At 53.4% G+C, this 55,319-nt stretch carries 57 protein-coding genes and 3 pseudogenes (1 of these 60 running past the window's edge); 35 read left to right on the plus strand and 25 right to left on the minus strand.

Annotated elements, in window-relative coordinates; translation table 11 throughout:
- Nucleotides 1-392: 392 nt before the first annotated feature.
- Complete coding sequence (locus JCM2850_RS20990) at nt 393-2,810, minus strand: autotransporter outer membrane beta-barrel domain-containing protein (protein ID WP_081775010.1); 2,418 nt, start codon at nt 2,808-2,810, stop codon at nt 393-395.
- A 671-nt stretch (nt 2,811-3,481) separates the two neighbouring features.
- Here JCM2850_RS20990 and JCM2850_RS23945 point away from each other — a divergent pair.
- Together JCM2850_RS23945 and JCM2850_RS22645 are read left to right on the plus strand one after the other, a co-directional pair.
- Nucleotides 3,482-3,748, plus strand: a pseudogene (locus JCM2850_RS23945) (BLUF domain-containing protein); the annotation flags it as partial.
- 204 nt (nt 3,749-3,952) lie between these two features.
- Nucleotides 3,953-4,684 (plus strand): EAL domain-containing protein, encoded by a 732-nt coding sequence (locus JCM2850_RS22645; protein ID WP_234406167.1) that lies wholly within the window; start codon nt 3,953-3,955, stop codon nt 4,682-4,684.
- A 111-nt stretch (nt 4,685-4,795) separates the two neighbouring features.
- Here the strand turns inward: JCM2850_RS22645 and JCM2850_RS08310 are convergent, their stop codons facing one another.
- The 3 genes from JCM2850_RS08310 to ku form a co-directional block, all read right to left on the minus strand.
- On the minus strand, nt 4,796-5,350 hold the full coding sequence (locus JCM2850_RS08310) for a hemerythrin domain-containing protein (protein WP_025871109.1): 555 nt from the start codon (nt 5,348-5,350) through the stop codon (nt 4,796-4,798).
- A 187-nt stretch (nt 5,351-5,537) separates the two neighbouring features.
- On the minus strand, nt 5,538-8,159 hold the full coding sequence (ligD, locus tag JCM2850_RS08315; protein ID WP_025871112.1) for a DNA ligase D: 2,622 nt from the start codon (nt 8,157-8,159) through the stop codon (nt 5,538-5,540).
- A gap of 28 nt (nt 8,160-8,187) precedes the next feature.
- Nucleotides 8,188-9,027 (minus strand): non-homologous end joining protein Ku, encoded by an 840-nt coding sequence (gene ku / locus JCM2850_RS08320; protein ID WP_025871114.1) that lies wholly within the window; start codon nt 9,025-9,027, stop codon nt 8,188-8,190.
- Nucleotides 9,028-9,257: 230 nt separating this feature from the next.
- Between ku and JCM2850_RS08325 the strand changes: the two genes are divergently transcribed.
- On the plus strand, nt 9,258-9,641 hold the full coding sequence (locus JCM2850_RS08325; protein ID WP_081775011.1) for a copper resistance CopC family protein: 384 nt from the start codon (nt 9,258-9,260) through the stop codon (nt 9,639-9,641).
- 3 nt (nt 9,642-9,644) lie between these two features.
- Complete coding sequence (locus tag JCM2850_RS08330) at nt 9,645-10,523, plus strand: CopD family protein (protein WP_025871117.1); 879 nt, start codon at nt 9,645-9,647, stop codon at nt 10,521-10,523.
- 39 nt (nt 10,524-10,562) lie between these two features.
- On the opposite strand, the gene JCM2850_RS08335 is transcribed toward JCM2850_RS08330, so the two are convergent.
- From JCM2850_RS08335 to JCM2850_RS20995, 7 genes are all read right to left on the minus strand, one after another.
- The gene (locus JCM2850_RS08335) at nt 10,563-11,096 is read right to left on the minus strand and encodes a hypothetical protein (protein ID WP_025871119.1); all 534 of its coding nucleotides are present in this window, start codon (nt 11,094-11,096) and stop codon (nt 10,563-10,565) included.
- A gap of 2 nt (nt 11,097-11,098) precedes the next feature.
- Nucleotides 11,099-11,773 carry a c-type cytochrome gene (locus JCM2850_RS08340; protein WP_025871121.1) on the minus strand — a complete coding sequence of 225 codons (675 nt, stop codon included), beginning with the start codon at nt 11,771-11,773 and terminating at the stop codon, nt 11,099-11,101.
- Nucleotides 11,766-12,374 carry a cbb3-type cytochrome c oxidase subunit II gene (locus JCM2850_RS08345; RefSeq protein ID WP_025871123.1) on the minus strand — a complete coding sequence of 203 codons (609 nt, stop codon included), beginning with the start codon at nt 12,372-12,374 and terminating at the stop codon, nt 11,766-11,768. Before JCM2850_RS08345 ends, JCM2850_RS08340 begins: the two co-directional genes overlap by 8 nt.
- The gene (locus JCM2850_RS08350; protein ID WP_025871125.1) at nt 12,371-13,879 is read right to left on the minus strand and encodes a cbb3-type cytochrome c oxidase subunit I; all 1,509 of its coding nucleotides are present in this window, start codon (nt 13,877-13,879) and stop codon (nt 12,371-12,373) included. The genes JCM2850_RS08345 and JCM2850_RS08350 overlap by 4 nt, the downstream gene beginning before the upstream one ends.
- Entirely contained in the window at nt 13,876-14,124 is a 249-nt protein-coding gene (locus JCM2850_RS08355) for a hypothetical protein (RefSeq protein WP_025871126.1), read from the minus strand. The genes JCM2850_RS08350 and JCM2850_RS08355 overlap by 4 nt, the downstream gene beginning before the upstream one ends.
- Nucleotides 14,125-14,478: 354 nt before the next feature.
- Nucleotides 14,479-15,726 carry a leucine-rich repeat-containing protein kinase family protein gene (locus tag JCM2850_RS08360; RefSeq protein ID WP_025871128.1) on the minus strand — a complete coding sequence of 416 codons (1,248 nt, stop codon included), beginning with the start codon at nt 15,724-15,726 and terminating at the stop codon, nt 14,479-14,481.
- 213 nt (nt 15,727-15,939) lie between these two features.
- The gene (locus tag JCM2850_RS20995; RefSeq protein WP_025871130.1) at nt 15,940-16,464 is read right to left on the minus strand and encodes an RcnB family protein; all 525 of its coding nucleotides are present in this window, start codon (nt 16,462-16,464) and stop codon (nt 15,940-15,942) included.
- A 198-nt stretch (nt 16,465-16,662) separates the two neighbouring features.
- Here JCM2850_RS20995 and JCM2850_RS08370 point away from each other — a divergent pair, with 198 nt between their 5' ends.
- The 4 genes from JCM2850_RS08370 to JCM2850_RS08390 all read left to right on the plus strand — a co-directional run bounded on the left by JCM2850_RS08370 (nt 16,663) and on the right by JCM2850_RS08390 (nt 19,722).
- Nucleotides 16,663-17,241 carry a PEP-CTERM sorting domain-containing protein gene (locus JCM2850_RS08370; protein ID WP_025871132.1) on the plus strand — a complete coding sequence of 193 codons (579 nt, stop codon included), beginning with the start codon at nt 16,663-16,665 and terminating at the stop codon, nt 17,239-17,241.
- Between the two features lie 137 nt (nt 17,242-17,378).
- Nucleotides 17,379-17,501 (plus strand): hypothetical protein, encoded by a 123-nt coding sequence (locus tag JCM2850_RS23410; protein WP_267879256.1) that lies wholly within the window; start codon nt 17,379-17,381, stop codon nt 17,499-17,501.
- A gap of 397 nt (nt 17,502-17,898) precedes the next feature.
- Entirely contained in the window at nt 17,899-18,816 is a 918-nt protein-coding gene (locus tag JCM2850_RS18095) for an MBL fold metallo-hydrolase (protein ID WP_199898291.1), read from the plus strand.
- Nucleotides 18,817-19,041: 225 nt separating this feature from the next.
- Nucleotides 19,042-19,722, plus strand: a complete 681-nt coding sequence (locus JCM2850_RS08390) for an HAD family hydrolase (protein WP_025871136.1) — start codon at nt 19,042-19,044, stop codon at nt 19,720-19,722.
- A 103-nt stretch (nt 19,723-19,825) separates the two neighbouring features.
- Here the strand turns inward: JCM2850_RS08390 and JCM2850_RS18100 are convergent, their stop codons facing one another.
- The 4 genes from JCM2850_RS18100 to JCM2850_RS08405 form a co-directional block, all read right to left on the minus strand.
- Nucleotides 19,826-20,842 carry an MFS transporter gene (locus JCM2850_RS18100; protein WP_234406168.1) on the minus strand — a complete coding sequence of 339 codons (1,017 nt, stop codon included), beginning with the start codon at nt 20,840-20,842 and terminating at the stop codon, nt 19,826-19,828.
- Entirely contained in the window at nt 20,803-21,099 is a 297-nt protein-coding gene (locus tag JCM2850_RS22650; protein WP_234406169.1) for a hypothetical protein, read from the minus strand. The genes JCM2850_RS18100 and JCM2850_RS22650 overlap by 40 nt, the downstream gene beginning before the upstream one ends.
- The gene (locus tag JCM2850_RS08400; RefSeq protein WP_025871137.1) at nt 21,099-21,647 is read right to left on the minus strand and encodes a cysteine hydrolase family protein; all 549 of its coding nucleotides are present in this window, start codon (nt 21,645-21,647) and stop codon (nt 21,099-21,101) included. Before JCM2850_RS08400 ends, JCM2850_RS22650 begins: the two co-directional genes overlap by 1 nt.
- A 265-nt stretch (nt 21,648-21,912) precedes the next feature.
- On the minus strand, nt 21,913-23,100 hold the full coding sequence (locus JCM2850_RS08405; RefSeq protein ID WP_199898292.1) for an MFS transporter: 1,188 nt from the start codon (nt 23,098-23,100) through the stop codon (nt 21,913-21,915).
- Between the two features lie 215 nt (nt 23,101-23,315).
- On the opposite strand from JCM2850_RS08405, the gene JCM2850_RS08410 reads away from it, so the two are divergent.
- Nucleotides 23,316-24,161 (plus strand): aldo/keto reductase, encoded by an 846-nt coding sequence (locus tag JCM2850_RS08410; protein ID WP_036265835.1) that lies wholly within the window; start codon nt 23,316-23,318, stop codon nt 24,159-24,161.
- A gap of 109 nt (nt 24,162-24,270) precedes the next feature.
- On the opposite strand, the pseudogene JCM2850_RS18105 reads toward JCM2850_RS08410, so the two are convergent.
- A pseudogene (locus JCM2850_RS18105) lies at nt 24,271-25,028 on the minus strand (SDR family NAD(P)-dependent oxidoreductase).
- Between the two features lie 168 nt (nt 25,029-25,196).
- On the opposite strand from JCM2850_RS18105, the gene JCM2850_RS08425 reads away from it, so the two are divergent.
- The 9 genes from JCM2850_RS08425 (at nt 25,197) to JCM2850_RS18115 (ending at nt 31,288) form a co-directional block, all read left to right on the plus strand.
- On the plus strand, nt 25,197-26,099 hold the full coding sequence (locus tag JCM2850_RS08425; RefSeq protein ID WP_025871143.1) for a LysR family transcriptional regulator: 903 nt from the start codon (nt 25,197-25,199) through the stop codon (nt 26,097-26,099).
- 221 nt (nt 26,100-26,320) lie between these two features.
- Nucleotides 26,321-26,602, plus strand: a complete 282-nt coding sequence (locus JCM2850_RS08435) for a hypothetical protein (protein ID WP_148301223.1) — start codon at nt 26,321-26,323, stop codon at nt 26,600-26,602.
- On the plus strand, nt 26,599-26,865 hold the full coding sequence (locus tag JCM2850_RS08440; RefSeq protein WP_159105144.1) for a hypothetical protein: 267 nt from the start codon (nt 26,599-26,601) through the stop codon (nt 26,863-26,865). The genes JCM2850_RS08435 and JCM2850_RS08440 overlap by 4 nt, the downstream gene beginning before the upstream one ends.
- A 19-nt stretch (nt 26,866-26,884) precedes the next feature.
- Nucleotides 26,885-28,204: an adenosylmethionine--8-amino-7-oxononanoate transaminase gene (bioA, locus tag JCM2850_RS08445; RefSeq protein ID WP_025871149.1), complete on the plus strand. Its 1,320-nt coding sequence runs from the start codon at nt 26,885-26,887 to the stop codon at nt 28,202-28,204.
- Nucleotides 28,201-28,404 carry a hypothetical protein gene (locus JCM2850_RS20435; protein WP_051525331.1) on the plus strand — a complete coding sequence of 68 codons (204 nt, stop codon included), beginning with the start codon at nt 28,201-28,203 and terminating at the stop codon, nt 28,402-28,404. Before bioA ends, JCM2850_RS20435 begins: the two co-directional genes overlap by 4 nt.
- Nucleotides 28,401-29,636, plus strand: coding sequence for a D-alanyl-D-alanine carboxypeptidase/D-alanyl-D-alanine endopeptidase (dacB, locus tag JCM2850_RS18110; protein ID WP_051525332.1), 1,236 nt, complete (start codon nt 28,401-28,403; stop codon nt 29,634-29,636). Before JCM2850_RS20435 ends, dacB begins: the two co-directional genes overlap by 4 nt.
- 200 nt (nt 29,637-29,836) lie before the next feature.
- The gene (locus JCM2850_RS08455) at nt 29,837-30,295 is read left to right on the plus strand and encodes an FKBP-type peptidyl-prolyl cis-trans isomerase (RefSeq protein ID WP_199898293.1); all 459 of its coding nucleotides are present in this window, start codon (nt 29,837-29,839) and stop codon (nt 30,293-30,295) included.
- A gap of 79 nt (nt 30,296-30,374) precedes the next feature.
- Nucleotides 30,375-30,797 (plus strand): OsmC family protein, encoded by a 423-nt coding sequence (locus tag JCM2850_RS08460; RefSeq protein ID WP_025871152.1) that lies wholly within the window; start codon nt 30,375-30,377, stop codon nt 30,795-30,797.
- A complete protein-coding gene (locus JCM2850_RS18115; protein ID WP_369384871.1) occupies nt 30,794-31,288 on the plus strand; it encodes a VOC family protein in 495 nt (164 codons plus the stop codon). The genes JCM2850_RS08460 and JCM2850_RS18115 overlap by 4 nt, the downstream gene beginning before the upstream one ends.
- Here the strand turns inward: JCM2850_RS18115 and JCM2850_RS08470 are convergent.
- The 4 genes from JCM2850_RS08470 to JCM2850_RS08490 all read right to left on the minus strand — a co-directional run bounded on the left by JCM2850_RS08470 (nt 31,285) and on the right by JCM2850_RS08490 (nt 35,642).
- Nucleotides 31,285-33,393 (minus strand): TonB-dependent siderophore receptor, encoded by a 2,109-nt coding sequence (locus tag JCM2850_RS08470; RefSeq protein WP_025871155.1) that lies wholly within the window; start codon nt 33,391-33,393, stop codon nt 31,285-31,287. The two genes, JCM2850_RS18115 and JCM2850_RS08470, sit on opposite strands and share 4 nt — an antisense overlap.
- Nucleotides 33,394-33,622: 229 nt before the next feature.
- Entirely contained in the window at nt 33,623-33,934 is a 312-nt protein-coding gene (locus JCM2850_RS08480) for a DUF2322 family protein (protein WP_025871157.1), read from the minus strand.
- Between the two features lie 16 nt (nt 33,935-33,950).
- On the minus strand, nt 33,951-34,115 hold the full coding sequence (locus tag JCM2850_RS21620; protein WP_159105145.1) for a hypothetical protein: 165 nt from the start codon (nt 34,113-34,115) through the stop codon (nt 33,951-33,953).
- Nucleotides 34,116-34,199: 84 nt separating this feature from the next.
- Entirely contained in the window at nt 34,200-35,642 is a 1,443-nt protein-coding gene (locus JCM2850_RS08490) for a S41 family peptidase (protein WP_025871160.1), read from the minus strand.
- A gap of 265 nt (nt 35,643-35,907) precedes the next feature.
- Between JCM2850_RS08490 and JCM2850_RS08495 the strand changes: the two genes are divergently transcribed.
- The 6 genes from JCM2850_RS08495 (at nt 35,908) to JCM2850_RS21885 (ending at nt 39,452) form a co-directional block, all read left to right on the plus strand.
- Nucleotides 35,908-36,201 carry an Rdx family protein gene (locus JCM2850_RS08495; RefSeq protein ID WP_025871162.1) on the plus strand — a complete coding sequence of 98 codons (294 nt, stop codon included), beginning with the start codon at nt 35,908-35,910 and terminating at the stop codon, nt 36,199-36,201.
- A 120-nt stretch (nt 36,202-36,321) separates the two neighbouring features.
- Complete coding sequence (locus tag JCM2850_RS08500; RefSeq protein WP_025871165.1) at nt 36,322-37,107, plus strand: EAL domain-containing protein; 786 nt, start codon at nt 36,322-36,324, stop codon at nt 37,105-37,107.
- Between the two features lie 140 nt (nt 37,108-37,247).
- The gene (locus JCM2850_RS20440) at nt 37,248-37,775 is read left to right on the plus strand and encodes a DUF2753 family protein (RefSeq protein ID WP_025871167.1); all 528 of its coding nucleotides are present in this window, start codon (nt 37,248-37,250) and stop codon (nt 37,773-37,775) included.
- Between the two features lie 108 nt (nt 37,776-37,883).
- Nucleotides 37,884-38,495: a superoxide dismutase gene (locus tag JCM2850_RS08510; protein WP_025871169.1), complete on the plus strand. Its 612-nt coding sequence runs from the start codon at nt 37,884-37,886 to the stop codon at nt 38,493-38,495.
- 17 nt (nt 38,496-38,512) lie between these two features.
- Complete coding sequence (locus JCM2850_RS21880) at nt 38,513-39,025, plus strand: ZIP family metal transporter (RefSeq protein ID WP_199898294.1); 513 nt, start codon at nt 38,513-38,515, stop codon at nt 39,023-39,025.
- Nucleotides 38,922-39,452 (plus strand): ZIP family metal transporter, encoded by a 531-nt coding sequence (locus JCM2850_RS21885; protein WP_199898295.1) that lies wholly within the window; start codon nt 38,922-38,924, stop codon nt 39,450-39,452. Before JCM2850_RS21880 ends, JCM2850_RS21885 begins: the two co-directional genes overlap by 104 nt.
- Before the next feature lie 33 nt (nt 39,453-39,485).
- Here the strand turns inward: JCM2850_RS21885 and JCM2850_RS08520 are convergent, their stop codons facing one another.
- The gene (locus JCM2850_RS08520; protein WP_088177744.1) at nt 39,486-40,049 is read right to left on the minus strand and encodes a C40 family peptidase; all 564 of its coding nucleotides are present in this window, start codon (nt 40,047-40,049) and stop codon (nt 39,486-39,488) included.
- A gap of 167 nt (nt 40,050-40,216) precedes the next feature.
- Here JCM2850_RS08520 and JCM2850_RS08525 point away from each other — a divergent pair, with 167 nt between their 5' ends.
- From JCM2850_RS08525 to JCM2850_RS08550, 6 genes and pseudogenes are all read left to right on the plus strand, one after another.
- Nucleotides 40,217-40,555 (plus strand): hypothetical protein, encoded by a 339-nt coding sequence (locus tag JCM2850_RS08525; RefSeq protein WP_025871173.1) that lies wholly within the window; start codon nt 40,217-40,219, stop codon nt 40,553-40,555.
- A 42-nt stretch (nt 40,556-40,597) separates the two neighbouring features.
- Complete coding sequence (locus JCM2850_RS08530) at nt 40,598-42,277, plus strand: ABC1 kinase family protein (protein WP_025871174.1); 1,680 nt, start codon at nt 40,598-40,600, stop codon at nt 42,275-42,277.
- Between the two features lie 146 nt (nt 42,278-42,423).
- Nucleotides 42,424-43,843, plus strand: a pseudogene (locus tag JCM2850_RS18130) (circularly permuted type 2 ATP-grasp protein).
- Between the two features lie 4 nt (nt 43,844-43,847).
- A complete protein-coding gene (locus tag JCM2850_RS08540) occupies nt 43,848-44,810 on the plus strand; it encodes an alpha-E domain-containing protein (protein ID WP_025871176.1) in 963 nt (320 codons plus the stop codon).
- Nucleotides 44,811-44,848: 38 nt separating this feature from the next.
- Nucleotides 44,849-45,667 carry a transglutaminase family protein gene (locus JCM2850_RS08545; RefSeq protein WP_025871178.1) on the plus strand — a complete coding sequence of 273 codons (819 nt, stop codon included), beginning with the start codon at nt 44,849-44,851 and terminating at the stop codon, nt 45,665-45,667.
- Between the two features lie 197 nt (nt 45,668-45,864).
- Nucleotides 45,865-47,079, plus strand: coding sequence for a hypothetical protein (locus tag JCM2850_RS08550; RefSeq protein WP_025871179.1), 1,215 nt, complete (start codon nt 45,865-45,867; stop codon nt 47,077-47,079).
- Nucleotides 47,080-47,103: 24 nt separating this feature from the next.
- Here the strand turns inward: JCM2850_RS08550 and JCM2850_RS08555 are convergent, their stop codons facing one another.
- Nucleotides 47,104-47,304: a hypothetical protein gene (locus tag JCM2850_RS08555; protein WP_025871181.1), complete on the minus strand. Its 201-nt coding sequence runs from the start codon at nt 47,302-47,304 to the stop codon at nt 47,104-47,106.
- A gap of 285 nt (nt 47,305-47,589) precedes the next feature.
- Between JCM2850_RS08555 and JCM2850_RS08560 the strand changes: the two genes are divergently transcribed.
- On the plus strand, nt 47,590-49,509 hold the full coding sequence (locus JCM2850_RS08560; RefSeq protein ID WP_025871183.1) for a peptidase U32 family protein: 1,920 nt from the start codon (nt 47,590-47,592) through the stop codon (nt 49,507-49,509).
- Nucleotides 49,510-49,578: 69 nt separating this feature from the next.
- Here the strand turns inward: JCM2850_RS08560 and JCM2850_RS08565 are convergent, their stop codons facing one another.
- Nucleotides 49,579-50,214 (minus strand): TetR/AcrR family transcriptional regulator, encoded by a 636-nt coding sequence (locus JCM2850_RS08565; RefSeq protein ID WP_025871185.1) that lies wholly within the window; start codon nt 50,212-50,214, stop codon nt 49,579-49,581.
- Nucleotides 50,215-50,339: 125 nt separating this feature from the next.
- Here JCM2850_RS08565 and JCM2850_RS08570 point away from each other — a divergent pair, with 125 nt between their 5' ends.
- Nucleotides 50,340-51,083, plus strand: a complete 744-nt coding sequence (locus JCM2850_RS08570; RefSeq protein WP_025871187.1) for an SDR family oxidoreductase — start codon at nt 50,340-50,342, stop codon at nt 51,081-51,083.
- A 44-nt stretch (nt 51,084-51,127) separates the two neighbouring features.
- Nucleotides 51,128-51,364, plus strand: a complete 237-nt coding sequence (locus tag JCM2850_RS08575) for a DUF2798 domain-containing protein (protein WP_025871189.1) — start codon at nt 51,128-51,130, stop codon at nt 51,362-51,364.
- Here JCM2850_RS08575 and JCM2850_RS08580 read toward each other — a convergent pair.
- Nucleotides 51,343-52,335 carry an AraC-like ligand-binding domain-containing protein gene (locus JCM2850_RS08580; RefSeq protein ID WP_036265843.1) on the minus strand — a complete coding sequence of 331 codons (993 nt, stop codon included), beginning with the start codon at nt 52,333-52,335 and terminating at the stop codon, nt 51,343-51,345. The genes JCM2850_RS08575 and JCM2850_RS08580 overlap by 22 nt on opposite strands.
- Before the next feature lie 194 nt (nt 52,336-52,529).
- Here JCM2850_RS08580 and JCM2850_RS08585 point away from each other — a divergent pair, with 194 nt between their 5' ends.
- Nucleotides 52,530-53,102 (plus strand): hypothetical protein, encoded by a 573-nt coding sequence (locus JCM2850_RS08585; RefSeq protein WP_234406170.1) that lies wholly within the window; start codon nt 52,530-52,532, stop codon nt 53,100-53,102.
- A 12-nt stretch (nt 53,103-53,114) separates the two neighbouring features.
- Here the strand turns inward: JCM2850_RS08585 and JCM2850_RS08590 are convergent, their stop codons facing one another.
- Nucleotides 53,115-54,107, minus strand: a complete 993-nt coding sequence (locus JCM2850_RS08590; RefSeq protein ID WP_025871196.1) for a 2-hydroxyacid dehydrogenase — start codon at nt 54,105-54,107, stop codon at nt 53,115-53,117.
- Nucleotides 54,108-54,696: 589 nt separating this feature from the next.
- Between JCM2850_RS08590 and JCM2850_RS23615 the strand changes: the two genes are divergently transcribed.
- Nucleotides 54,697-55,319: the 5' portion of a methyl-accepting chemotaxis protein gene (locus JCM2850_RS23615; RefSeq protein ID WP_025871199.1), read on the plus strand. 949 nt of this gene lie beyond the right edge of the window; 623 of the gene's 1,572 nt are visible here — the first part of the coding sequence; the start codon lies at nt 54,697-54,699; the stop codon falls past the right edge of the window.

The raw sequence follows: 55,319 nt of genomic DNA on the forward strand, positions 1-55,319 counted from the left end.
CTCTCACAAAAACATATATTTAGTTAAATCTCAAATTTGATTGAAAAAAACCTGTTCAATACCGTTTTGAGTTGCAAAATATAAGTAAATGATTTTGCGAGATGATTTTTAACTGCCTGATTTAAATAAGATGAGAGTCTCAAGGTGAGTTGCAAACGACATTTTTTGTCGACGGCAGATATTTCCCCGTCGTTGACTCGCCATAAACATACTACATGGGGAGATCCGGGCCAGGTGATTGAAGGGTCTTTCGCGTAATAAGAAACTGTTGATGGCGCAGTGGGTAATGGAAGCCAGAAGTTAAGTTTAATCGCTACTTGCTTAAAGAAATCTGACCCAGCAATTAATTAAAGGGGCACCGCAGTGCCCCTTTTGTGCCACAAACCTAAGCTTTAGAACAACCAGGTCAGGTTGAAGTTAGCCGCATGGATCCTAGTGTTGTCACCATTCTGTCCACGGTAGTTGATACCAGCACTGAGGGTGGGGGAGAGCTGGCTATAAACCCCGATGTCATATACCGCTGCCTGGCGTGCAATCGGATTGCCACGGACATCAAAGCTATTCCCACCAGCGAGCCTGGCTTCACTCCTGGGTGTCACGTCACCTTCAGCGTGCCTGTAACCAATAGAGCCCTGCAGTCTCAATGGCAAGGTGGTGCTGGTGGTCAATGGTTGATCCAAGCGAACACCGATAGTACCCAGGGTGACATTGGACTGCTCACGGCTGACGCGAAGTGCTGCATCATCGCCACGCTCATTGAAACCCTCGCGCGCCAGGTGCACCTGGGCTACATTCAGGAAGGGCTCAATGCTGCCATCTCCACTCTTGATGCGGTAACCCACATCAGCAAAGGCTTGCAGGCTGTGTGTGTCATAGTCAGCCTTGTCCCGGCCAGTGAAAGTGCCAAAGCCCAGATTACGACTGGTGTCCAAACGATGGTAGGCATACCCGGCGCCCAGTTTTAACTGCAGCTTGTCATAGGCACGACCAGCATAGGCGCCCAGGTGGACAGTTTTGATATCCGCGCGGCTGCGCTGGGTGTTGAAATTGGTGTCCCCATACCCCCCGAATACACCGATTGTCCAATTGCCATCGCCAATGGTGCGATCCGACCCCACCAGCCCACCATTCATATGGCGGGAAGTGGAATCCGTGTTGCTATTGCGATCGGTATAGCCATGGATAGAGCTGCCCTTGAACCATACTGCATTGCCATCCGGTTGATACAAGCGCTGGGTCACAGCAGAACGTACAAAATCCGTGTCATCCACCAGCGCGCCCTGGGCAGAGGCATGCACTTCACCAGAAAGCTGACCAAAGGCCGAGCGTGCTGTATCGCCATCCAGGCTGGTGACTGCTGTTGCCAGGGTGCCAGCACCAACACTCATGAGAGCCAAAGCCGCGTTCCGCTGGTTGTAAGTGCGGGCGACATCGACAAAATCGACACCGTTGCTGCTTAGGGTCAGCTGTATCTGGTTACCAGTATTGGTGAGTTGGGTATTCAGGAAAGCCAGGTTGGAATTGATGGTGTCAAAGTTTCCGATGATGCCACCTGAAGCAGTGATTAATGAATATGTGGTGCTGGGGCCGTATGTGCCAGCAGCGCCATCAATGTTCAGCGTGCTGCCAGTGTTAATAGTGACAGAGCCAGCCACATTGACATGATCTGAGGCACCCGTGGCATCAAGCTCGACGTTGAATTGGGACCCAGTATTAAAATCTAAGGGACCAATAATAGCCAGGTTGCCAATTGAGTTGCCAGGAGCCAATGTACCGCCAGCATTGATAGTTGCACCCCCTACAACACCTGTGCCGCCCAAAGTGGCCCCATTATTCACCCTTACCTCAGATGCGACAAAGCCAGAGGATGCAATCGACAGCTTGCCCTGATTAACTTCCATGGGGCTGGTGAAGGAGTTGCTACCTGAAAGAACCAACTCTCCCAATCCAGTTTTTACTAAAGGTGTGAAGCCACTGATGCCGCCACTTATCTCAAGGCGCGTGTTTGCAGCCGGGCTAAAAGTGTTCAAGCTTCCATAGGATTCAATACTGTTGCTGATTGTCCTATTGCCACTATTGGAAATTGTAGCGGTTACCAATTCCAAAATCCCGGAGCCAAGTGCATTGTCGTGGCCAATCACTAGTTCCGCCCCTCTTACTGACGTAAGGCCGGAGTATCCAGTGTTATCCCCGGATATAGTCGTCCGTTGAGCGTTATTCAGTATTAGCTGACCACTGCCAATTATTTCGCCTGTAAACGAAGAGTTGCCAATAACCTCCAGGCGCGACGCCCCAAGGTTTACAGTGCCCAAGGCATTGATATTACGGATTTCCTGATTAAATCCATTCAAATTCATTGTAACGCCAGAATGAATCGTGACATTGCTTGCATTCACCAGAGAATTTGTCTGGCCAAATATCAAATTACCATCGATGATTTCAACAGGTCCTGTGATTCCAGAGCCATTAATAATAGTCAGGTTGGTTCCAGGGGCGCCATAGAAATTGAAGAGCCCGCCAACGGATACTTGGGTCAAAACCGAGTCAACAACCCCCAAGAGGATCAAATTGCCCCCGGTAATCACGCTACCCGGACCATTGATGGATCCTACTGTAATTGATGCCGCTGAAATCATGTCGTTATTGAGTGTTGCGTCGTCAGTGGAGTTAGGCGGATTCATTCCAAACCAGTTGGCACCGTCATACCATTCTCCATGAGCCACTGTGGATACATTAGCGGCCTGCGACAAAACAGGAAAACACGCGCATACCAACATAGGTATGCATTTCTTGATCAGTGTTGCTTTCATTTATCTCCCTTTAAAGCATCAAACCCAAAATTCCTGTAGGGGCACCATTTCGGCCAGTCTTGTAATTCTTGCTGGGCTAAAAAATCTTTTACCCCAGCAAACACGCCACTGTCAAAAGATTGTCGACAAAAGACAATAGAGTTCGACAAAATACATGGGGCTGATTATGGTTGAGGCGAATAGTGAGTTTTGGGATGTTGCGATTTTGCTAATGCTGATTGTGTCGTTTGGATTTATCTTCTACCTGTTTACGCGACGCTGAGACCTATTTAAGCGCCTTGGGCTCTTGCCAACTGAAATCAGGCTGCACAACGTAGAGGTGTTTTATACCAATTGATTAGGGCGTCTCTATGCTGGCAGATCTGGCAAATGAAATTCAGCCATCGGCGACAAGGGATGATTTCATCTCTCTATGGGGGCAATGGGTTACCAGTTGAAACGGCAGGCCTGATTTAAGATTTCCTGTCGGAAATGGAAGCCGCAATTCAATTTAGATTTGGCGATTGCGCCGCCTAGCTCTAAAGCTCGAGCTTGGAATCTCAAATTGAGTTGCAAACGACATTTTTCTCGATTTTGTGTGTCAAAGCGCATTTTAGGCTGATGTTGGATGATTTAAGCTTTGTGCCTACATGCCGATATCAAATGTCACAACTCGCCCTATAGGATGATGCATGCTTTCCATACTTGTTTATAGAAGTCGCTTGAGTAGGCCTTTAGCCCAAGACGAGCTTTCAAACTTGGTCGATAAGGCAGCAAAGCGTAACCAGGAAAATGGAGTCTCTGGCATTCTACTTTTTGATGGTGAGCACTTCTTTCAATATATTGAAGGCCCTGATAAAGCGCTCAAGGCCACCTATGAGCATATCCGCTCTGATCCGCTGCATCATCATGTGGTGACCTTGCTTTCAGACTATGCCCCCTCAGCGCGGTTCAGCAATTGGGCCATGCAGCTGATCGATGCGCGAGATCACAGCAGCAGTATTGTCGAGCCTATCTCTGCGGGTCTTACCACGCCACTTCCTAGCCATGACCGTGCATTAAAGCTCATTAAGGCCTTTGCCTCTGGCCGCTGGAAAGATCACACCACAGACTTTGTTACTCAAAACTGGCAGTTTGAAACACGCGCTTCGGGCTTTGAAACCTTGGCCGAGCCTATCAACTCGATACTGCCTTGCCAATTCGCGCTGCAACCCATTGTTGACCCACTCCGCTACACCATCTCATCTGTTGAGGCATTGATACGCAGTGCTACAGGTGGGCCGCCTTATACGTGTTTTGAAAACCTGCCTGCGGCAGAACATCACCTGTTTGATCTGGAATCAAAACGCAATGCATTGGAATTGGCATCCAGGCTGAATATCGGCGACTGCAAGCTATCCATCAACCTGTTGCCAATGTCACTGGTCAGTATCCCCAACGCAGTTGATCAACTTCTGGCCAATATTGAAAAGTTTGGTCTTACGCCGCAACAGGTGATTGTAGAGGTGACCGAGGAAGAAGCCATTTCACACTTTGATCATTTTGAATTGGCGCTGAAGAAATTGCGCTCAGTAGGCATTAGCGTGGCCATTGATGATTTTGGAGCAGGTTTTGCTGGCCTGTCTTTACTTGCAAAATTCCAGCCTGAAAAATTAAAAATTGACCGCTTGCTGGTGACGGATATCCATCAGGATGGGCCTAAACAAGCGATTGTTAAAGCCATAGTCGAGTGCTGCAAATCTTTAGGCATTACGACCATCGCCGAAGGGATTGAAACGCCTGAAGAATGGTTGTGGTTACAGGCTGCTGGGGTAGAGCTGTTCCAGGGATTTTTGTTTGCTAAGCCCTTGATTAACGGAATTCCAGCTGTCTCATGGCCCATTCTTACAAAATGATTGCTGGGGCAGACATAGTGCTTAACGCTTAGGCTTGATGGTTAAAAGCATAGATAAACCTGAAATAAACAAGCCCGCGTGTGCGGGCTTGTTTAATACTTGGGGTTGAGCTTAATGCTGTGTGTCACTATCAAGCAGGCTTGCAAGTTTAGCGGGGTCAATTTCGCCACCCTTGCTGGTTAGCGCTTGCAGCATGGCACCTTTTTTATCAGTAAGCTCTTGGCCCATCGCTTTTAAATCCAGCTTTTTGGCTTCTCGCACCTTGGGAAACATTTCGGTCTCTTCTTCTTCCACATGGTGCTCAATGTATTCGCTAAGCACCTTCACCTTGGCATCGTACATAGGGTCAGAAGGGTCGCCTGATTGAATTTGGGTGATCAGGTCTTTGGCGCTTGCATGCTCAACGTCTGCCTCATTCAGCAAATCATCATCTTCAATGGCTTCTCGGGCAGCAGGGTAGAAAATTTCTTCTTCTATCTTGGTGTGCACCGTTAGCTCTGCACAGATGCGGTTTGCTACGGCTGTCTTACCTGCAATGTCTTCTTTATTAGCCAGGCGCTCATATTCTTTGAATAGTTTTTTTACTTCGGCATGATCATTCTTAAGTACAACAATCGCATCATGCTTGGTGGGCGTTGTGCTAGCTGGGGCGTTCGAGGTTTTCATGATGAGTCTCCGTTGGTAGGTGATGCATCATGCTTCTCCGCACAGCAATTCAATAGTCATTATCTGCTGATTTCATTGTCGGACAATGCTGCCATGGTCTTGATATAAAAAGATTAAATGGAAATGATATGCAGCTGCAATTTAGGAGCAATGCCTTAACTCATCTCCGATTAGCCCGCTATGAAAACTAGAATAATTTAAGAGCATGTTTGCTGAGACGTTGCTTGGAGGAGAGATATTCTTGCCAAGGGTCAATTTTCAGGTTGCGCATGCGGTTCTGGATATTGGCAATGTTGAAACTGTCTGCCTGGATTTGGCTACCCACCTCATCCCATGCCAGTGGGGTCGCCACTGGGGCGCCAGGCTTCGCACGCGTGGAATAAGGCAGCACCGCTGTCGCCCCTTCGCCATTGCGCAAATAGTCGATAAAGATACGACCTTTCCGCCGCTGTTTTGACATATTCGCAGTGAAGCGTTCAGGGGCTATATTCTCCAGATGACGTGCAATGCCCTGACTGAAACTTTTGATGACGGGCCATTCATGCTCGGGCCGTATGGGCACCTCCACATGCAAGCCCTTGCCACCCGTGGTTTTAACAAAACTCTGCAAATCCAGTTCATCAAACAAGCCGCGTAATAGCAAGGCTGTTTCAGTGACCTCATCCCAGGGGACTTCAGGCGCGGGGTCCAGGTCGAAAATCATGCGATCAGCCAAAGCTGTTTTGGGATAGCGCGCACCCCATCCATGCAACTCCAGCACCCCCAGCTGTACCAGTTCAATGATGGCCTGCACATTGTTGGCCACGAAATATTCGGGGTTTTTTCCAGCTTCCATGCCGCTTATGAGCTGAACTACTTTGATATGCTCCAGCTTGGCATGCGTGACATGTTTCTGGAAGAAACAATGATGGTGGTAGCCTTCTGGGCAACGCACGATGGAAAGCGGGCGATTCATCAGATAAGGCAGAATATGATCCGCAAGGGCTTCGTAATGGCGGGCCAGATCAAGTTTGGTGTAAGCGCCAGCAGGGAAGAGTATTTTCTCTGGGTGGCTTAGTTTGATGCCTGCTACCTGGCTGGGCCTGCTGCTTGCTGCAACAGCACTGCCTGCAGTGTTGAGGGAAAGTTGATCGGTATCCAGCGGAGTTTCCCTGCTAATGCTGCGCGGGGGTTTGTCGTTACGTAGCCCAACAAAACTGGCGTGCCGCACCATGCCTGAGGTGGTCCAGTTGGCAAACTTTACCTCGGCCGTCAGCGTGGGTTTCAGCCAGTGCACTCCCTTGGCTTCTACCCCTGTGGGCGGCTCGCTAAATGCGGGTTTTTTGGTTTCCAGTTGCTCAAAGTAAGCGGCAATCTGTTTCAGGCTATCCTGATTAAAGCCTGTGCCCACACGTCCTGCGTACTGCAATTGACCAGCCTCATTGTAGGTGCCCAATAACAGCGCACCAAAAGCCTCGCGGCTGCCGCTGGGCTCGGTATAACCCCCAATCACAAACTCCTGGCGCTTGCCGCATTTGACCTTGAGCCAGTCCTGGCTGCGTTTCTGCAGATAAGGGCTGTGAGCGTGCTTGACCACAATGCCTTCCATGCCATGCATGCAGGCATGCTTGAACACTTCTGGCGCATGTCCTTGCAGGTGATCACTGAAGAATAAGGGGCCAGACTGTCCATCCGTCTGTGACAGGCTGGAGAGCAGAACCTGTAACAATGCCTTGCGTTGTTGCAGCGCCACTGGCTGAAGATCATGTCCATCTAGATATAAGAGATCGAAGATGAAATAGCCCAGCTGCACGTCATTGCCCAAGCGCATGGCATTTTGCAGTGCCTGAAAACTGATATTGCCATCTTCATCAAACGCCACCACTTCGCCATCCAGCCAGGCTTGTTTCACTGGCAAATGCTTGAGCGCAGAGACCAGTGCAGGCCATTTGGCAGACCAGTCCAGGCCATTGCGACTCAGCATGGTGACCTTGCCATGCTCAAGGCGGGTCAGGGCACGGTAGCCATCGTATTTAATCTCAGAAAGCCACTCATCCCCCTCAGGCGCCTGCGTGACCAGGGTGGCGAGTTGCGGCTCTAGGCGTGTGGGCATGTTGCTAGAGCGTGGGGCCAGGCTTGCCACATCAATATCCTGATCGCTCAGCCCGGCTGCCTTTGGCGCTTTAGGTTTTGCACCTCGTGTTGCACCAAGTGTTGCAGTAGCTTTTGCACCCTGATTTTTTGCTATCCCGGGCCGAGCTGTTTGCTTGCTGGCCGCCTTGACCGACTCAGGTGCAGTCTCTGTAATCTGTGCTGCCTGGCCTTTGAGGGCTTGCTCATCCTGCTCCTTGATCAGCAGCCAGTTGGGTTGTTTGTCCTCGTCCCTGGTTTTCATACGCACCAGTGCCCATTTGCCGTGCAGTTTCTGGCCATGCAGATAAAACTTGAGTGCGCCCTGGCGGTAGCCTTGCATGGGGTCACCTATGGCTTCCCAAGTACCCTCATCCCAAAGCATGACATGGCCTGCGCCGTATTGGCCCTGGGGAATGTCACCCTCGAACTGCCCATACTCCAGAGGGTGATCTTCAACCTCAACCGCGAGGCGCTTGTCTGCAGGGTCCAGGCTAGGCCCCTTGGGCACGGCCCAGCTTTTCAAAGTGCCGTCCAGCTCCAGCCTGAAGTCATAATGCAAGCGCCTCGCATCATGGCGCTGGATATAAAAAGCGAGGGTATTGGCTTCACCAGCATGTGCTACAGGTTTCGCCACCTTGCCGCGCGGTTCGCGCGTGAGCTTGAAATCGCGTTTATCCCAATATCGCTGCAGGCCCATATGATGTCCTTTCCACGATTATTTGCTTTCAGGCCGTACGCTTGCGGTTACTTTTGCCCGAGCTTGCCTGGCGGCGCTTGTCGCCTATGCTGGCCTTGAGCAATTGCATCAGGTCCACCACATTGTTGGTTTTTGTCGGTGCCTGTTCTGCTTCAGGTTCGCTTATTTCGTGGGTCTGCTTGGCTTTGATCTTCTTGCGTACCAGGGCCATCAAGTCTGCCTTGAAACTGTCGGTGTATTGACTTGGGTCCCAGCTCTCGCTCATATCCTCCACCAGTGAAAGCGCCATCTGGACTTCTTTCTCCGTTACCTGGCCTGCCTTGCCCGTGCGCGGCTGGGGCACGGCAGGCAATGCACGGATTTCCTCCTGATACCGCAAGAGGTTGAGCAGAATTCCATCGCCCTCGGGAAGCAGCGCAGCGAGGTGTTGCTTGGTGCGTATCACGATCTGACCTATCCCGGCCTTGCCGGATTTCTCCAGGGTTTGGCGCAGCAGGGCAAACACGCGCTCGCCTCCCTTGCTGGGAATCAGGTAGTAAGGCTGATCGAAATACTTGATGGGAATGTCAGTGAGTTCAACAAAAGCCAGGATATCGATGGTTTGCGTGCTTTCGACATTGGCCTGGCGGATGTCTGCATCGCTCAGCACCACGTAGCGTTCTTTTTCGTAGGCGTAGCCCTTCACAATATCCTGCTGGTTGACTTCCTTGCCTGTTACTTTGTTATAGCGCTTGTAACCCACGGGGGCAAAATCCCGCTTGTCGAGTAAATCCAGATCCAGGGCAGAGGGCGCGCTGGCAGTATGCAATTCAACCGGGATATGGACGAGGCCAAAGCTGATGGCACCTTTCCAGAGTGAGCGTGGCATAGTCACTGATCCAGTAAGCACTTGAAGTGTTTATATTGAGTAATGCGAGCCTAGTGATTCCATACGCTTATTTCTGAATTCGCTGTAGGAATTAAAGCCAGGGCTGCAAGCAGGAAATCCCCCACAGCCAGCAGCGCATCAATTGGGCATCTGTAGGCCTGAGCCCTAGGGGCAGCTAGTGCCAAGCCGTGTAAACTGAGCACCTCGCACCTCACGCAAAGGCCAGGGGCATGAAGCTAATAAACACTTTGGGTTGCTTGTTGTTACTGGGGTTTTCTAGTTTGAGCTGGGGGCATAGCAAGCTGACCCAGGCGCAACCTGCCAATGGCAGTACGCTGGCGCAGGTTCCCCCGGTTATTGTGCTCAACTTCAACAAGCCTATAGAAAACAAGTTTCATCAGGCTGAGCTACAGCAAGGGCAGCAGTGGCTGAAGCTCAAAACCGAGGCCAGTGAAAAAACACTGCAGATATGGCTGGAAGGGGTGAGGCCCTATGCAGCTAAAGACAAGGCTGCGAATAGCCATACCCCGGCAACAATGCGTATACGCTGGCGCGTTATTTCCCGAGACGGACATAGCCAGAGTGGGCAGTTGCAATACCAACTCCAACCCTAGCGCATGCTGAACGTGCTTGAACATCCACATCTTTTCGATGGCGGGCTGGCCAGAGCCATGGCTTATCTGGCCCTGGCGCTGATTTTGGGCCAGCTCTACTGGCGGCAGCGATTGCAGCAAGGCCCGGCATGGGGCTGGCTGGTGTGGTTTTTAGGCACCACAGGCATGTTGTTGGCATTGAATAGCATCTGGCTATCAGTGTCGACGGCAAACGGCGGCCAGGCTTCTGATAGCAGTATGCTCGACATGTTATCCACGCAATTTACGCGTGCCTGGCTTATGTATTGGCTGGGCTTGTGCCTGTCTTTATGGCTGCTCAGACGAATACCTTGGCTTAGTTTGCTATCTGCCATTGCCATGCTACTGGCCCTGGGCTTGAGTGCCCATGCGGGTGAGGCTGGCGCTTTGCATCTAGTGTTTTGGCTGGATGTGCTGCACATGGGGCTGGCGCTCTTGTGGCTGGGCAGTTTGAGTTTGATGTTGCTCAGCAGGTTGAGCAGCCCAGACGCAGAAATCACGCACCCTATCTCTGCCAGAACTGCTGCTCACTCGCCAGAGCGCGCGCCTATAGGCTTGGATGATCTCAAGCGCTTTTCAATGCTGGCCTTGCCGCTGTTCATCACTATCTTGCTCAGCGGTCTAGCGAGATTAGGCTTGGGCTGGGAAGAAAACGTAGGTTTTGCCTTCACCTACGCCATGATGCTGTTGTTTAAACTAAGTGCCGTGCTGGGGGTGATGTTGTGCGCCTGGCATTTAAGAAAACTGCTCAGGCACAGGCCATTTTCTGGCAAGCAATTTGATAACGGCTTGAGTGCAGAATATTTTCTTGCCCTGTTGCTATTGCTGTTTACCAGCCTGCTGACCCAGTTATCTCCCGGATAAGCGCTAATCTTTGCTTCCGGATAAGACCTAGTCTTTGACTCAAGCAATGACAGTGGCTTCCACCTGCACGGCCTCGCCTCCGTGGCTGGTTAACACCTGACTCACTTTCTCTGCTTCTTCCTGCGGTTGCATATACACCAGCAAAAGCATGGCATCCTCTCTTTCCAGGCTGCGCAGCATGAGCTGGTTGGTTTTACTTTCCTTCAGTGCCCCATACACTGCGCCTATCACGGCACCAAGCACAATGCCGATGTCCGGACCCAGTAGCTGAACCAGCGCAGCCTGGCTGGAAACCTCAAAACCCTGCAACAACACAATGGCCAGCGTTGCCACTGAGCTGAGCAACAAGCCAGCCAGTGCGCCCTTGCCGGTCCAGGCAAACCAGGCATCGCGGTTTTTACCTGGCTTGAGTTGCGGGTACTTGGCGGCAGCTGGCTCGGAAATGGCAAGATCAATCAGATCTCGTGGTATACCCAGGCGCAAGCAGGCAGACAGGGCATGGTCGACCTGATTGGGCACGGTAAAAAATGCCGATACGGTAAATGAGGGCTGGGTTTTTCTTGGGGCTCTCATGATCAGCTTGCCGCCTCAAGATCCTGCGCGGTAAATGGCGTGGTTCGGTCTTTGGTTTCTTCACGGATTTTCTTGACCAGGGCAGCATCTACCTTGTCTGCCTTGTTATCTCCCATACCACTGCGCACATGGCTGGCAACGCCAGCGATTTCCTCATCACTCAACTGCTCAGCCCAAGGCGGCATGACACCATTGAAAGTGTTGCCTGCCACCTTGATTTCACCCTGCAGGCCATGCAGCAGGATACGCACCAGCACTTCAGGCTTGCCCAGCACATATTCCGACCCGACCAGCGGCGGGAAAGCGCCTGGAATACCCATGCCATTGGCCTGGTGGCAACTGACGCAGCGGCTGGTGTAGATAGCTGCGCCATCAACGTGCGGGGCGGCGGGTGCTGCTCCTGGCGCACCTGCATCGGCTACTTGCCCTGTCTTGCCTCCCGCGTTTAGAAAGCCAATATGTGCCGCTGTGTCCAGGCTACCCATATGCCGTCCCAGATAGAAAGCGCCAATCACCAGGGACGCCACCACCAGCAGATAAAACCAGAGCGGCCCATGTACCATTTCTTCAAAAGGCTCTGTGGTTTCCTGCATGGCTTGTTCGTGTAGCGCCAGAGTGGAGGCTTCATTTTTCTCGGCTTCTAGGTGCTGGGCTTGAGCTTTAGCATGATCAGTCATTTGCAATTTCCTTGGTCAGATCGTTGCCAGGGGCAGGATAGGCATGTTTAAGGCTTAACAAATACGCCACGATAGCCTCGGCATCCTTGCTCACCACCACTACACCCTCGCGGGGGGCATAAGCGGGTGGCAGATTAAGGGTTTTCTCGTTTGGCCCCGCCTTGGCTTTGTGCTCAAACAGAAAAGGAAAGGCAGGCATGATGGACCAGGGTACCAGCGCACGTGGCTGGTAGAGGTGCACAAGTTGCCAGTTTTGATCCGGCAAGCGGCTGCCAACATTGAACAAGTCAGGGCCGGTACGCATGGTACCCAGCAAGTGGGGAGCATCGTTGACGTAATCTGCAGGTACGGAAGGACGATTGCCTAGGCCTTTGCTGACATCAGCCGTGAAATTGCTGTCACGCACTTGCTGGGTGTGGCAGTAGATGCAGCCATTGCTGATGTAGATTTGCCTGCCCCTGGCTTCTAGTGCGCTCAGCGGTTTGAGCTGCTCGGGTGCCTTGATATCCGCCAACATGGTTCTGGGCATAATCACCAGCACAATCAAGGCAAACATCACCGTCGCGAGCGCACCCATAATCAGCACCAGCAAGCGTGTCATGATGCGCTGCCTTTCTTGACCAGCACTGGCTTGAGTTCAAAGAATGGTGGGTGCTGTGCATGGCCCTGACGGCTGGAGTAAGCCAGGCGCCAGCAGTGATAAACAAATATCAGATGTCCTGCTGAAATGATCACGGCAGACACGCTGCGTAATAGCAGCCAGGGCTTGGTCTGGGCCACGGAGATTTCAAACGCCTCTCCCGGATTCATCAAGCTCAAGCCCTGTAGTACACCCCCTATGCCAAGCGCAAGCACATACAGCACCATGCCGCCACCTGCCAGCAGAATATGCGCGCGTATCAACCTGGGGCTTGGCCATTCCCGCCCGAGCACGCGAGGCAGGATGTAATACATGCCGCCAAATAGCGAAAGCGTGACAAACATGTACAACCCCAAATGCGAATGGGCGATGGTCCAATGCGTGAAATGAGTAATGCGGTTAACACTGGCGAGCGCGGTGAGTATGCCCTGCAGCGATACCGCGGTATAAGACATGGCGGCAATCACTGCCAGCGTAAGCGCGGGGGAGTAGCGCATTGCGCCAAAACGGCCAACCACGGTCATATGTTGATTGATACCGACAGCAACCACCGGAATGATCATCATGATGCTGGCAGTAATCGAGGTTGCAATCATCCATGAAGGTAGCGGGCCGCCTATCAGATGATGCATGCCATTGAGCGCATAGAACAAGGCCAGCCCCCAGAAGCCTACTAGGGACAGCCAATAGGAATAAATTGGCCGCCCAATGATCTTAGGTAGCAGGTAGTAAATCAGTCCGAGATTCACAGTGGTTAGCCAGAGGCCGAGTGCATTGTGGGCGTAGAACCAGTTGACGGCGGCTGATTCAACCCCTTTGAAAATGGGCAGGTTGCCTGCGATAAAAATAATCGCAAACCAAGGGTAGGAGGCGGCGATGTACCAGACGGAAACATAAAGATGTTGCACCTGACGTGCGCCTAGTGTTTTCCAGATGGAAGCCCCAACCAAAGAGGCGCCCAACACCAGCAGCGGGTCTGCCCAGTATCTATCAAGCTCCAGCCATTCCAGACCATCACTGACCCCTGCCAGCAGTAAAACCAAGCCTATGCCTAGGCCTAGCGTCCATACCAGAATGCCGCTCACTGCCGCAAATTGCCAACGCAAGGTGGTGCGACACAGGCGTGGCATCAGCCACAGCGATACCGCAAACATGGCAGTAGAGGCCCAACCATAGACCATGACGTTGAGGTGCGCTGGTCTCAAACGACCAAACGTGAGGTAAGCCTGTTCTGTGAGTAAGTCTGGTCTGTCGAACTTGAAGCTACTGAGATCTCCCAACACCGTGCCCACCAGTAGCCAAACCAAGGCAAGGAAAAAAGCCAATAACACTGGTTTACGGCTGGAGTCGTCATAGGCCCGTACTTCTTCTGGCCGGATTCTAACCTCGCTATGGTGCAGCGTGCTGGCCTGCTGGGTTTCGCTTTGCCCTTGCTTGTTGGTGGCGGATGGCAGTGGACTGCTCATAACCAACGCTCCCACTCTGTAGTGGGATTACTCAGCAAGGGACCATGATGATCCAGGCGGGATTGCATCTGAGATTGACTTTCCCAGGGACGGTGATAGCGCAATTCATTTTCTTCAAAGATGGAGCGGGAAGCTTCATCAACATGGTCAAAATAGCCATGCCTCACCCCTATCAGCAGGAAAATCAGCGGAGGTAGTCCTATGATCAGACTCAAGGCAATGATGGCAATTGAATCGGCAAACATGTCTCACCTCTGGGTAATGAAGCTAAAACAATGTTGATGTAAGGGCTTATTAGAAGATTGCCGCCCATGCTAACCAGAGGAAACTCAAAGCCGAGTAAGCTCAAGCCTGAAAGTGGAGTAAGAGGAGTTTACGGTTTGAAATTGCCTGACTGCACTTGCCTGACTGCACTTACCCATACTGCCTATGAATTGAACAATGGACCTCATCCGCTGCCTAGGCTTTGAAAAGCTCTATGAGTGAAAATCTACAAGCAGATGATTTTTAGAGATTATTTTTAAATATATGCTTTATGTGGGGTGGAAGCTTGAATGACATTGCAAACGGTATTTTCTGGTTGAAGCCTTTTGACGTCGCTATCCTTGCACTGTTTTATCCCCGCTGCTGCTCACCACCGCTGCCAACTCTTCAGCCAAAATCGCTAATGCCCTGGCTTCCAGTTTAAGTATCTTTTGCGTGAGTTGCGGCTTATCCAGCGGTAAAAAAGACGCCCCGCCCAAATCGCTGAGCACCACTTTTTCAGCGCCCCACAAAATGTTATGCGCGTATAAATCGCCATGCATGAGGCCATGGGCATGCAGGTGTTCTGCGGCTTGCGTGACGCCTTGTAAAATCAATTGCGCTTGTTGTGGCGTGAGTCTGCAATCCTCTGCATACACATCGCGCGAGCAGCTTTGATAGCTGGGTGGGCTTGCCAGTACTTTCAAATCGGCATCCAGCAGGGGCATGACCAAGCCTGCAACGCCTTGCGGGTGATTGTGTATCACACCTTTGACGCCGACTAAATTCGGATGCTCATCCACCAGTATATTGGCGTGCATTTCGCAGCGTGGCAGGCCATCGCTGGTGAGGCCACTCTTGAACAGTTTTACTGCCACAAGCTGCTGTGCGTTTTCTTGTTGCATCAGGGCCTGGTAAGTAACACCAGAGGCACCTTCCCCAAGTACGTGCTGCAGGGTGAGGCTTTGCCAATCGATGGGGTGGATATGGAGTTGGCTGATGAGCGCTTGCTCGATGGCGTTACAGAATGGGTTGCCAGCGTAGGCCAGCCAGGTGAGTTTGGGTAGGTCGAATAAAAAATCCGGCAAGCTCTCAAACTGGTTGGCAGATATCCGCAATAACTCCAGGGCGTGGCAATTGGCCATGCTGGCTGGCAAGCTGCTGAGCTGGTTACCCGCCAGCATGAGTTTTTGCAGCTTGCTGCACTCGCCCAGGGCATTGGGCACGGCAGCTAGTGCATTATCGGTGACGATAAACCAGCGTAAGGTGCGAGTGGGGATGGCCTGTTCTGGAATATGCTTGATCTGGTTGGCTTTGAAACCAATCATGCTTAAGCTTTCGCATTGCCCAAGCACTTCTGGCAGGTGCGTAAACTGGTTGTTTGAGCAAAACAGAATGCGCAGTTTTTTCAGGCGATGTAAATCACTGGGCAAGTCAGTCAGCGCATTGCCGGACAAGTCCAGAATTTCCAGACTATCGGCTAATTCGAAAATTTGCGGCGGAAACTGCGTTAACTGATTGCTTAATTTGAGGTGTTTGGCCCCTTGAAGCTTGCCTGCCTTGAGTTGGGCAAGCGTGTCATCTGGCGCTGGGCTGAGGGTCATAACAATCAATGCGTTTTGTGGATGCGCTATGTTACTGCAATCCGTTTGATACTCTGCAGATTCTCACTCCAAGCTGTGACCAGCGGCAGAATGTGACCTATGACTTTTGGGCCAGCATGTTCTGCCATGCCATGTTCTACTAAGTCATGTTCTGCTAAATATGGGGTGGTGCAAGAAAGCAGCCACCCCGAGTAGGCATGAAAAACCCTGCGCTTACATACTGCCCAAATCCTCTATCGCGTCTATCACCATGCCGGTTCCAACCGCAATCATGAGAATATCCGCTGCCACACGTACATATTTATAACCACGTGGTGGTGGATCCAGGCGCGCAATGATGACTGGCGGCAAATCGTAATAAACCACATCCCGTGGCAAGGGGTAGCCTTTGCGCCATTTTTTTGCCTGGCCAGGAGGTAGGCAGCCGTTGTTTTTCTTTGCCAGTCCCGGTGGGCAATGCCCGGCTTGATACTGATGGTGATAGTAATCCTGGATTACCACGCGTTGGTTGCTGGAGAAATGGAAGTCGATATGAATGTCGCCACCGTCATTTCTGCCACCATGCTCATGGCCTGAATGCCGCTCGTGCTTATCCTGTTGCTTGTGTTTTTTTGCCTGTCCTGGAGGGCCGCCATTGCCTTTGCCTTGTGGAGGGTCGCCCAGCACCGCACTGCTAAATATCAGTGACATGCACAAGGCGGTCAGGCATTTAAAAATGATGTTAGTGAATGAGTTCATGCTGCTCTCCATAATTTATAGGTATCTTGTTTTGGGCATATAGTGCGCATCAATGTTGAGACTGAGTTTTATTTGTTTTTTTATCTACCAAACAATGACTTGCATTAGTACTAACGGCTCATTGTAGCCAATTTTTGAAAAGCATAATCTGCTTAAATAACAAGAAAAAAACATAACTCTTACTATGGAGAGTCCATCATGATCAAGAAAACAGCGATAGCCATGGCGCTACTTGCCGCCGTGGCTGGCAGCGCTTCAGCGCATGCCACAAGCAATGACAATTACGGTACTTTGTTGTCAGGTAGCTTCACCCCTAGTGCCAATTTCGCCACCTTGAGTTACAGCAATACTGGCAATGTGTATTACTTCACCCTGACAGCCAATGACCTCAACAGCCTGTTCACCAATAAAGCCTTTATAGGTGCCATTGCCGTAGACAGCCCAGCCTCAGTGACAATATCCAATGTCTCAGGCGGCGCTCCGGTCAGCTTCAATCCTGGTGGTGGTCCCGGTGGTGATTTTGATTATCGCTTTGTGCTTTTCCAGGGCCAAAATCGCTTGACCGCGGGTGAGAGTGTCAGCTGGACCGCAACCTTCAACAGCGCACCCTCAATTAGCTCTACCTCTTTTGCCTTGCACGTGCAGGGTTTGACGGATGCTCAGGGTGGTAGCGCATGGTACACGGTAAGCGCAGTGCCTGAGGCGGACACCTACGCCTTGCTTGGCCTAGGCCTGGGTGTTGTAGCATGGGCTTCTCGCCGCAAGACATTCAATTAATTCATACCAAGCCTCTGCGGAGGCTTTTTTAATACCTGGCTGGATGATGCAGGCTAATCAATCTAGTCTGAGCTATGTGATTCAGAACTGTGATTCAGAACTGTGATCTAGCCCCGTGAGTTACCCCTGTGATTTACATGGTCACAAAAAACTGCCCATTCTTTAACCTTGCCTGCTGCGATATCTTCGAGTCCCTTACTGGCATCATCCATCAGCAGCAGGTGGATGCGTTCACGCTCAAGCTGGTGATAGTAGTCTAGACGTTGGGCGCTGATGAGGGCTACATAGCGCTCACCATTGTTAGTAATGATGATCTCGGCGCAGCTTGCACCTGGTCGGCTAGCTCAGACAAGCTCGCCCTGGCTTGTGATAAGGAAATCACATCTTTAGTAGATATGGCCATGGTGGAATCCAATAAGCTGTGTACAAATTATTTTACTGAATCCGCACTGATATGAAAGATTTAAGCGTGGTAAACCCTAGACAAGATTTTTCCAACAAAATCTGCCCCATTGCAAACTAAACTAGCCCTTGTGCACTCAAGGCTATGATGGTGTTGCATACACTGCATGCCCAGCCAAGTTTTAACAGAATGGAACTCAAACAGAACGGAAACCCATGCGCTTAAAGCGAGCTAGCTTTTTCAAAGGCATTTTCATGATAGTGATGGTAGTGATTCTCGGGGTGGTTGCCTTTTTGCAGCACCCTTTGTTTGGGCAAGTGCCCAAGGGTGAGCAACTGCAGCAGATCAAGCACTCCGCGCATTTCTCCAATGGCGTGTTCCAAAACCAGATTCCCTCGCCCATGCGGACTCAGGACCAATCCGAGCTATCACTCTGGATGGAAAACCTGTTTGGCAAAAAAGGCCAGGTGCGCCCGCCGCAGGCTGTGCCTTCCATCAAAACCGATTTGAAAGCAATGGATGTGAATGTCGACACTGCCGTGTGGATGGGGCATTCGTCATGGTATTTGCAGTTGGCGGGTAAACGCATACTGGTAGACCCGGTATTCAGCACCCATGCTGCCCCCGTGCCCTTTGTGGTGAAGGCATTTAAGGGTAGCAATCTGTACAGTGCGGAAGATATGCCGCCCATAGATGTGATGTTGATCAGCCATGATCATTACGACCATCTGGATTACGCCACGGCCAAGGCGCTGAAGGACAAGGTAGCGCAGGTGATTACTGGCCTGGGCGTAGGCGCGCATTTGCAGCGCTGGGGTTATGACATGGATAAGGTGCATGAGCAGGATTGGTATAACGAAGTGGAGCTGGGCAATGGCCTCAAGCTGGTGGCGGCCCCGGCACGGCATTTTTCCGGGCGCACGCTTAAGCGTAATCAATCGCTATGGCTGGGCTTTGCCTTGCTCAGCCCTGGCCGCCGGGTGTTTCTCAGTGGCGATTCCGGCTATGGGCCGCATTTCGCCGAGTTTGGCGAGAAATACGGGCCGTTTGACTGGATATCCCTGGATACAGGCCAATATGACGTACGCTGGGCCAATGTGCATATGAACCCGGAGCAGGCCGCGCAGGCGGCAAGCGATTTGCGCACCCAGTATTTCACGCCAGGCATATAGGACGGTTTTCGATTTCGCGCCATGATTGGGACGACCCTTTTAAACGTATTAGCCAGGCCAGCGTCAACCGTGACTATGTATTGATTACCCCGCTCATAGGTCAGGCCATTATGTTGGATAAGCCTGAGGAAAGTAGCAGTGCCTGGTGGGAAGCGCTGCATTAAGTCCCGTGTCGAAACATCTCCCAGCCCAAAGTATTAACTCGCAAATGTGGAATGACCTGAAATGAATAATGTTGAATTAGTGATTTTTGATTGTGATGGTGTGCTGGTCGATAGTGAGCGGGTCAGCAATACGGTGTTTCTGCAAATGCTGGCTGAGCTGGGTATTCATATGAGTGAAGACCAGCTGATTCAGGACTATGTCGGCATGACCATGAAAGCCTGTTTACAGCTGATGACGCAGCGCTATGGCATAGACTTTCCCGATAGCTTCAAGCAGGAGCTGGATACGCGCATGGTAGCGGTGTATCAGCAGAAGCTGACCGCCATGCCCGGCGTGCGTGGGGTGATAGAAAACCTTGATCTTCCCTTTTGCCTGGCCTCTAACAGCACGCCGGACAAAATTGCTTTTATGCTCAAGCTGGTGGGGCTGTATGACTTTTTTCAGGGGCGTATTTATTCCGGCACTCAGGTGGCCAATCCCAAGCCTGCGCCGGATGTCTATCTGCTGGCGGCCAGCGCCAGTGGTGTAGCGCCTGCGCATTGCCTGGTGATTGAAGATACGCCCACTGGCATACGTGCGGCCAAGAGTGCAGGCATGAGGGTGCTGGGTTATGCCGGGTTATTTGCCGCCAGCCAGTTGCGGGCCGCCGGGGCAGATGCGGTGTTTGATGATATGCATGCGCTGCATCAGCACGCGGGATTTGCGACTTTGCTTGCAGGCATGCCGTTGACCTCTGCCTAAACCTGGTCATCACTCCATGGCGGGTTTGTGAGTCGGAGATTACAAGCTATCACAGCACCTGCTTAATGCACCGTGTTAGCTTGATGCATCGTGTAAGCCAACCTCAGGCCGCTTTTGCCAGCGGTGCTGGCCTTGCCTCGCGGATTGGCAGATTGGCCAAGGCAGCAATCAAGGCCAGCACAATATCGGCAAGCCACATCCATTGATAACTTCCGCTGGCATCCAGCGTGATGCCGCCCAGCCAGGCACCAAAGAAGCCGCCTATCTGATGGCTGAGCAGGGTAAAGCCAAACAGCGTGGCCAGATAACGCGGGCCAAACAGCTTGCCAACCAAGCCAGCGGTGGGTGGTACGGTGGCTAGCCAGGTCACGCCCAGCACGGCTGCAAAGATGTAAAAGTTAAGCTCGGTCTTGGGTGCCAGCAGATAAATCGCGATAGCCACGGCGCGCGAGGCATACATCCAGAACAAAATCATTTTCATGCGCTGGGTTTTGCCCAGCTGCCCCGCGGCGATGCTGCCGAATACATTGGCGATGCCTATGATGGCGAGTGAGGTAGCTCCCACCGCAGCCGACATGCCGCATAAAACTACTTCACCCGGCAAATGCGTCACCAAAAAAGCCACATGAAAGCCGCAAGTGAAAAAACCCAGATTAAGGCAGAGATAACTGCGGTCACTGCAGGCTTGCCCTAGCTGTTGCCGCAGGCTAGGAAGTTTGGCTGTCGTTGATGTCTGCACTGGTGGATTAGCTGCTGCATTAGCTAATGCCTGATTGGCTGCCGCACTGCTGCTCACAGTGCCAGCCTGCTTGCCAGCTTTGTCACGCAAGGGCAGGGCAAAGCCTATCGCCATCAGCGAGGTCAGTGCCAGCAAATACAGCGCATTCACCCAGTTGAACGCATGAATCAAGGCCTGGGTCAGCGGCGCAAAAATAAACTGCCCCAGTGAGCCGCCCGCATTGATAAACCCGGCCGCCGATGAGCGTTGTTCATTGCTCATTCTCTGTGCCACCGTGCCTATGAGGATGGAAAGGCTGCCCGCCCCCGAGCCTGCTGCCACCATGATGCCTATGGCGATGATCAAGCCCATTTCAGAGTGCATGAAGGGAGTGAGGGCCAAGCCTGCCGCCAGCAACAGCGTGCCCAGAATAATGACCTTGAAGCACCGATACGGTCAGCCAGCATGCCAAACAAAGGCTGGGCCAAGCCCCAGCTGAACTGGCCTATGGCCATGGCCAGACTGATGCTGACTATGCCCAGGCCAGTGGAGGTGTTAAGCGGCGAAACAAACAGGCCCATGGATTGGCGTATACCCATGGTGATGGCCAGCGTGGCTGCGGCTGGCAGCACCAGCATCCAGAACATGGCTTGCAACATCAGGCCTGTAGATATTCGCTGGTACCCATCACCGTGGCATAAGCAAATGCCAGCGCCGCCATCATGGCAGTTTGCACCTGGCTGGCTGGTGTGGTCTGACCCTTGAACTCAAGGTCACGCGTGGCACAGGCATCATGCAATACCGTCACCTTGTAACCGAGATCTGCCGCCGCGCGCACAGTGGCATCAATGCACATATGACTCATGGCCCCAATCACGGTGATATCGGTAATGCCCTGGGCCTCCAGTTCTGCTTGCAGGTCGGTGTGCAGAAAGGCATTGGGGTGATGCTTGAGAATATTGCTTTCACCCGCCCTGGGCGCGACTGCTGAAATAATCTGTGCGCCAGTACTGCCGGGCGCAAAAAAGGGCGCGTCGGATTGGGTGAACTCATGGCGGATATGAAACACGGGAATATGCTTGAAGCGAGCATCAGCAAGGGTGGAAGCTGCATTGGCAACCACCTGCTCTATACCCACCAGTGGAAATTTTCCGCTGGATAAATAGTCATGCTGTAAATCTACAATCACCAACGCGCGTTTGCTCATGGCATTGCCTTTCATCTCGAAACATATCGTCGATTAGCATGGCTTGCCTCGCGGGCAGAAGAGGTGGCAATAGTATTTCCCCTTCCAACTTAGCGCCCTGAGAGGCAAGGTCAGCATGTTGTCAGCAGCTTGCACTAGGCAGCGATTGTGCGGAATCCCGCAGCAACTTGCAAACACTGCTTGTCGCTGCAAGATTGGCACAGGGAATGGGGAGCAATTGAAGGTAGCGGCTTGGCTTCAGCAGGTGGGAAATAAAGTCATGCTTTTAATGCCTGAGTTGCGGCTTGAGCGCCGGGGTGAGCAGCAGCATCAGGCTAGCCACCAACACCAGCAGCCAGTTACCCGCCTGGAAGCTAGCAGTCAGGTCACGCAAATAGCCTAGCGCCAGTGGGCCTGCGGCAGCAATCAGATAACCCACAGTCAGCACAAAGGCATTCCAGGCATTGGCTTCATCCACGCTATGGGTGTTATCCAGCGGCAAGGTCATGCCCAGCGTGAAAGCACCGCCCAGGCCAAACGCGCAGAGGGCAATGCTGAAGAAAGGCGCCCAGTTTGGTGCCAGTGCAATCAGGCTTAAGCCCAGCAAGGCAATGGCAGCACAGCCTGCCAACAGGCCACGTCTATCCAGCGAGGTGCTGATGGCACCCAGAATGGGGTTGGCAATCATGAATACCAGCGTGAAGGTGGCGAGGATATAGCCTGCGGTGGCGGTGGATAAGCCATATTCGCTATACATGGGCGCAGTCCAGGACAGCACAGCGTAAAACAGAAAATTATCTGCCGCAAAAAACAGGGCAACCAGCCAGGCCGTGCGGTTGCGCCAGGGCAGGCGGGCGGCTTGGGCGGGGGCGGGTGCCAGCTTGCGTTCTCGCAATGCCAGCCACCACCAGGCCAGCAAACCCAAACCAGCCAATACACTCCATATGCCCAGCCCCAGCCGCCAGCCGTGCTCTGAGACGCTGGCAACAGGCCCGGAAATGGCGGCAGAAACCGTGCTGCCAAAGGAAAGCGCTGTGGCATAAATACCCATGACCAGGGCGGCCTTGCTGGGGAAATTGCCCTTGATATAACCTGCGATCAAGGCACCAGCAATGGCAATGCCCGCGCCCACACCCACTGTGGTCAAAAGCAGCACTTCCACATTGTGAGAAAAAGCACGCGCTGTCATCGCCAGACACAGCAGCGCCAACGCAAACAGCAGCACCGGGTTACGCCCATAACGCCTGGCCAGCCAGGGCGTGGGCAGCGCCAGCAGCCCCATCAAGACATCAGGGATGGTGGTGAGCAATGCAGCCGTGCTGTGGCTGAGCTGGAAATCATCAATGATGAAGGTCAGCAATGGACCCACAGCGACGATGCCGGGTCTTAAGGCAATTGCGACCAGAACAATGGCCACAATGGCATATAGCCCAGCGACACGCGAGCTGGTGCTGGCTGAGTAAGAGTGCTGCATAAAGACTCACAATAATCAGGTAATGAGGTGCAGACTAGTCTTTAGCTGGTGGAAAACCTATAAGTGAAATTGCGTAGTGAGATGTCATGAATATCCCTGAACTCCAAGCTGGGTGTGGTTTTCCGGGCGGCTGGGAGTATAATATTTTCAAGGCTTTAGCATGGAAATGGTGACAAGAAATGACTTTGACTAATGTTCAAAAGGACAATAATGCCGTGAATTCAGTCCCTAAAGATTTTCTGCTGGGAGATATCCGTATCAGGCGTCTGGGTTATGGCGCCATGCGCATCACAGGCCCTGGCAACTGGGGTGAGCCAGACAATCAGGAAGAATGCCTGAAAGTGTTGCGCCGCTTGCCGGAGCTGGGCGTGAATTTTATTGATACCGCAGACAGTTATGGCCCCAATATCAGTGAAGAGTTGATACGCGAGGCTTTGTATCCCTATAGAGACATCGTGGTGGCCACCAAGGCCGGGCAATTGCGGCATGGGCCTAACCGCTGGGTACTGCATGGGCACCCGGATTATCTGCGCCAGGCCTTGTTGCTGAGCATGCGCCGCCTGCAATTAGGGCAAATCCCCCTCTGGCAGTTGCACCGCATAGACCCCAACATCCCCAAAGAAGTCCAGTTTGCCGCCATTGCCCAGTTCCAGCGCGAAGGGCTGGTCAAGCATATAGGCCTAAGCGAAGTGAAGATTGAGGACATAGTCTTGGCCAGCCAGTTCTTCAAGGTGGCTACCGTGCAGAATCAATACAATATGGGCAATCGCCAGCATGAAGCCGAGTTGGATTACTGCACTCAGCATGGCATAGGTTTTATTCCCTGGTATCCCCTGGCCAAAAGCACATTGACTGGGCATATTCCGGTGCTGGAAACCATTGCCGCCAAATATGCAGCCACGCCCAACCAGATTGCACTTGCCTGGTTGCTCAAGCGTAGCCCGGTAATATTGCCTATCCCCGGCACCAGCAAGCTCAGCCATCTGGAAGAAAACCTCAAGGCCGATCAAATAATTCTGAGTGACGAAGATTTTGCGACCTTGAGCCAGGCCCAGCACTAATGCTGAATAGTGCAAAACCCAGCAGACATAAGCGTTTTGCCTGCTGGGTTTTAGCCAAAAATCAGTGCCCAGGCTTACGCTCTGGTCAACACAGCCTGATCAAACGCTGCTAGATCAACATCCCGCCCGAAACCTCTATACGTTGCGCATTGACCCAGCGATTGCTGTCAGACAGCAGCGCAGCAATCATGGGGCCTATGTCATCAGGTACACCCACGCGCCCCAGTGCCGTTTGTGAGGCCACATAGCGGTTGACGTCCTGATTATCACGCACCAGCCACCGCCAAAATCGGTTTCTATGGCCCCAGGCGCTACGGTGTTGACCGTGATATTGCGTGCGCCCAGCTCCTTGGCCATAAAGCGGGTTAATACTTCGATGCCGCCTTTCATCGCCGCATAGGCGCTGTAGCCGGGCAGGGCAAAGCGTGCCAGGCCGCTGGAAAGGTTGATGATGCGGCCGCCATTGTTGAGCACAGGCAGTAATTGCTGGCTGAGGAAGAACACCGATTTGAGGTGAATATTCACCATTTGGTCAAACTGCGCTTCGGTGGTGTCGGTAAAAGCAGCATGTATGCCCGTGCCTGCGTTGTTGACCAGATAATCCAGATGCTCGGTCTGCCAATGCTGGCTGAGTTGCTCGCGTAATACCTGCACAAAAGCCGGGAAGGTGGAGGCTTGGGCGACATCCAGCGGCAGGGCCACGGCTTTACGTCCTAAAGCCTGAATTTCCGCCACAACCTGCTCTGCGGCTGCCTGCTGGCTGAGATAGGTAATCACTACATCTATGCCCTGTGCCGCCAGGGCCAGCGCTGTGCTCTTGCCCAAACCACGGCTGCCCCCGGTCACCAAACCAATTTTCTGTGTCATGTCATGCTCCTTGTCTTGAGTTGAGTATTGAGTGCTCACTGCTGATGAAGCATCTTATTGTTTTTATATTTGTTGATAAATTGGCATAAATTGATTTAACTGTTCATTATTAGTGAACGGTAAAATGCGTGAATTACTTGCCAACGCAATAGAACAAGGCCGTCCGCCATGGAAAACCTGGATATCATCAAACGCTTTTTACGTGTGGCAGAGCTGGGCAGTTTTACCCGTGCGGCCGATGCCATGGGTCTGCCCAAGGCCAGCATTTCCACCGCTGTGCAGCAACTGGAAAATCGCCTCGGCACGCAGTTATTGCACCGCACCACACGTAAGGTGCAATTGACGCCAGATGGTCAGCTGTTTTACGACCGCAGCAAGGATATCCTTGCAGAAATGGATGAGCTGACCAGCCTGTTTCAGGGCGATGACGCCAGCATCAGTGGCTTGATACGCGTGGATATGTCTTACCCCATGGCGCGCAATATCGTCATCCCGCGCCTGCCGGAATTCTTGCAGCGTTACCCGCATATACAAATCGAGCTCAGCAGTACCGACCGCCGTGTGGATATGGTGGCAGAAGGATATGACTGTGTGGTGCGTACTGGCAATCTGGGCGATTCCGGCCTGGTCGTCAGGCCATTGGGGGAGCTGGAGCAAGCCAATTTTGTCAGCCCAGCCTATATCGCCGCGCATGGTGAACCCAAAAGCCTGGGCGATCTGAAACGCCATTTGCTGATTCATTACAACGTCAGCTCAGGCACACGCTTTGATGCCTTTGAGTACTGGGACGGTCAGCAATGCCAGCGCATCGCCATGCCTTTCCGCATTGCGGTGAATAACACCGATGCTTACCGCACTGCCTGTGTGGCGGGGCTGGGCATTATGCAGGCCCCTTATCTGGGCGCACGTAGTCTGGTGTATGAGGGCAGGCTGGTGGAGGTGATGCCGCAATATCGTGCGCCGCCGATTGCGGTTTCCATGCTCTATCCGCATAGGCGCAATTTATCCAAGCGAGTACGCATTTTTATGGACTGGCTGGCTGAGCTGATACGCGCGCAGATGGCAGCCTAGGTTTTGGCAGTCTTACATTTGGCAGCCAGAGTTTTGCTGTGAGTCTACATGCTGGCAGTGCAGCGTGCTAAGCCAAGCCAGGGGCGGCATAGCAGCAAAGCGCTGCTGGCAGTAGCCGCATTGGCTGGCTGGAAATGCACACGGTGATAGATAAGTTGCTGGGGGAAAACCTGATTTAAGCCTTATAATCTAGCACTTGTTCAGGGTAGGAGTAGTGGCAGATGTCGGACGATTTCGCGGAAATGGCGATCCAGCAGCTTCATTTGAGTTACAGCGGTCATCAGGACCGGATGTTGCTGAAAGTGAGCCTGGCAGATGAGGGTGAGTTAAACGCCTGGTTGACGCGACGTATCGTCAAGATTTTGTGGAGTTTGTTGCAAGAAAACGAGCTCTCGCCCGCGCATGAAAGCATGTCCATGCCCATGGACGAATTTTTTGAGCAGTTCAATCACGAAGCTGGCCCCCTGCTGGAAGGTATAGATTTTTCCGGTCAGGAAGCATGATGCCGCCCATGCTGGAAGCCGAGCAGCAGGAGCCGCCAGTGCTGATCACCGATTGCAAGCTGGTGCAGGTCGATCATCTGGAATCCATGCTGGAGCTATATAGCCAGGCGGGTGAGGCTTACAGCATAGCGCTGACTGCCGAGCTTAATCACGCCCTCAGCAGCATGTTGCAACTGGCAACACAGGAAGCCGCCTGGGACCTCGGATTCACCACAGACCGTATTGTGCTGGCTGACGAGGCAGCGCAATTCGTTCTGCACTAAACCTTCTGCCAAGTAGTTCATGACCTCCAGCAACCAATCCCTGCTGCAGCGCAGCCTTGCCAGTGTCTGGCATCCCTGCACCCAGATGAAGCAACACGAGTCCCTGCCGCTGGTGCCTATACGCCGCGGCAGCGGTGTCTGGCTGGAGGATATGGATGGCAAGCGCTATCTCGATGGCGTCAGCTCCTGGTGGGTGAATCTGTTTGGCCATAATCACCCGCAGATCAAAGCGGCGATACGCGCGCAGCTTGATGAGCTGGAGCATGTCATCCTCGCAGGCTTTACCCATGAGCCTGTGGTGCAGTTATCTGAGCGCTTGTCAGCACTCACTGGCTTGGGCCATAGTTTTTACGCCTCGGATGGCGCTTCAGCCACCGAAATTGCGCTGAAGATGAGTTTTCATTATTGGCGCAATCGCGGTCAAACCAGCAAAACCCGTTTTCTTTCCCTGCAGAATGGCTATCACGGTGAAACCCTGGGCGCACTATCCGTCACCGATGTCAGCCTGTTCAAGGATACCTACGCGCCGCTACTGCGCGCAGGCGCTACCTTGCCCAGCCCGGATTGGCGGCTGGCAGAACCCGGTGAAACTGCCGAGCAATACGCGCTGCGCTGCGCGGATGCCGCAGCAGACTATCTGGCGCAGCACCACGCTGAAACTGCGGCGATTATCGTTGAGCCACTGATTCAATGTGCCACTGGCATGGCCATGTATCACCCTGTGTATCTGCAACGCTTGCGTGCGCTGTGCGATCAATACCAGCTGCATTTGATTGCCGATGAAATTGCCGTGGGTTTTGGCCGTACTGGCACCATGTTTGCAGTAGAGCAGGCGGGCATACATCCGGATTTCATCTGCCTGTCCAAGGGCATTACCGGGGGGTATCTGCCGCTTTCCGTGGTGCAAACCACGGATGATATCTATGCCGCCTTCTATGACGACAAAGTGGCGCGCGGTTTTCTGCATTCGCATAGCTACACGGGTAACGCCTTGTCATGCAGCGCAGCCCTCGCCACGCTGGATATCTTTGACCAGCAGGATGTGCTGGCGCAAAACCGCCGCAAGGCAGATTACCTGAACCAATCTCTGGCCGCCTTGCCTGATTGGCAGGCATTGCCGCTAAAAAACCTACGCAATACCGGCATGATCTGGGCCTTTGAGGTGGAAACCACACACAGCGATTTCCAGCAGCGCTTCTATCAGGCAGCCCTGCAAGCGGGCTTGCTGCTGCGCCCGGTGGGTAATACCGTATATTTCATGCCGCCCTATGTCATCACCGAGAGCGAGATAGACTGGATGTTGCAGCAAACCCTGAGCAGCTTGAAAGCAAGTTTATGATCAGACGCACTGCGCAGGCACTCTGCCAGTTGGCATTACTTGCAAGCATGAGCATGACTGCCCCAGCCTGGGCGCAGTTGCCAGCCCCCGTGGATGAGTTGCTGAAAAAGGCGGGCATCCCGGCAGAAAGTGTGGCGGTGTTTGTGCAGCGCGTTGATCAGGAGCAACCCCTGGTCAATCATCAGGCGAAAAGCCCATGAACACGGCTTCTACCATGAAGTTGCTCACCACTTATGCTGGGCTGGAGTTGCTGGGCCCGGCCTACCGCTGGCGCACCGAGCTTTATGCCGATGGCAAGGTGGAGCAGGGCGTATTGCAGGGGGATTTGGTGATACGCGGCCGTGGCGACCCTTACCTGCTGTCTGCGGATATGCGGCAGATGCTGGAAGACTTGCGCCTGGCTGGGGTGGAAGTAATTCGTGGCGATATCGTCATTGATACCGACTATTTTGCCGACAAATATTACGATGCCGCTGTTTTTGACGACAAACCGCATTCGCCCTACAACGCTGCCCCCAATGCCTTTGCCGTCAATATCAAATCCACCTCATTCCATTTTCTTGAGAACAAGGGCAAGCTGAGCATAGAGGCTGACCCTGATCTTGAAGAAATTCACATCAAGAACGAGGTCAAGCTGGTGAAGGGCGAGTGCGGCGACTGGAGAAACCGTTTGCGTTTCACAGTAGAGCCTATGCTGGAGCCGCACGCCAACCAGGTGACCGTGACCTTTATGGGCGAGTATGCCGCCAGTTGTCAGGACAAAACCCTGGAGCTAAGCGTGCTGGATGACGGGCCTTATGCCTACAACCTGTTGCGCAATCACTGGCAATCACTAGGTGGCAAGCTCCATGGTGCTTGGCGTTACGGCAAGGTTCCGCCAGGTGCAGAGCCGCTAGTGAGCCATGACTCACCGCCGCTGTCCGAGATTATCCGCACCATCAACAAATACAGTAACAACCTCATGGTGCGGCAGTTGTTCATGACCATAGGCGCAGAACGCGCTGCCAGCCCGGTGATGGAAGCAGACAGCATTCATGTGATACAGGCCTGGCTTGCCAGCAAAGGCCTGCGCTTCCCTGAGTTGATTCTGGAGAACGGTTCCGGCTTGTCACGCAACGAGCGCATTTCCGCCCAGCATATGGCCGCTTTTCTGCTGGCGGCCTACGCCAGCCCGGTGATGCCAGAATATCTCTCTGCACTGCCCATACCCTCGGTTGATGGCACCATGGCCAACCGCCTGCGCAACAGCCCCTCGCGCGGCAGCGCCCACCTCAAGACTGGCACCATTACCGGGGTCAGTGCGCTGGCGGGTTATGTGCATGATCACAAGGGCAGGCGCTGGGTCACCGTCATCATGGTCAATGATCCCAAGTCCAGTGCCTCACGCACTGCGCAGGACGCGTTGATAGACTGGGTGTATCAGCAGCCCTGATCTGGCTAGGCTGCCGTGATCAAGCTAGGCGGTCTCAGTGCCGCCAGGGCCACTATTTCGCGTATGATAGACGCCTCGCGCAGCGTGAGTCCAGGCGCGTTTAGGCTGGTGGTGCTTGTTACCAGTCAGTACAACAAGCACCCCCTAAATTGCGCTCAGTGTGAACGCTGCTGTGTTTAACCAGCTATCGGAGTTTTTCGATGAAATCAATTGCCATGCTGGCGAGTGCTGTGCTGCTAGCCATGCTTGCTGTAAGCGGCTGTTCCGCCGATACCAATAGTGAGAAGGAAAAAACCGTTATGAGTACCAACATTACAGAATTGCAAAAGATAGACACCCAGGTGGGCGAAGGCCGCGAAGCGGAAGCCGGCCTTAATGTCACCGTGCATTACACAGGCTGGCTCTACGACCCCAGCAAGCCTGACAACAAAGGCACCAAGTTCGACAGCTCGCTCGACAGGCGTGAGCCTTTTGTCTTCTACCTTGGCGGCGGCCAGGTTATCCGTGGTTGGGATGAAGGCTTTGCTGGCATGAAGGTAGGCGGCAAGCGCACCCTGGTGATTCCACCAGAATACGGCTATGGCGCGCGTGGCGCTGGTGGCGTGATTCCACCTAATGCCACTTTGGTGTTTGACGTAGAGTTGCTGGGCATCAAGTAAGCCCACTGGAAATGGCATCGGCAACCGCCGATGCCGTCTTTGCAGGTGTGATAGCACCTGGTGCAATGGAAAGCCAAGTATGAAAGCTAGGATCAAATGGATTGAAAATGTCTGCTTCATGGGCGAGTCCGAAACCGGACATGCCGTGGTGCTGGACGGAGCGCCTGATGCAGGCGGCCGCAACTTGGGCATGCGCCCCATGGAAATGCTGCTGATAGGCATGGGCGCTTGTACCTCGTTTGACGTGGTCACCATCCTGAAAAAGGCACGCCAGCCTGTGACCGACTGCGTGGCCGAAATCAACGCCGATAGAGCCGACGAAATCCCCAAGGTATTTACCAAGATTCATGTGCACTTCGTGGTCACGGGCAAGGGCTTGAATCCCACCCAGGTTGAACGCGCGGTGAAACTCTCGGCGGAAAAATATTGCTCTGCCTCCATCATGCTGGGCAAGGCTGCCGAGGTGACGCACGGTTTTGAAATTCGGGAATCCGAGATTTGAGCTCAGCACGCAAACCAGTGGTGAGTCGGCCGCAAGGCATGCAGGGCCTGCGCCATGTGGCGCTGTTTGTGCAGGATATCGAAGCCTGTCTGCATTTCTATGTTGATATCCTAGGCATGCAGGTTGAATGGCAGCCCGATGCGGATAACTACTACCTGACCTCGGGCAATGACAACCTCGCGCTGCATCGCAGCAATGAGGAAATGCCAGGCAAGCAAAGGCTGGATCACATAGGCTTTATCATCAGCCAGATTGAGCTGGTGGATGAATGGCACGCCCACTTTGTGGCACATGGTGTGAAGATACTCATGCCACCCAAAACCCACAGGGATGGTGCACGCAGCTTCTACTGCGCTGATCCGGCTGGCACTCATGTGCAGATCATCTATCACCCACCCATCTCTGGGCGCCTTGTAGTCTCAGCATTAGCCACAAAAAAGCCCCGCATCGCGGGGCTTTTTCTTGTGCAGCACTACTTCAAGCTGGATTAATAATTCCAGGTCAATGTGGCGCTGGCGTTGGTGGGTGCTGAGTAGTAGCTCTGGCCCCACATCAGACTATTGAGGTATTTCTCATTCGTCAGGTTGTAGACGTTAACCGCCGCAGACCAATGCTCGTCAAACTTGTAGTTAGCCATGAGGTTGATCAGGGCATAACTATCCTGCTTGATGCGATCACCTGTGTAATACAAATAGTGGGTGGAGTCCTGCCAGTTCAATGAGGCGCCAAGCTTGAGCTTTTCTATGCCTGGGACTTCATAAGTCGCGCTCAGCTTGAACAAGTGCCTTGGGGTATAGGGCTTAACGTTTGCATCCTGATCACCCTTCACACTCATGAGCCTGGTGTAACCACCGTTCACCTTCAGGCGTTCAGTGACTTCACCAGACAAGTCAAATTCATAACCCTTGGTGGTGGCATCTATGCCTTCAGAAACCGCCAGTGCGCCTATGTATTGCCCGGTCCCCTGTGCCAGGTTTTCCTGCACAGACTTGAACAAGGCAAAGGAGGCGTTCAGGTTTTGCAGCACTTCGGTCTTGAAGCCCACTTCATAGTTCTTGCCTTGCAAGGGTGCCAGTGTGGTCAGGTTTTTCCCTACCGCAGTCTGTGGGTTGTAGATACCAGTATAGCTGGCATACAACGTGTGCTGATCGGTCAGGTTGTAGACCGCACCCAGGTAAGGCGTCACCTTGTCATGCGCTTGGGCAGAGTTGTCCACATCGTAGTACACGCCCTGATATTTATAGTTCAGCATGCTGGCACCCACGGTCAATTTGAGTTGATCGGTGATGTTCAGCTTGGCTGCGGCGTAATTGTTCAGGCGACGTTGGGATCTGGAGCCATAGTTGTTCCAGCCCGACCAATTGGGTTCTGGCAATGTAGCGATGCTATTGAAGCTGGGCAGGGCAACACCAGCAGCCGTGAAGGTGCCGCTAGCGCCACCGTAAGCGCGTGACCAGGTAGTACCCAGCACCAGCTCATGCTCACGACCACCCAGGGTGAAGGGGCCGGAGGCGTAGGCGTCGCCTATGTATTCCTTGAAGGTGTCGTGATAATTACCATCGTAATAGCTCAAGCCTGTGCCTGTCGCACGGTCTTCAAACCCTGTGACGTAGAACAAATTGGATTGGCCGACTTCTTTTTTACGTGAAAACTGCGTCTTGATCTTCCAGCCATTATCGAAAAAGTGTGTCAGCTCGACAAAGCTGGTGTTGTTGAGCGTGTTCCAGTAAGTCCAGTCTGGCGATGGTGAAGTTGAGCGGCCGTAGTGACGTGTAGAGCCATCAGCATAGATCAATGGCAGAGCGCCCCAGGTTGGGCTGTTGGTATTGTTCTGCTGGTAGGTGTGACCCAAGGCCAGCTTGGTATTTTCTGTGAGGTCGGCCTCGATAATGCCGTAAGCGAGTGTGCGTTCCTGGCTGTAGTTATCCAGATAGGAATTACGGTTCTGGTTGGATAGCACCAGACGTCCACGCACATTGCCAGCTTCATTCAGTGGGCCGGAAATATCCGCATCCACCCGGCGCTTGTCCCAGGAGCCTACAGTCAAATCGACCTGAGCCTGGAATTCCTTGCTTGGGCGCTTGCGCACGAAGTTGATGGTGGCTGATGGGTTACCAGTGGAGGTCAGCAGACCGTTAGCCCCACGCAATACCTCAATGCGGTCATAGATCACGGTATCCATATCACCGATCAGCAAGCCAGTCTGGAAAGGCACGCCTATACCGTCAATCTGGAAGTTGGTGACATCAGAACCACGCGCGGTGTAGTAGGTACCGTCGGTCTCGGAACGCTCTACGCGAATACCAGTGGCCATATCCAGCGCGTCATTGACCGAAGTCAGCTTGAAATCATCAAGCTGGCTACGTGTCAGCACCGAGATGGATTGTGGGGTCTCTTTTAAAGAGGTGTTGAGCCTGGTAGCACTCGCGCTAGTTTTGGTGGTGTAAGACTTGGTGGTTTCGGATGGCTTGGCATCGTTGCCACTCTCTGCCTTGACCTGGATTTCCGGCAAGCTATCCTCTGCCAACACAACTTGCGAGCCTGTCAGGCACAGCAATGCCAATGCTCCGGCGCGGAGCTTGAAACTATCATGCATATATTCATTTCCCTGATGAATTGAAAAGCGGGACGAATGATAGTGATTATTGTTAAGGAAATGGCGATGTGAGGATGAAAATAACAATAATTTACATTTGCTATTTTGGGCAAAATTTACACTGTGATAAAAATCAAGGGATTAGAGCAGAAGAGGCTGTTGCTGATACGCAACAGTTTCATTTTTTTCAGCAAGGGTTTTTAGGCTAAACCCTTGCTGAAATTGAGGTTTATTGAATACGCAGGCTGAGGGGGCTGTTGTGCTTGATGATGGCAAACAGGCGGTCAATATTGGGATGTTTGCCTGGGTTGGCTTCTGCATCCGCGGTGTGCTCGGCATAAATCTTCAGGCCATCTTCTGCTGCGGCTACGCTGATGCTGCCATATTGCTGGTGTAGATGATGGTAAACCTGCACCGAGCCCTTGCTGCCGGGGATGTTTTCAATCACGCCAACCAACTGGGCTTGGGCGTCCAGCAGTTCGATTTTCTGGATATGTTCACTGGATGGCAATTGCGCCAGGTTTTCACTGAATGTGCTCATTATTTAAGACTCATGGTTATTGGGGTTTGGTGGTGCGCAGCTTGTCCAGATTGCGCTTGATGGCGGCGGAGGTGGCGGCCAAAGGCTGCACAACGCTGGCTTTGCTCAGCGGACAGTCCTGCTGGGTCAGCAGCTTGCGCAAGCCTTTATCAAATTGAATGATGAAGCGGTCTACTAGCATGATTGAGTATCCTGAAATACATCACCCGCCAGATGGCGGGTGATGGAGGTATGACATGGTGGGAATTTTACACCACAGGCAAGCTTACTTGCGCTGCAGGATCTGGATACCCTTGAGCAGGTTCAGCGCCTGATTGAACTGGTAGTCAGACTTGGAACCAGGTTCAATTGGGGCATTAGCACCAGCCTTGTCTTTTTCCTTGTCCTTGTCGCCCTTTTGATCCTTGGCTGGCTCAGTCGCTGGGGTTTCCTGCTTGTCTTTCTCTTCAGGGGCAGGTTGTACCACAGGAGCTTCTTCACCATCCTTGGGGTTGCTCAGGTGACGGCTAAGGTCGGCTTCACGCAGCATGGCAGCATGCTCACCAGTATTCACAGTAGCTTCTTCCACCAGAATGTCAGGCACTATGCCCTTGGCCTGGATAGAGCGGCCCTTGGGTGTGAAGTAGCGTGCAGTGGTCAGCTTGATGGCCGAGCCATTGTTCATAGGCAAGATGGTTTGAACCGAGCCTTTACCAAAGCTCTGTGTACCCATGATGACTGCACGTTTGTGATCCTGCAGGGCACCCGCGACAATTTCCGAGGCGGAAGCGGAGCCACCATTGACCAACACCACCAGTGGCAGGGTCTTGAGGTCAGCAGGCAGATCACGCAGGTAATCGGCACGTGCGCCACCGCGTACATAGTTTTCCGGATTGGCAGTCAGGCGCATCTTGGCTTCTTCACCACGGCCTTCGGTGTACACCACCAACTCGCCCTTGGGCAGGAAGGCAGCAGCTACGCCAACACCCGCATTGAGCAGACCACCAGGGTTGTTGCGCAAATCCAGAATCAGGCCCTTGAAGGCTTCCTTGTTCTGTTCACGCAGCGTCTTCAAGGCCTTGGCCAGGTCTTCACCAGTGTGTTCCTGGAACTGGGTCACACGGATATAAGCATAACCAGGGTCTGCCAGCTTGAACTTGACGCTCTGGGTCTTGATGATGGCGCGGGTCAGTACAAAGGTCAGCGGCTTGGCTTCACCCTTGCGCAGCACCAGCAGCGTAATCTTGGTATCGGGCTTGCCACGCATGCGCTTGACCGCATCATTGAGGCTCAGGCCTTTGACTGGCGTATCGTCCAGCTTCATGATCAAGTCGCCGCTCTTAAGGCCAGCCTTGTAAGCAGGCGTATCTTCAATCGGTGCCACGACCTTGACGAAGCCGTCTTCCATACCCACTTCAATGCCCAAGCCACCGAACTCACCTTGAGTACCTGCTTGCAGGTCCTTAAAGGCATCGGCATCTAGGTAAGCGGAGTGGGGGTCTAAACCTGACAACATGCCATTGATGGCTTCTGTCAGGAGTTTCTTGTCTTCAACTGGTTCTACATAATCGCTTTTGATCTTGCCGAATACTTCAGCAAAGGTCCGCAGGTCATCCAGCGGCAGTTGCGGCTTGGTTTCCTTTTCTGCGATGGCGGAATAGCTCAGGCTGAGCATGACGCCAAGCAAGGGGCCAGCCACAATCAAGCCGATTTTTTTAAGTTTGCGCATGTAAAACTAATCCTTAATGGAAAAACCGCGATGTTTGAACACGATGTTTGAACACTATGATTCTTGAACGCCAGCCAGTGTTTTTGAATACCAGCTAGTGAACGTTCATTGAGTAGTACTTTGTTATGCCATGGAATCAAACGGCGATTTATTCTCCGCTATTTATTCAGGCATTGCAAAGCGTTGCAGAGTATCGCACAGTCATTTTTTTCTTTTCAATCTCTTAACTACGATTTTTTACACATTTACACAGGAATCAAGTGTCATGAGCGAGCGTTTATTACCCGAAATCGAAATTGAATACTGCACACAGTGCCGCTGGTTGCTGCGCGCAGCCTGGATGGCGCAAGAGCTGCTGACAACTTTCGACTCAGACATTGGCCGGGTGAGCCTGGTTCCGGGCACTGGCGGTATTTTTGAAGTCAGGCTCAACAAAACCCTACTTTACTCGCGCAAGGAGCAAGGGCGCTTTCCGGAGTCCAAGGAGTTGAAGCAATTGATACGCGATGTCATAGATCCTGAGCGTGACCTGGGCCATAGCGACAGGGCAAGTGATTGAAATGCTGGCTAAAACGCTAGCAAAATAATTCCTGACTAAAATAGTTGGAAATAATGCTTTAAATGTGAATTGTTCTCATTTATGATGAAGTCTTACAGGGAATGTATGGAGGACTCATCAATGAATGCGTTTAATCGTTCTGAAATTGGCGCTTTGATGCAGGGGCGTGAAGTTGAGCCTGCATTGCTGATGCCGACGGAGCTGTTGGACGTCATCATGGAGCGGCGTTTTGGTAGCAGCTATCACCCCATTGTCGATGTGCAGTCGGGTGAGCTGCTGGGGTATCAGGCCAGTGCAAATTTCTGGACCCGTGACTATAGACCGCTGCCTATGGACGGCATGCAGGAAAGCCTGCGTAGCAACCCCTTGTTGCAGTTTCATCTGGAATTGCAGGTCAAGCAGCAGCAGATATCACGCTTTCCAGGCAGCGGCTGGCTGATGCTGGATCTTGATCTGGATAGTTTTTTTGCGGGCGGCGAAGATGAGCGTAATCCGTTTCTGCATATGTTCCGAGAGCACGCCTGGTCTGAGCGTGAGCTGATGATCAATATCGTGGAGCAACCCGGCCATGCAGATGCTTACCGCTCGCAGCAGATGATTGCGCTATTGCAGCAAAGCGGCACCGCGGTTGCGCTGGAGGATATAGGCATACGCTGGGGCATGTTTTCACTCTCCGCATTTATGGATGCCAGCGTGATCAAATTCAGCAGCCTGTCACTGCGTAGCCTGGATATGAAAGCCGCGCAGGCCACGGTGGAATGGCTGGTCAGCGCCGCGCGCAAGCTGGGCGTGCAAACCATTATGAGCAATGTTGATAGCTGCGCCGCCTTGGATTGGGCCAGACGCATGGGCATCGATTGCGTACAAGGCAGCTTGTTTGCCAAGCAAAAATTGCAGGCGCGCTAACGCGGCATCGCTGCCGCTGACTGCAGAATTCCTGCAAGCGGTCACCCCAGAACCCTGGCATTGCAGTACGCAGAAAAGCAGTTGTGCTGATTTTGGAAATAAATAATAATCATTATTATTGTTATTGATAAGCATTTTCCATGCGACGCGATCATTCCTCAAACGTCAGGCAATTTGGCATCAAGCTAGAACAGGGCGCAGCTGCGCCGCAGAGCATGGTGCACGCCTGGGAAAAAGCCATGCAGCAGGGCAATGAGGCATTTGCCCAGAATGAAGATCAGCGCGCATTGCAGCAATATCAAACTGCCCTAAAGCAGGCCCAGTCTTTATTGCGTGAATGTATACAGAATAACCAGTCGCTGATGGCGATTGATACGGCTTTTGCCGCCTATGTTGTCTCGCACCACAATCTTGCCAGCGTCTACGCGCGCAAGGGTGACCTCAACACCGCAGCGCTGCGTTTGTGCGAAGTGCATCGCTGTCTGTCCTGTATCTGCAAAGATGCCAGCCTGGCCGCGCCATTGCGCGAGGCGGCGCAACGTCATGGTCGCCGCACCTATAGCGAATTACTGAACTTTAGCCATCTATACAGTCAACATCCTTTAGTAGCCAAAACCTTGCGCCATTGCGGACAGTTTTGCATGGAGCAAGGGCGGTCACTGCATTAAATCCCCACTAGGTTCGAGATTTTCTCAGGAAAAAAGCATAAGATCGTTTATGCTGTTTTACAGTATTGTCGTCGTCCGATTTCTCTCAAAAATTCTAAGGAGTAAACAATGGCTTATACGCTACCCCCCCTTGATTATGCATACACTGCGCTAGAGCCGCATATCGACGCGCAAACCATGGAAATTCACCACACCAAACATCACCAAACCTATATCAACAACGTCAATGCCGCTCTGGAAGGCACCAGCTTTGCCAATGAGCCAGTTGAAGCCTTGTTGCAGAAGCTGGACAGCCTGCCAGAAAATCTGCGCGGCCCAGTGCGTAACAATGGTGGCGGCCATGCCAACCACAGCCTGTTCTGGAAAGTGCTGACACCTAATGGTGGTGGCGAGCCCAAGGGTGCGCTGGCTGATGCCATCAAGTCCGACATCGGTGGTCTTGATACCTTCAAGGAAGCCTTCACCAAGGCTGCATTGACCCGCTTTGGTAGCGGTTGGGCCTGGTTGTCTGTGACGCCAGAAAAGAAATTGGTGGTAGAAAGCACCGGTAACCAGGACAGCCCACTGTCCACTGGTAACACGCCTATCCTGGGCCTGGATGTCTGGGAGCATGCCTACTACCTCAAGTATCAAAACCGTAGACCTGAATACATTGGTGCTTTCTTCAATGTGGTGAACTGGGATGAAGTTTCCCGCCGCTATCAGGAAGCCCTGGCTTAAGCCACGCAGATTAGCCCATGAACTTCCCCTTCATCATTGCCAATAGTCGCCAGCGTGCCTGGCTGTGGGTCATTGCAGTCAGCGTACTGTTGCTGGGAGTTGGCATGGTGGAGTTATTGGGAGATTGGGCGCGCAATGCCTGGCACACTCCCCAGGTGCGTGATGCATTCTGGGGTGGCTCGGCCGCAGCGTTTGCCACGGCAGCCGGGACATTGCCCATGCTGTTCTGGAAGCAATTGCCAGAACGCATCATGGATACCCTGTTTGGCTTTGGCGCTGGCGTCATGCTGGCAGCCAGTGCTTTTTCATTGGTGGTGCCTGGGGTGGAAGCAGCCCAGGCCCAGGGGGCGAGCGCCTGGGGCGCAGTCCATTGTTGGTATCAGTATTATTATTGGGGCAGCGCTGCTGCTAAGCCTGGAGCGCTGGGTGCCCCACGAACACTTTATCAAGGGCGTGGAAGGGCAAAGCACACAAGCCTTGAAGCGCACCTGGTTGTTTGTCTTTGCCATTGCCTTGCACAATGTGCCTGAGGGCCTGGCGATAGGCGTGGGTTATGCCGGGGGCGATGTGGTGCGCGGTAGTGCGCTGGCTACCGGGATTGCCATTCAGGATATTCCTGAAGGTTTTGTGGTGGCCATGGCGCTGGCCGTGGTGGGCTATTCGCGCAAGACGGCGATCATCATAGGCATGGCAAGTGGCTTGGTGGAGCCCGTAGGGGCATTGCTGGGTGCTGCTATTGTCAGTTCATCGGCAGCGCTGCTGCCGTGGGGTTTGGGCTTTGCTGCGGGTGCCATGCTGTTTGTGGTCAGCCACGAAATCATTCCCGAGTCTCACCGCAAGGGGCATGAGGTGTTTGCCACCAGTGGCTTGATTATCGGTTTTGTGGTGATGATGATGCTGGATACTGCCCTGGCTGATGCCAGTTCTGAAAAGTCTAGTGATAAAACCGCTGTCTAGTTACCAGACCGCTGTGTTGCGCACAGCTTTGAGTTACTTGCCGAGATTTTTGCTGCTGGAAGCGTCTACCGTGTCGCTATCTATGCGTCTGGCTCCGTTGAAACGCTTGGCCCAGTAGCTATCTTTCATATTCACTACCTGTATGCCACCGCCAGAACTGGGCGCGTGAATGAACTTATTATCCCCAAGATAAATCCCAACATGGGAAAACGCGGTTTTCAGTGTGTTGAAGAACACCAGATCACCGGGTTGCAGTTGTTCAGTGGAAACAGGTTCGCCCAGCTTGCTGATGGCTTTTGCGCCATGTGGCAGCGTCATGCTGGCAGATTGCTCAAATACATAGCGCACAAATCCGCTGCAATCAAAGCCTGTTTCTGGGGATTTTCCACCGTAGGAATAGCGTATGCCTGTCAGGCTGAGCGCATTGATGAGCACTTCCTGGGCGACGTCAGACCAGCCGCTCTTGGGGGCTTCTGCAGTGTTCTGCGGAGCTGTGCTTTGTGCTTGGCTTTGCCAGATATAGGCGGACTCAGCGGCAAAAAGCGGCTGAGAGCAAAGCAATAAAGCAGAGGTGATCAGTAGAGGAAAACGCGTCATCGACGTCATTCTAAAAGGGATTTTTTGTGCTTGTAAACAAAAAAATTGACTTTACTTGTCAATAATCTGGCCACATTTGCCTGCTCAAAACCAGTAACAGTGCCTGTTCTGGAAGCCAGGAAAGCATGGTGTAGAATAGCCCGGTCTATGCAGGAATAAGGGCATTAATGATGAATGAAAGCACTTTTCCGCTGATTCATAAAATCAGAAATACCGTTGAAGATGCCAAGCGCCGGGAGTTATTACACCACCTGAGTCCGCAAGAGATGGAACAGACCCTGGCTGAGTATGCGCGACATTTTCGACTGAGCTCCGGCGAGCGCGCCCGATTGCTGGCCGAGTCCATGCGTCTGCGCTTGCAGGACAAAGGGGGACGGATCAAGCGTGCGGGCAAACGCGCAGTGAAGCAGGTAGGCGCCCGCGTAGCGCATGCCGCGAGTGACAGGCTGATGAGCCTGGCGCAACGTATAGAACGCCGCGCCTTCCGCCTGGATCAGGAAGAATAAGCACAAACAACGATGGGTTAAGAAGACTGGGTCAAGAAAACTATGCTGCGTGAAACGATTTCTGTCATGCGTGACTTCAGGCGTTTGCGGGCCATTGCCCGCACCCTGATGCATTATGGTTGGGGCGATATTGCCGAGCGTCTGGGCAAACGCAGTTGGTTACGCCGTGCGGGCAATGCGCTCAGAACTGAAGCCTCGCGTGAAATCATGCAGTTGCCTTCCGAAGTGCGGGCACGCCTGGCCTTGCAGGAGTTGGGACCTACTTTCGTCAAAATGGGGCAGGTGCTGGCCACGCGGCCTGATATCTTCCCGCCTAACTGGATTGAAGAGTTATCCAAGCTGCAGGATCAAGTGCCGCCTGTGCCTTTCGAGGAAATGCTGCCTGGCCTGGAAGCGGCGCTGGGTAAATCTCCGTTTGAGGTATTCCGCGATTTTGATACCACCCCGGTGGCAGGCGCTTCCATTGCCCAGGTCTACCAAGCTAAATTACAGGATGGCACGCCCGTCATCCTCAAGCTGCGCCGTCCCGGCATACGCGAGAACATTGATGCAGACCTGCGCTTGCTGGCGCATATCGCCCGCCTGATAGAGGCCGAGATTGAAGAAGCCAAGCGCTTCAACCCCACCGAGATTGTTGACCAGTTTTCCAAATCGCTGAAACGCGAGCTGGATCTGGCGCTGGAAGGCCGCAATACCGAGCGTTTTGCGCGCAACTTCCTCAACGATAAAACCACCAGCTTTGCGCGTATCTACTGGGATTACACCAGTGAGAGCGTATTGGTGATGGAAAAGATAGACGGCATCCCTGGCAACAGCCTGCAGGAAGCCAGGCTGGCGGGCATGGATTTGCCCTTGCTGGCGGCCAGAGGTGCCGATGCGGTCATGAAGATGGTGTTGATCGATGGCTTCTTCCATGCCGATCCGCACCCAGGCAATATTTTCTATCTGGCCGATAACAAGATTGCCGTGATCGATTGCGGCATGGTGGGGCGCATCAGTGTTGACCGCCGTAATGAGATTGCCGATATGCTGGCAGCGCTGGTTTCACGCGATATTGACACCCTGCGCGATATCCTGATTGCCTGGGCAGGCAATGTGGTGGTGGATGAAGCCAAGCTGGGTGCCGATGTGGATGAATTTATCTGCACCTATGACAATGCACCGCTCAAGCACATCAGCTTTGGCGTGCTGCTTAACGACCTCACCACCATCATGCGTGAGAACCAATTGTCGGTGCCGCCTGATCTCACCATGCTGTTCAAGGCCTTGATCACGCTGGAAGGCCTGGGGCGTCAACTCGATCCTGATTTCCAGATCGTCAGCCACCTCACCCCCTTTGTTAAAAAAATCATCATAGAGCGCTACATGCCGCGCACGCTGTGGCGCAAGGGCAGCCGAGGCTTTGGCAAGGCGGTCAGCGCCATGGGTGATCTGCCTGGCGATGTCTCGCAGGTATTGAAGGAGGCCGGACGCGGCAGGCTCAAGCTCAATCTTGATCTCAAACGCCTGGACCATTTCGGCCATCAGCTGGATCACAGCACCAACCGCCTGACTATGGCCTTGATCACTGCCTCATTGATCATAGGTTCCTCCATCGTCATGACCGTGCGTGGTGGGCCAGAGTTATTTGGCTTGCCTGCTTTTGGTTTCCTCGGTTTCTTCCTGGCTTTTATCATCGGCATCATGCTGATGGTGTCCATCTGGCGTTCAGGCAAGGACTAAGCACACGCAGCTGTCTGCCATGCTCTAAGGCAGAGCCTGCTGTCTAGCGCCATGCGCCATTATGGTGCGTCAATTTCTCTGGATTTTTCCATGCTGTTGAATTTAAGGGGGTTTTTGCCTGGCATGACCCTTGCGACACTACAAGCATGGAAACCAAGCCCAACACCGCTTTTGATGAAATGCATCTGCCCGATGCGGCAGTGCGCGCTATCTACGCCCAATATGCCCAGTGGCTGCAGGATGTGCCTTTGCATCAGCTTGAAAGCAAGCGCCAAGAGGCCGAGCTGTTGTTCCGCCGCGTGGGCATCACTTTCAATGTTTATGGCGAGGATGCAGGTTCCGAGCGCCTGATTCCCTTCGATGTGATTCCGCGTCTGCTCTCGGCAGCCGAATGGACACGGCTGTCTGATGGTGCCATTCAGCGCGTCAAGGCGCTCAATATGTTTCTGCATGATATCTATCATGAGCAAAACATCATCAAGCGGGCATAGTGCCTGCCAGCATCTTGGCCAATAGCCAGTATCGCCCTGAAATGTTCGGCGTCGATGTGCCCAAGGGTATATACGCCCATATCGCTGGCATAGACCTGGTGCGCACAGGGGAAAATGACTTCTACGTGCTGGAAGATAATCTGCGCACGCCATCCGGAGTTTCCTACATGCTGGAAAACCGCAAGATGATGATGCGCTTGTTCCCTGAGTTGTTCCGCAGCCATGCCATTGCGCCTGTGGAGCATTATCCCCAAGTCTTGCTCAATAACCTGCGCTCCGTGGCACAAAACGGCGTGCAGGAACCCACGGTGGTATTGCTGACACCTGGGGCTTATAACAGTGCCTATTTCGAGCATGCTTTTATCGCCCAGCAGATGGGCATAGAGCTGGTCGAGGGGCAGGATTTGTTTGTGCGCAATAACGCGGTCTATATGCGCACCACTGAAGGCCCTAAGCGTGTTGATGTGATTTACCGCCGCATTGATGACGATTTCATTGATCCGCTGAGCTTCAGGCCCGATAGCATGCTCGGTGTTCCCGGGCTGCTGTCGGTGTACCGCAATGGGGGCGTCACGCTAGCCAATGCCGTAGGCACAGGCGTGCTGATGACAAGGATACTTACATCTACGTGCCGCAGATGATCCGCTTCTATCTGGGCGAAGAACCCATACTCTCCAATGTACCCACCTATCAGCTGAGCAAGGAAGAAGATCTCAAGTATGTCCTCGCTAACCTCGCTGAACTGGTGGTGAAAGAAGTGCAGGGCTCGGGTGGCTACGGCATGCTGGTGGGCCCTGCGGCCAGCCGTGCCGAGCTGGAAGAATTCCGCGCTCGCATTCTGGCCAATCCGGCCAACTATATCGCCCAGCCCACGCTGGCCTTATCCACCTGCCCGACGCTGGTGGAAAAAGGCGTGGCCCCGCGGCATGTGGATTTAAGGCCGTTTGTGCTCTCTGGCAAGAGTGTCAGCCTGGTGCCGGGGGCGTTGTGCCGGGTGGCCTTGCGTGAAGGTTCGCTGGTGGTGAATTCTTCCCAGGGCGGTGGCACCAAGGACACCTGGATTCTGAAAGATTGATGCCATGCTGAGCCGAACCGCAGATCATTTGTACTGGATGGCGCGCTATATAGAGCGCGCTGAGAACATGGCACGGGTGCTGGATGTGACTTACAACATGTCGCTGGTGCCCAATGCCGCCCAATCTGAAGCTCAACTGTGGGCACCTGCCTTGCAGATTGCGGGTGGGGTGGAAGATTATCAACGCGAATATGGCGAAGTCACCGCCGCAGGAGTGGTGCGCTATCTGGCCATGGATACGCATAACCCCTCCAGCATCTATAACGCTTTGCGCAGCGCGCGTGAGAATGCCAGGGCAGTGCGCGTGACGCTGTCGGCGGAAACCTGGGAAAACATCAATGCACTGTGGCTGGAATTCAGCCAGTTTGTCGGCATGGACTTGATGAAAAAAGGCCTGGGTGAATTCTGCGATTGGGTCAAATCGCGCTCACATCTATTCCGTGGTGTCAGCTTTGGCACCATGCTGCGCGACGATGCCTTCCGCTTTCTGCGTCTGGGCACCTTTATAGAGCGCGCTGATAATACGGCGCGATTGCTGGATGTGAAATACCACCTATTGCTACCGCGCGATGCCGAGATAGGCGGGGCAGTGGATTACTACGAATGGAGCGCGGTATTACGCGCAGTGTCGGCGTTTCAGGCTTATCAAAAAGTCTTCAACGACGCGATAGAACCCTGGCGTGTGGCCGAGCTGCTGGTGCTGCGTGAAGATATGCCGCGCTCGCTGCATGCCTGCTTCTCCGAGATCACGCCCATACTCGATCAGCTGAGTAGCCGCCATAGCAGCGAATGCCGCAGGCTGGCAGGTGAGCTGCATTCCCGGCTGCGCTATGGCCGTATGGACGATATTTTCCAGGAAGGTTTGCATGAATTCCTCGCGGACTTCATAGACTCCAACAACAAGCTGGGTGCGGAAATTCAACGTGCTTTCCTTAACGCCCCCATTCACCTCAATGCCACCATCTAAGGGAATATCCTTCTAGAGAATTTGCCAGGAGAGCCACCATGCAGTTGAGCATTAATCACCGCACGCATTATCTCTATACCGACGTTGTGAATTACACCATACAACAGCTGCGCCTGACGCCGCAGGATGGCTTTGGTCAGCGCGTCAAGCGTTGGGAAATCCGCGTCAACGGCCATTTGCAGCGCCATGACGATGCTCATGGCAATGCCGCGCATATTCTGGTGCTGGATACCCCACATGAAGAAATCAACATCATAGCCACTGGCGAGGTGGAAACCGGGCTGGATACCCCACCCTTGGATGACACGCTGCCGCGCGGTATTTACCTACGCGCTACCGACCTCACCTATGTAGATGCAGGCCTGCGTCAGTTTGCCGAGCAGTTCCGCCGCGAAACCATAGATGAGGACAGCCTGGAAGCCCTGATGTTTGGCATTGTGGATCGTGTACCTTATCTCAAGGGCGTGACCGCCGTGAATACCAACGCCGCGGAAGCGTTCCAGGCGGGCAAGGGCGTGTGCCAGGATCATGCGCATATCTTTATCGCCTGCTGCCGCCAGCTAGGCGTACCTGCGCGTTATGTCAGCGGATATCTTTTTACCAACGATGGCAGCCTGCTGGAAAGCCATGCCTGGGCCGATGCCTGGCTGCCAGAGGTGGGCTGGGCCAGTTTTGATGTTTCCAATCGCTGCCGCACCAATGGCGTACACGTGCGGTTGGCCACCGGGCTGGATTACCGTGATGCCTGCCCAGTGAGCGGCATGCGTGTGGGCGGTGGCCTGGAAACCATGAGCGTGGGGGTGCATGTGGATCAGTTGCACAGCCGACAGTCCCAATCCAGTCAGGCGCAGCAGTAGCCAGCGCGCTGATTTCTGCACTGAAAAGCCCACACGCCCATGGCCGCGCTGGTCATGGGCTTAAGTCATGGCTTAATATTGAAGTGCTTTCACAGCTAGCCAGCGTTATTTACTTAATGACAGCCTGCCCAATAACGCCCTGGCGAATCACCTGATGCAATCAATCGTCAGCATTGCTGACCCAGCAGGGAGCGTACATGGATTCACTGCATTTTGCCCGACATGGCGACAAGGAAAATTCGGCATTTTTTGAGGAGTATCTGCTCAAGCTGCTGGAGGAGCGCGATGCCTTGGGGCTGACCGCTATGGTGCATGAGATTGATGCGCTGATGATCACGGTAGACCCCGGCCACTCGATCAAATACGTCGGTGAGCTATGTTTCATGACCTCGTATCATTATCTGGTAACGCTGGAGAGTGAATCGCACTGGACGCATGTGCTGCGCATAGACCTGGATTCTCCCGATATCCTGGTGCGCGAGGTCAAAGACCCCAACCTGCGCGGCATCTTCCGCAGTCTGAATGAAATTTACCCGGTGGGCGCGCGCAAGCCCAATAGCCGTTACATGGGCGAGATCATCCGTGTAGATAATCTGCACGATGTAGTGAAGTTGCAGCAGGAGCGCGAGTTCCGCTTTTTCAATCAGGACGAGATCCGCAAGCTGGAACTGCCGGGCAATCTGGCGGTGAGCAAGCCCTCACCTTACACGCATAATATTGTTGCTTATCTGGAGCGCGCACCTGACGAAACCCGCGTCTATGCGCTGGGGGTGAGCAAGATAGATAGTGCCGTACAGCAGGTCTATGAGGCGGCCAAGCAATTGCAGGAACGCTTGCGGATTACTGATCTGCTGTTACCCATAGACCATCTGGCGACTCGGGTCTATAGCCAGAATCGCGAGGTGGCGATACTGGAGTATCTGTCCTGGTCCAGCTATTACTTCTGGGGCGCTTACAACATCAAGGATCAAAACTCCTCCACCAATGTCACCAAAAGCGCCCATGGCCTGCCGGAATACAAAAGCCCGGCCAAGGTATTCACCGCCAATAACACACCGTACTTCGTCAATCATCTAGAGCATCTGCCTTCGCCCACCGAGACCTTTGTGCGCAACTATGGCCCGCGCTTGCATCACATTGCGGTAGCGGTGCGGGATGGCGAGCGTGATGGGCTGGAAAATATAGAATTTGCAGTGAATGCGATAGCCTCGGAAGGCCAGGGCTTCTTGCTGGATGTAGTGGGCTCGCGCGAGGAGGGTTTGAAGCAGATATTCTCTAATGCTTCAGAGCATTCCTCGCTGATCATAGAATACGTACAGCGCTTTGGCGATTTCCAGGGCTTCTTCACCCGCGACAATGTGGCTTTTCTGACTGAAGCTGCGGGACGAGAAGAAGGGGTTAAAGCTAAGTAGTCTAATAGCTTGGCGCTAAAACCCTTATTCGTCCTTGATGCCCAGCTTGCGGGCGACTGAGAGTGTCAGCAGCGAGGCCAGGAACAACACGCCCAGGGTCATAAAGCTTTTATGGATAAAGTCGGAATCCTTGACCCAATCCCAGATCATGGCCACGCCCAGCAGCAGGCTGGCCAGGATACAGAATATGCAGATGGTGAAACAGATAGTGCGTATGGCGCGCATGCAGCATTCCTTTCAATGGGTGGCCCAGCAGCGCTTGGGCTGCTTGATCGCATAATTTGATGCTTAGCATGATAGCGCAAGCAGTGACTTGTTGTAGAGCCAGACCGCCAAGGTCGTGATCTAAGGCCTACGCACTATCTGCACTATCTGCACTATCATATTGATGCGCTTGGGCAATCTGGCTACAGCCCTTGCATGATTGTGGTATATTGCGCATCCTTTTATGGGAGTTGCTTAGTTTTTTGAAGGCAACTCATTTCCGTCCATGACCTGTACCGTTTGCCCATGACCATTAGCCGCCGTCATCTTGAATTGCTCGCTCCAGCCCGTAATGCTGATTACGGCATTGCCGCCATCAATCACGGGGCAGATGCCGTCTACATTGGTGGCCCGGCATTCGGTGCGCGCGCCAAGGCGGAAAACTCGCTGGAAGATATCGCTCGCCTGGTCAATCACGCGCACAAATTCCACTCTGAAGTATTTGTCGCCTTCAACACCATTTTCCACGACAACGAGCTGGAAGCCGCGCGGCAGATGGTGTGGCAGCTGTATGACACAGGCGTTGATGCCCTGATTGTGCAGGATATGGGACTGTTGCAGATGGATTTGCCGCCCATACAACTGCATGCCAGCACCCAGACCGATATCCGCAGCGTCGATAAAGCGGTGTTTCTCGACCAGGTTGGTTTTACCCAGATTGTGCTGGCGCGGGAAATGGACCTCAAGACCATACAGCAGGTGGCGGCGGCCACCAGTTGTAATCTGGAATTCTTTATTCATGGCGCACTGTGCGTGGCCTTTAGCGGCCAGTGCTATATCAGCCATGCCCATACTGGCCGCAGCGCCAACCGTGGTGAATGCTCGCAGGAATGCCGTTTGCCTTATACGCTGGAAGATAGCCAGGGCCGCATTCTTGCCAAGGACAAGCATTTGCTCTCCATGCGCGATAACGACCAGAGCGCCAACCTGAGAGCGCTGGCTGAGGCGGGCGTGAGCGCCTTCAAGATAGAAGGCCGCTACAAGGATATCGCCTACGTCAAAAACGCCACCGCCTACTACAGGCAGTTGCTGGACGAGATACTGGAAGACAGCCCACAATATCAGCGTGCTTCTTCTGGCCGTGCCATCTTCAGCTTTGTGCCGCAGCCGGAAAAAACCTTTAACCGCAGTACCACGGAATACTTCCTGCATGGCCGCGGCGAAGAAGTAGGCGCCTTTGATACGCCCAAGTTTGCGGGTGAGGAAATGGGCAAGGTCACCAAGGTGGGGGCTGACTACTTCGAGGTAGATACCACACTAGAGCTACACAATGGCGATGGCGTCTGCTTCTTTGATGTGCACAAGGAATTGACGGGCATGCGCATTAACACCGTGCAGGGCAAGCGCTTATACCCCAATGAAATGCCCGCAGATATGCGCCGCAATATGACGGTATACCGTAACCGCGATCACGCTTTCCTGCGCCTGCTGGAGAAAGATTCTGCCCAGCGCCGTATCGATGTCAGCCTGCATTTGCAAGAGACCAGTGAGGGTTTTGCCCTCAGCATGCAGGATGAAGATGGCTATATGGCGTATGTGCAATGCAGCGTGGAAAAGCGTCCGGCGGAGCAGGCAGAAAAAACCATGGCCAGCCTGCGTGAGCATCTGGGCAAGCTGGGCAATACCGAGTTTGCCGCGCGCGATATTCAGCTGGATCTCAGTCAGCCCTGGTTTATTCCGGCTTCTACCATCAATCAGCTACGTCGTGAGGCGGTGAGCCAGTTACAGGCTACGCGTCTTCTAGGCTATCAGCGTCCGCAGCCGGGCAAGGCGGTAGAGCCACCCGCCAAGTATCCGCAAGATACCTTGAGCTATCTGTCCAATGTCTATAACAAGCAGGCACGCGAGTTCTACGAAAAACATGGCGTCAGTGCAGTGGCGGCGGCATATGAAGCGAATGAAGAACTGGATGAAGTGCCAGTGATGATTACCAAGCACTGCTTGCGCTACAGCTTTGCCATGTGCCCCAAGGAGGCCAAGGGCGTGATAGGCGTGCAGGGCACGATTACTGCCGAGCCTATGACCTTGATCAGCGGCAAGGACAGAATCAGCCTCAAGTTCGACTGCAAACGCTGCGAAATGCATGTGATGGGCAAGGTGCGTAAACACGTCACCCAGATGCCGCCACCGCAGCCTATTCAATTCTTTGCCAAACGCCCGGGCTAGGTTTAAAACCTTGCCTTTTCAGGCCTAGCGTTTTAAGGCCTAGCGTTTTAAGGCTTTAGTTCTCAGGCTTTAGTTTTCAAGATGAAGTTCTGCGGCTTTTTTACCCGGCCAATTAGCCAACACCATATTCACTAGCGCTTCCAGCGCCTCACGGCTGGCACCGCTGGCTGCCTGTATGCTCATGCCTTGATGCAGGGTGGCCACATACTTGGCGAGATCAGCAGCCTGGGTCCCTGCAGTCAATTCCCCCTCAGCCTGTGCGCGTTCAAAGCGTTGCAGCAGCGCCGCTTCAAACTGCTTTCTACGTGCGATCAACACCTGCTGGACTGGCGCAGCTTCCTTGCCACAACTGAGTGAGCCCAGATTGACCATACAGCCTGCGGGCTTGTCCTCTTGCGTCAAGAAGCGCGCGCTATTCAACAATAACTGCTGTACAACTTCATAGGCAGTGGGCGCTTGCAGCGCGGCAGAAATAAAGCTGATTGAGCCTTTGAGGTAGTGCTCCAGCGCCAGCTTGAACAGATTCTCCTTGCTGCCAAACGCGGCATACAGGCTGGGCTTGTTGATATTCATGGCCTCGGTCAGCTCGGCCATGGAGGTGCCTTCATAACCTTGAGCCCAGAATAATTCCATGGCGGTCTCTAGCGCGATTTGCGCATCGAACTGGCTGGGACGGCCACGACTTCTGCGGGTTTCTTCCATCATGTACTCCATGATTACTGAGGGTTGATACGAATATTATACCATTCGGTAAAAATATATTGACAGCACTAAATCAGTGGCTTTAATATTTAATTACCAATCGGTACATAAATTAACAGGAGATCAGCATGAGTCAATTTCAAGGCACAGTCGCTTTCATCACTGGCGGTAATCGCGGCATAGGTTTGGAGACCGCCAGAGAGCTAGGGCAACGTGGTATCAAGGTAGTGATAGGGGTGCGCGATCTGCCCAGGGGCGAGGCTGCCGTGGCTGAACTCAAGCGCCAGAATATAGAAGCCGAGGCCATACACTATGATGCCAGCCAGGCTGACAGCATTGCTGGCGTGGTGACGCATCTGCAAAAGCACTATGGCAAGCTGGATATCCTGGTCAACAATGCAGGTGTGCTGCGTGAAACCCTGATAGGCGGCAACCAGAGCAGCAGCGTCAGTCCTGCCGTACTGCGCGATACCTTCGAGATCAATTTCTTTGCGGTGATAGAGCTGACCCAGGCCTTGCTGCCCTTGATCCGCCAGTCTCCGGCTGGGCGTATCGTCAACCTCTCCAGCATCCTCGCTTCTCTCACCTTGCATAGCCAGGAAGACTCACCGATTGCCCAGGCCAAGAGTGTGGCTTACAACGCCTCCAAGACTGCCCTCAATGCCTATACCGTGCACTTGGCAGATGAACTCAAGGGCAGCGGCATCAAGGTCAACGCCGCGCATCCGGGTTGGGTCAAGACGGATCTGGGCGGAGAAAATGCCCCCATGGAAGTGGAAGGTAGCGGTAAAACCAGCGTGCAACTCGCCACCCTGGATGCCAATGGTGCCACTGGCGGCTTCTTCCACGATGGTCAGGCCTTGCCCTGGTAAGTCTTGCAACGCTTGCTACCTATCACTACCCATAGCCCTATGCCATGACCAGAAAAATACCTGCGCGTTACCGCAAACTGCTGTTTGCCGTGTTGATGTCCCTGACCACCTCGATGCTGGTATCGGCGGTGATTCTCTGGCGGCATGGGGTGACGGCGCAGGCATTTCCTGGCTTGTGGTGGCAGGCATTTACCACGGCCTGGCCTGTGGTGTTGATTGCCATACTGCTGATTGCGCCGCGCCTGGATAGGCTGCTTAATCAGCTGGTAGAGTCTGCTTGATGCTCATCTGCTTGAGCCTGCTGACGATAAGCGCGGGGTGAACTGCCAAAGGCCAGGTGAAAGCGGCGGCTGAAGTGCGCCAGATCATTAAAGCCCCAGTGCATGGCGATGGTGGAAATACTTTGCCCGCGCAGTGCTTGGCTGGCTAAATCCTGGCGGCATTTTTCCAGGCGACGCTGCCAAACATAACGCATCATGGCGCTACCTTCTTCCGCAAACAATGCATTGAGGTAGCGGCTGCTATAGCCTGTGCCCGCGGCGATCAAACTACTGTCTAGCTGGGTTTGGTGCAAATGCTGCTCAATAAACTGCTTGGCCATATACAGCGAGAGCGAGCGGCAACGCCCTATCACGGCGTCCTCAGGTTTGATGCTATTGAGTGCGGCGCTGATCAAATTCAGCGCCTGAGGTGCCAGCGCGGCAAAATCTGCCTGCTGCAAGCTACTTACATGGCGTGCCGCCGATTGCAGAAAACTCGAGCTGATAGCCCCCATGCCGTGCTGATGACTGATGGCACGTGCGGTGCAATGTTCCACCCCGGCCAGGGATTGGCGTAACAAGGTGCGCGGGATGGAAATGATCAGCTTGGAAAACGGCCCTGGGCACTGAATGCGGTGCGGGCGTGTAGCGTCATAAAGCGCGATATCGCCAGCTTGCAAAAATGTTTCCCGCCCTTGCTGCTCCAGCAAATATTGACCCGAAAGTAATACCACAGCGAAATAGGCATCCTGGCTGATCTTGTCGCATTCGCCCGCCTGGCGCTGTATCTGTATGCCGTTGGAGCTGATGATGGACAGCTGCAATGACTGCCAGGGATAGATACGCATTTCATTGAACAAGGGCAGCTTGCCGCTGGGGCTGACACTGACATGGGTATAAGACTCGGCGATAGCCTGCTGCAGCCAGGCACGGCGCTGGCTGGGCGGATGTTGGGCTGTGCTGAGTAATAGGCTGGGGGTGGCGCTGTCCATGGTGTAAACCTTTGGTGTAGACCTTTCAATGCCTGGGCTAATGCCTTGCATGAGCTGACAGCCATGTTAGCTAAAGGCAGTCCCGGGGTAAATTCGCAAACCACCGTTATAGACAAGTTTTACTGCTTTTCCAGACAAGTCGTCGCTGCACTAGCTGAGCATAATGGCGGCACACTTAGCATGGGAGCAATAACATGTCAGATACCAGCTTGGCCGGGCATGGTTCAGCCTCTGCAGCAGCGGCTGCCACATCGCATCACTCAACAGCGCAACATTCAACACTGCCGCATTCAACACTGCGTCCAGTGCAAACCCCGGGGGCAGAGCAGCACAATATTGTCATGCTGCGCGGGGCTTGTATGTGGATCATCATGGCCTTGATTCTGGCCTGGTGCATGGTAGGCCTCAACTTCGGTGTGCAATTGCCGGGTTTGCCCAGCCTGGCAGAGATTTTCCCCGGCAAACAGACGCGCATACTACAGGCGCATATCGATTTTCTCTTGATGTCGGCGCTGATACTGGGCTTTTACGCCGCACGCGTGGCCTTGCCTTGGCATGTGCGCTGGGCCATGGTGGTAGGGGCTTTCACCAATTCCAGCCTGTTTCTGCTGATGGCTATCTTCCCGGCGCTGGATAGCGCGGCACCACCGGTAGGCTTCTGGCCGCAGTTGTTTCAGTACTACCTGTTTGCCAGCCTGATCACCACCAGTTATGGCTTTGGCAAGGCTTCAGTGCTGATACTCAAACGCTGCGCCAGGCCAGTGTAAGCGGGTGCATGGCTAGCCTGGCTGCACCAGATTCTGCGGCTGACCACGCCGCCAGGCGGCAACATTCAGCAGCGTGGTGCTGGCAATCCCAGCCAGGGCCTCGCGCGTCAAAAATGCCTGATGCGCGGTGATGATGACATTGGGGAAGGTCAACAGTCTGGCCAATACATCATCCTGCAGCGGATAGTCGGAAAGATCAGAGAAGAACAAGTCTGCTTCTTCTTCATAGACATCCAGCCCCAAGTGGCCCAGATGGCCAGTTTTTAATGCCTCAATCACGGCGGGCGTGTCGACCAGGGCGCCGCGGCTGGTATTGATCAGCATGCTGCCTTTTTGCATCAGGGCCAGGGTCTGGGGGTTAATCAAATGATGCGTGGCCGGGCTTAGCGGACAGTGCAGGCTGACGATATGTGCTTGCGGAAACAACTGTTCCAGTGGCAGATACTCGGCCCCCAGTGCTATTACCTCAGGATTGGGGTAAGGGTCATAAGCCAGCAGCCTGCAACCAAAGCCCGCCATGATGCGGGCGAAAGCCGCGCCTATTTGCCCGGTGCCTATAATGCCCACCGTCTTGTTCACCAGATCAAAGCCAGTCAGCCCGCGCAGGCTGAAATCGCCTTCGCGGGTGCGGTTATAAGCTCGGTTGAGGTGACGGTTGAGCGCCAATATCAGTGCGATGGTGTGCTCGGCAATCGCGTGGGGCGAGTATGAGGGCACGTGCACCACGGCCAGCGCCAGGCGCTTGGCGGCTTCAAGATCAATATGGTTATAGCCTGCCGAGCGCAGTGCAATCAAACGTGTGCCGCCTGCGGCCAGCTTTTCCAGTACAGCTGCGGAAAGATCATCATTGATGAACGCACACACCACCTCGGCCCCTGCGGCGAGCACGGCGGTATCCACAGTCAGTTTGGGTTGCTGGAACACCAGCTCGCAGTCACTCAATGCGGGCTGCGAGAGAAAACTTTCACGGTCGTAGGCCTGGGTGCTGAAAAAAACGATTTGCATCAGTGCTCCTGAATGGGGGGATCAAGATAGCCAGCCACTGCAGGTATAAGCGCTAACAGGGCTGTAGACATGGACTATTAGAGCATCATTCAAGGGCAAGATGCTAGCCATGACATGATGCCAGTAAGACGCGCTAGGCTTGGGGATGTGAGTCTAAGAGGGTAAATCAAATAAATCCCTCCCAAAAGGGAGGGGAGTGTCAGGGAAATGTGCGGCGAATCAATTCGCTCGTATCGTTGTTGCTAAAAGGCGATTTTGCTGCTTCTACTAGTAATGACACGTGAGAAATAAAAAAGGACACCTCTAGGCTGAGGATTTTCGATAAGGCCATGTTAATAAAGTGCTTTTAATAATGACTTTAATTAGGTAAATTGCGCAGCCGCAGAACTAGTACTGGCGTCATCGAATTTACATAAATTTGTCACAATTATTGCCTACCATCATCACCTTGCCGCATTAGGCTTGCCTGATCTTGCACCCGCGTTAATCTAATAAGTTGCTGTAGAAATTAGCTGTACTAGTAATGAACTGTACTGGCAATGAACTGCATCTACCCGTCCTCCCTTGAGTCACGCAACACAACACCACCATGCAACTGAACAACTTATCTATTTCTACCCGTCTGGTCGGCCTCAGTGCCATCCTGTTGCTGGGTTCACTCATTCTAGGCCTGGTGGCCTGGAACTCGCTGAGCAGAACCAATGATTTATTGCAGCTCAGTCTGAGTCAGGCTGCTGCGGCTGAAGATGCGGTCAATACCGCGCGCAAGGCGCAGGTCACCTTCAAGATCCAGATTCAGGAATGGAAAAATATCCTGGTGCGCGGCCATGATGCCCAGGCTTTCAACAAATACAGAGATGCCTTCGCCAAAACCGGGCAGGAAACCCAGGATGAACTGGGCAGGCTGCAACAGCTTTTCAGCCAGCTAGGTCTGGACACGCCCAAGGTACAAGAAGCGCGGCAGGCCTTGAAGCAATTGCAAAGCAGCTATCTGCAGGCACTCAATGCCTATGACCAGCAGCGCCTGGACAGTACCCAAACCGTGGATGGCCTGGTCAAGGGCATGGATAGAGCACCCACGCAGCAGATAGATGAAATTGTGGCTTATGTAGGTGAGCACTCGGCGCGTATACGTGCAGAAAATCAGGCGGCTGCGCAGCAGCAGTACAGCCTGGCCTTGACCATCATGTTGCTGGCTTTGCTGGTGCTGAT

This window comes from Methylobacillus glycogenes JCM 2850 (assembly GCF_000617925.1).
In the GTDB taxonomy this organism is placed as follows: Bacteria; Pseudomonadota; Gammaproteobacteria; order Burkholderiales; family Methylophilaceae; genus Methylobacillus; species Methylobacillus glycogenes.

What these genes read in the sequence shown, in the direction of transcription:
- JCM2850_RS21620 (WP_159105145.1), bottom strand. Translation starts at nt 34,115, where the DNA reads ATGCTAGTAGACCGCTTCATCATTCAATTTGATAAAGGCTTGCGCAAG.
- JCM2850_RS08560 (WP_025871183.1), top strand. Translation starts at nt 47,590, where the DNA reads ATGACCATTAGCCGCCGTCATCTTGAATTGCTCGCTCCAGCCCGTAAT.
- JCM2850_RS08310 (WP_025871109.1), bottom strand. Translation starts at nt 5,350, where the DNA reads ATGAAAACCTCGAACGCCCCAGCTAGCACAACGCCCACCAAGCATGAT.
- JCM2850_RS18095 (WP_199898291.1), top strand. Translation starts at nt 17,899, where the DNA reads ATGATAGTGATGGTAGTGATTCTCGGGGTGGTTGCCTTTTTGCAGCAC.
- JCM2850_RS08540 (WP_025871176.1), top strand. Translation starts at nt 43,848, where the DNA reads ATGCTGAGCCGAACCGCAGATCATTTGTACTGGATGGCGCGCTATATA.
- JCM2850_RS08525 (WP_025871173.1), top strand. Translation starts at nt 40,217, where the DNA reads ATGATGAATGAAAGCACTTTTCCGCTGATTCATAAAATCAGAAATACC.
- JCM2850_RS08455 (WP_199898293.1), top strand. Translation starts at nt 29,837, where the DNA reads ATGAAATCAATTGCCATGCTGGCGAGTGCTGTGCTGCTAGCCATGCTT.
- JCM2850_RS20440 (WP_025871167.1), top strand. Translation starts at nt 37,248, where the DNA reads ATGCGACGCGATCATTCCTCAAACGTCAGGCAATTTGGCATCAAGCTA.
- JCM2850_RS08370 (WP_025871132.1), top strand. Translation starts at nt 16,663, where the DNA reads ATGATCAAGAAAACAGCGATAGCCATGGCGCTACTTGCCGCCGTGGCT.
- JCM2850_RS08400 (WP_025871137.1), bottom strand. Translation starts at nt 21,647, where the DNA reads ATGAGCAAACGCGCGTTGGTGATTGTAGATTTACAGCATGACTATTTA.
- JCM2850_RS08335 (WP_025871119.1), bottom strand. Translation starts at nt 11,096, where the DNA reads ATGAGAGCCCCAAGAAAAACCCAGCCCTCATTTACCGTATCGGCATTT.
- JCM2850_RS08435 (WP_148301223.1), top strand. Translation starts at nt 26,321, where the DNA reads ATGTCGGACGATTTCGCGGAAATGGCGATCCAGCAGCTTCATTTGAGT.
- JCM2850_RS08575 (WP_025871189.1), top strand. Translation starts at nt 51,128, where the DNA reads ATGACCAGAAAAATACCTGCGCGTTACCGCAAACTGCTGTTTGCCGTG.
- dacB (WP_051525332.1), top strand. Translation starts at nt 28,401, where the DNA reads ATGAACACGGCTTCTACCATGAAGTTGCTCACCACTTATGCTGGGCTG.
- JCM2850_RS08360 (WP_025871128.1), bottom strand. Translation starts at nt 15,726, where the DNA reads ATGACCCTCAGCCCAGCGCCAGATGACACGCTTGCCCAACTCAAGGCA.
- JCM2850_RS08480 (WP_025871157.1), bottom strand. Translation starts at nt 33,934, where the DNA reads ATGAGCACATTCAGTGAAAACCTGGCGCAATTGCCATCCAGTGAACAT.
- JCM2850_RS08470 (WP_025871155.1), bottom strand. Translation starts at nt 33,393, where the DNA reads ATGCATGATAGTTTCAAGCTCCGCGCCGGAGCATTGGCATTGCTGTGC.
- JCM2850_RS08330 (WP_025871117.1), top strand. Translation starts at nt 9,645, where the DNA reads ATGCTGAACGTGCTTGAACATCCACATCTTTTCGATGGCGGGCTGGCC.
- JCM2850_RS08590 (WP_025871196.1), bottom strand. Translation starts at nt 54,107, where the DNA reads ATGCAAATCGTTTTTTTCAGCACCCAGGCCTACGACCGTGAAAGTTTT.
- JCM2850_RS08530 (WP_025871174.1), top strand. Translation starts at nt 40,598, where the DNA reads ATGCTGCGTGAAACGATTTCTGTCATGCGTGACTTCAGGCGTTTGCGG.
- JCM2850_RS08325 (WP_081775011.1), top strand. Translation starts at nt 9,258, where the DNA reads ATGAAGCTAATAAACACTTTGGGTTGCTTGTTGTTACTGGGGTTTTCT.
- JCM2850_RS08555 (WP_025871181.1), bottom strand. Translation starts at nt 47,304, where the DNA reads ATGCGCGCCATACGCACTATCTGTTTCACCATCTGCATATTCTGTATC.
- JCM2850_RS08440 (WP_159105144.1), top strand. Translation starts at nt 26,599, where the DNA reads ATGATGCCGCCCATGCTGGAAGCCGAGCAGCAGGAGCCGCCAGTGCTG.
- JCM2850_RS08500 (WP_025871165.1), top strand. Translation starts at nt 36,322, where the DNA reads ATGAATGCGTTTAATCGTTCTGAAATTGGCGCTTTGATGCAGGGGCGT.
- JCM2850_RS08355 (WP_025871126.1), bottom strand. Translation starts at nt 14,124, where the DNA reads ATGTTTGCCGATTCAATTGCCATCATTGCCTTGAGTCTGATCATAGGA.
- JCM2850_RS22650 (WP_234406169.1), bottom strand. Translation starts at nt 21,099, where the DNA reads ATGTTGCAAGCCATGTTCTGGATGCTGGTGCTGCCAGCCGCAGCCACG.
- JCM2850_RS20435 (WP_051525331.1), top strand. Translation starts at nt 28,201, where the DNA reads ATGATCAGACGCACTGCGCAGGCACTCTGCCAGTTGGCATTACTTGCA.
- JCM2850_RS08340 (WP_025871121.1), bottom strand. Translation starts at nt 11,773, where the DNA reads ATGACTGATCATGCTAAAGCTCAAGCCCAGCACCTAGAAGCCGAGAAA.
- JCM2850_RS08405 (WP_199898292.1), bottom strand. Translation starts at nt 23,100, where the DNA reads ATGCAGCACTCTTACTCAGCCAGCACCAGCTCGCGTGTCGCTGGGCTA.
- JCM2850_RS08510 (WP_025871169.1), top strand. Translation starts at nt 37,884, where the DNA reads ATGGCTTATACGCTACCCCCCCTTGATTATGCATACACTGCGCTAGAG.
- ku (WP_025871114.1), bottom strand. Translation starts at nt 9,027, where the DNA reads ATGCCACGCTCACTCTGGAAAGGTGCCATCAGCTTTGGCCTCGTCCAT.
- JCM2850_RS08495 (WP_025871162.1), top strand. Translation starts at nt 35,908, where the DNA reads ATGAGCGAGCGTTTATTACCCGAAATCGAAATTGAATACTGCACACAG.
- JCM2850_RS08460 (WP_025871152.1), top strand. Translation starts at nt 30,375, where the DNA reads ATGAAAGCTAGGATCAAATGGATTGAAAATGTCTGCTTCATGGGCGAG.
- JCM2850_RS08490 (WP_025871160.1), bottom strand. Translation starts at nt 35,642, where the DNA reads ATGCGCAAACTTAAAAAAATCGGCTTGATTGTGGCTGGCCCCTTGCTT.
- JCM2850_RS08570 (WP_025871187.1), top strand. Translation starts at nt 50,340, where the DNA reads ATGAGTCAATTTCAAGGCACAGTCGCTTTCATCACTGGCGGTAATCGC.
- JCM2850_RS08425 (WP_025871143.1), top strand. Translation starts at nt 25,197, where the DNA reads ATGGAAAACCTGGATATCATCAAACGCTTTTTACGTGTGGCAGAGCTG.
- JCM2850_RS20990 (WP_081775010.1), bottom strand. Translation starts at nt 2,810, where the DNA reads ATGAAAGCAACACTGATCAAGAAATGCATACCTATGTTGGTATGCGCG.
- JCM2850_RS21880 (WP_199898294.1), top strand. Translation starts at nt 38,513, where the DNA reads ATGAACTTCCCCTTCATCATTGCCAATAGTCGCCAGCGTGCCTGGCTG.
- JCM2850_RS08580 (WP_036265843.1), bottom strand. Translation starts at nt 52,335, where the DNA reads ATGGACAGCGCCACCCCCAGCCTATTACTCAGCACAGCCCAACATCCG.
- bioA (WP_025871149.1), top strand. Translation starts at nt 26,885, where the DNA reads ATGACCTCCAGCAACCAATCCCTGCTGCAGCGCAGCCTTGCCAGTGTC.
- JCM2850_RS08350 (WP_025871125.1), bottom strand. Translation starts at nt 13,879, where the DNA reads ATGAGCAGTCCACTGCCATCCGCCACCAACAAGCAAGGGCAAAGCGAA.
- JCM2850_RS08565 (WP_025871185.1), bottom strand. Translation starts at nt 50,214, where the DNA reads ATGATGGAAGAAACCCGCAGAAGTCGTGGCCGTCCCAGCCAGTTCGAT.
- JCM2850_RS23410 (WP_267879256.1), top strand. Translation starts at nt 17,379, where the DNA reads ATGGTCACAAAAAACTGCCCATTCTTTAACCTTGCCTGCTGCGATATC.
- JCM2850_RS08390 (WP_025871136.1), top strand. Translation starts at nt 19,042, where the DNA reads ATGAATAATGTTGAATTAGTGATTTTTGATTGTGATGGTGTGCTGGTC.
- JCM2850_RS08345 (WP_025871123.1), bottom strand. Translation starts at nt 12,374, where the DNA reads ATGACACGCTTGCTGGTGCTGATTATGGGTGCGCTCGCGACGGTGATG.
- JCM2850_RS08545 (WP_025871178.1), top strand. Translation starts at nt 44,849, where the DNA reads ATGCAGTTGAGCATTAATCACCGCACGCATTATCTCTATACCGACGTT.
- JCM2850_RS08520 (WP_088177744.1), bottom strand. Translation starts at nt 40,049, where the DNA reads ATGACGCGTTTTCCTCTACTGATCACCTCTGCTTTATTGCTTTGCTCT.
- ligD (WP_025871112.1), bottom strand. Translation starts at nt 8,159, where the DNA reads ATGGGCCTGCAGCGATATTGGGATAAACGCGATTTCAAGCTCACGCGC.
- JCM2850_RS20995 (WP_025871130.1), bottom strand. Translation starts at nt 16,464, where the DNA reads ATGAACTCATTCACTAACATCATTTTTAAATGCCTGACCGCCTTGTGC.
- JCM2850_RS08585 (WP_234406170.1), top strand. Translation starts at nt 52,530, where the DNA reads ATGTCAGATACCAGCTTGGCCGGGCATGGTTCAGCCTCTGCAGCAGCG.
- JCM2850_RS08550 (WP_025871179.1), top strand. Translation starts at nt 45,865, where the DNA reads ATGGATTCACTGCATTTTGCCCGACATGGCGACAAGGAAAATTCGGCA.